This is a genomic window from Candidatus Avelusimicrobium stercoris (genome assembly GCF_002437085.1).
In the GTDB taxonomy this organism is placed as follows: Bacteria; Elusimicrobiota; Elusimicrobia; order Elusimicrobiales; family Elusimicrobiaceae; genus Avelusimicrobium; species Avelusimicrobium stercoris.
Genome location: NZ_DJOA01000016.1, coordinates 1 through 46,279, shown reverse-complemented (window position 1 = coordinate 46,279; position 46,279 = coordinate 1). Strand labels below are relative to the sequence as shown.

The 46,279-nt window shown below is 45.7% G+C and carries 38 protein-coding genes; 25 read left to right on the top strand and 13 right to left on the bottom strand.

Features of this window, described 5'->3' with window-relative positions:
• Positions 1–148: 148 nt before the first annotated feature.
• The 5 genes from B2118_RS02855 to cysK form a co-directional block, all read right to left on the bottom strand.
• On the bottom strand, positions 149–1,615 hold the full coding sequence (locus B2118_RS02855; RefSeq protein WP_428053170.1) for a monomeric [FeFe] hydrogenase: 1,467 nt from the start codon (positions 1,613–1,615) through the stop codon (positions 149–151).
• Positions 1,616–1,649: 34 nt separating this feature from the next.
• Positions 1,650–2,387, bottom strand: coding sequence for an endonuclease/exonuclease/phosphatase family protein (locus tag B2118_RS02850; protein ID WP_428053169.1), 738 nt, complete (start codon positions 2,385–2,387; stop codon positions 1,650–1,652).
• Position 2,388: 1 nt separating this feature from the next.
• On the bottom strand, positions 2,389–3,825 hold the full coding sequence (locus B2118_RS02845; RefSeq protein ID WP_428053167.1) for a phospholipase D-like domain-containing protein: 1,437 nt from the start codon (positions 3,823–3,825) through the stop codon (positions 2,389–2,391).
• A 68-nt stretch (positions 3,826–3,893) separates the two neighbouring features.
• Complete coding sequence (locus B2118_RS02840) at positions 3,894–4,733, bottom strand: hypothetical protein (protein WP_428053165.1); 840 nt, start codon at positions 4,731–4,733, stop codon at positions 3,894–3,896.
• 9 nt (positions 4,734–4,742) lie between these two features.
• Positions 4,743–5,663 (bottom strand): cysteine synthase A, encoded by a 921-nt coding sequence (gene cysK, locus B2118_RS02835; RefSeq protein ID WP_428053163.1) that lies wholly within the window; start codon positions 5,661–5,663, stop codon positions 4,743–4,745.
• Between the two features lie 152 nt (positions 5,664–5,815).
• Between cysK and B2118_RS02830 the strand changes: the two genes are divergently transcribed.
• The 6 genes from B2118_RS02830 to B2118_RS02805 all read left to right on the top strand — a co-directional run bounded on the left by B2118_RS02830 (position 5,816) and on the right by B2118_RS02805 (position 15,031).
• A complete protein-coding gene (locus B2118_RS02830; protein ID WP_428053161.1) occupies positions 5,816–7,174 on the top strand; it encodes an efflux RND transporter periplasmic adaptor subunit in 1,359 nt (452 codons plus the stop codon).
• 2 nt (positions 7,175–7,176) lie between these two features.
• Positions 7,177–10,338, top strand: a complete 3,162-nt coding sequence (locus B2118_RS02825; RefSeq protein ID WP_428053159.1) for an efflux RND transporter permease subunit — start codon at positions 7,177–7,179, stop codon at positions 10,336–10,338.
• Entirely contained in the window at positions 10,335–11,789 is a 1,455-nt protein-coding gene (locus tag B2118_RS02820; RefSeq protein WP_428053157.1) for an efflux transporter outer membrane subunit, read from the top strand. Before B2118_RS02825 ends, B2118_RS02820 begins: the two co-directional genes overlap by 4 nt.
• Positions 11,790–11,918: 129 nt before the next feature.
• Positions 11,919–13,313: an adenylosuccinate lyase gene (purB, locus tag B2118_RS02815; protein ID WP_428053155.1), complete on the top strand. Its 1,395-nt coding sequence runs from the start codon at positions 11,919–11,921 to the stop codon at positions 13,311–13,313.
• A complete protein-coding gene (locus B2118_RS02810; protein WP_428053153.1) occupies positions 13,306–14,322 on the top strand; it encodes an adenylosuccinate synthetase in 1,017 nt (338 codons plus the stop codon). The genes purB and B2118_RS02810 overlap by 8 nt, the downstream gene beginning before the upstream one ends.
• Positions 14,323–14,431: 109 nt before the next feature.
• Positions 14,432–15,031: an HAD family hydrolase gene (locus B2118_RS02805; protein ID WP_428053152.1), complete on the top strand. Its 600-nt coding sequence runs from the start codon at positions 14,432–14,434 to the stop codon at positions 15,029–15,031.
• 33 nt (positions 15,032–15,064) lie between these two features.
• Here the strand turns inward: B2118_RS02805 and B2118_RS02800 are convergent, their stop codons facing one another.
• Positions 15,065–16,360, bottom strand: coding sequence for a hemolysin family protein (locus B2118_RS02800; RefSeq protein WP_428053150.1), 1,296 nt, complete (start codon positions 16,358–16,360; stop codon positions 15,065–15,067).
• Positions 16,361–16,469: 109 nt separating this feature from the next.
• Here B2118_RS02800 and B2118_RS02795 point away from each other — a divergent pair, with 109 nt between their 5' ends.
• The gene (locus B2118_RS02795) at positions 16,470–18,956 is read left to right on the top strand and encodes a heavy metal translocating P-type ATPase (protein ID WP_428053148.1); all 2,487 of its coding nucleotides are present in this window, start codon (positions 16,470–16,472) and stop codon (positions 18,954–18,956) included.
• Between the two features lie 97 nt (positions 18,957–19,053).
• Complete coding sequence (locus tag B2118_RS02790; RefSeq protein WP_428053146.1) at positions 19,054–20,985, top strand: NAD(+) synthase; 1,932 nt, start codon at positions 19,054–19,056, stop codon at positions 20,983–20,985.
• Positions 20,986–21,036: 51 nt separating this feature from the next.
• On the opposite strand, the gene B2118_RS02785 is transcribed toward B2118_RS02790, so the two are convergent.
• Positions 21,037–22,245 (bottom strand): phosphopentomutase, encoded by a 1,209-nt coding sequence (locus B2118_RS02785; RefSeq protein ID WP_428053144.1) that lies wholly within the window; start codon positions 22,243–22,245, stop codon positions 21,037–21,039.
• A gap of 121 nt (positions 22,246–22,366) precedes the next feature.
• Here B2118_RS02785 and B2118_RS02780 point away from each other — a divergent pair, with 121 nt between their 5' ends.
• Positions 22,367–22,894 carry a hypothetical protein gene (locus B2118_RS02780; RefSeq protein WP_428053142.1) on the top strand — a complete coding sequence of 176 codons (528 nt, stop codon included), beginning with the start codon at positions 22,367–22,369 and terminating at the stop codon, positions 22,892–22,894.
• Between the two features lie 53 nt (positions 22,895–22,947).
• On the opposite strand, the gene B2118_RS02775 is transcribed toward B2118_RS02780, so the two are convergent.
• On the bottom strand, positions 22,948–23,880 hold the full coding sequence (locus tag B2118_RS02775) for a glycosyltransferase family 2 protein (RefSeq protein WP_428053140.1): 933 nt from the start codon (positions 23,878–23,880) through the stop codon (positions 22,948–22,950).
• Positions 23,881–24,028: 148 nt separating this feature from the next.
• On the opposite strand from B2118_RS02775, the gene B2118_RS02770 reads away from it, so the two are divergent.
• Positions 24,029–26,215, top strand: coding sequence for a bifunctional diguanylate cyclase/phosphodiesterase (locus B2118_RS02770; protein ID WP_428053138.1), 2,187 nt, complete (start codon positions 24,029–24,031; stop codon positions 26,213–26,215).
• 199 nt (positions 26,216–26,414) lie between these two features.
• A complete protein-coding gene (locus B2118_RS02765; protein ID WP_428053136.1) occupies positions 26,415–26,717 on the top strand; it encodes a hypothetical protein in 303 nt (100 codons plus the stop codon).
• Here B2118_RS02765 and B2118_RS02760 read toward each other — a convergent pair.
• Positions 26,703–27,422 (bottom strand): hypothetical protein, encoded by a 720-nt coding sequence (locus B2118_RS02760; RefSeq protein WP_428053134.1) that lies wholly within the window; start codon positions 27,420–27,422, stop codon positions 26,703–26,705. The genes B2118_RS02765 and B2118_RS02760 overlap by 15 nt on opposite strands.
• A gap of 1,074 nt (positions 27,423–28,496) precedes the next feature.
• On the opposite strand from B2118_RS02760, the gene B2118_RS02755 reads away from it, so the two are divergent.
• The 4 genes from B2118_RS02755 (at position 28,497) to B2118_RS02740 (ending at position 30,742) form a co-directional block, all read left to right on the top strand.
• The gene (locus B2118_RS02755) at positions 28,497–29,420 is read left to right on the top strand and encodes a hypothetical protein (protein ID WP_428053132.1); all 924 of its coding nucleotides are present in this window, start codon (positions 28,497–28,499) and stop codon (positions 29,418–29,420) included.
• Positions 29,421–29,440: 20 nt separating this feature from the next.
• Positions 29,441–30,013: a hypothetical protein gene (locus tag B2118_RS02750; protein WP_428053130.1), complete on the top strand. Its 573-nt coding sequence runs from the start codon at positions 29,441–29,443 to the stop codon at positions 30,011–30,013.
• Positions 30,014–30,439, top strand: coding sequence for a PH domain-containing protein (locus B2118_RS02745; RefSeq protein WP_428053128.1), 426 nt, complete (start codon positions 30,014–30,016; stop codon positions 30,437–30,439).
• 174 nt (positions 30,440–30,613) lie between these two features.
• The gene (locus tag B2118_RS02740; protein WP_428053126.1) at positions 30,614–30,742 is read left to right on the top strand and encodes a hypothetical protein; all 129 of its coding nucleotides are present in this window, start codon (positions 30,614–30,616) and stop codon (positions 30,740–30,742) included.
• A gap of 14 nt (positions 30,743–30,756) precedes the next feature.
• On the opposite strand, the gene B2118_RS02735 is transcribed toward B2118_RS02740, so the two are convergent.
• The 4 genes from B2118_RS02735 to abiEi form a co-directional block, all read right to left on the bottom strand.
• Positions 30,757–30,918, bottom strand: coding sequence for a hypothetical protein (locus B2118_RS02735; RefSeq protein ID WP_428053124.1), 162 nt, complete (start codon positions 30,916–30,918; stop codon positions 30,757–30,759).
• 200 nt (positions 30,919–31,118) lie between these two features.
• On the bottom strand, positions 31,119–32,132 hold the full coding sequence (locus tag B2118_RS02730) for a virulence RhuM family protein (RefSeq protein ID WP_428053122.1): 1,014 nt from the start codon (positions 32,130–32,132) through the stop codon (positions 31,119–31,121).
• A 401-nt stretch (positions 32,133–32,533) separates the two neighbouring features.
• Positions 32,534–33,373, bottom strand: a complete 840-nt coding sequence (locus B2118_RS02725) for a nucleotidyl transferase AbiEii/AbiGii toxin family protein (RefSeq protein ID WP_428053121.1) — start codon at positions 33,371–33,373, stop codon at positions 32,534–32,536.
• A complete protein-coding gene (gene abiEi, locus B2118_RS02720) occupies positions 33,360–33,908 on the bottom strand; it encodes a type IV toxin-antitoxin system AbiEi family antitoxin (RefSeq protein WP_428053119.1) in 549 nt (182 codons plus the stop codon). Before abiEi ends, B2118_RS02725 begins: the two co-directional genes overlap by 14 nt.
• Positions 33,909–34,550: 642 nt before the next feature.
• On the opposite strand from abiEi, the gene B2118_RS02715 reads away from it, so the two are divergent.
• The 10 genes from B2118_RS02715 to B2118_RS02670 all read left to right on the top strand — a co-directional run bounded on the left by B2118_RS02715 (position 34,551) and on the right by B2118_RS02670 (position 46,124).
• Complete coding sequence (locus B2118_RS02715) at positions 34,551–35,558, top strand: ParB N-terminal domain-containing protein (protein WP_428053117.1); 1,008 nt, start codon at positions 34,551–34,553, stop codon at positions 35,556–35,558.
• Positions 35,537–35,887 (top strand): DNA methyltransferase, encoded by a 351-nt coding sequence (locus B2118_RS02710; protein WP_428053115.1) that lies wholly within the window; start codon positions 35,537–35,539, stop codon positions 35,885–35,887. Before B2118_RS02715 ends, B2118_RS02710 begins: the two co-directional genes overlap by 22 nt.
• A complete protein-coding gene (locus tag B2118_RS02705; RefSeq protein WP_428053113.1) occupies positions 35,877–36,287 on the top strand; it encodes a DUF5681 domain-containing protein in 411 nt (136 codons plus the stop codon). The genes B2118_RS02710 and B2118_RS02705 overlap by 11 nt, the downstream gene beginning before the upstream one ends.
• On the top strand, positions 36,271–37,758 hold the full coding sequence (terL, locus tag B2118_RS02700) for a phage terminase large subunit (protein WP_428053111.1): 1,488 nt from the start codon (positions 36,271–36,273) through the stop codon (positions 37,756–37,758). The genes B2118_RS02705 and terL overlap by 17 nt, the downstream gene beginning before the upstream one ends.
• A gap of 943 nt (positions 37,759–38,701) precedes the next feature.
• On the top strand, positions 38,702–39,691 hold the full coding sequence (locus B2118_RS02695; RefSeq protein ID WP_428053109.1) for a glycosyltransferase family 2 protein: 990 nt from the start codon (positions 38,702–38,704) through the stop codon (positions 39,689–39,691).
• A complete protein-coding gene (locus B2118_RS02690; protein ID WP_428053107.1) occupies positions 39,688–40,647 on the top strand; it encodes a glycosyltransferase family 2 protein in 960 nt (319 codons plus the stop codon). Before B2118_RS02695 ends, B2118_RS02690 begins: the two co-directional genes overlap by 4 nt.
• On the top strand, positions 40,644–41,603 hold the full coding sequence (locus B2118_RS02685) for a UDP-glucuronic acid decarboxylase family protein (protein ID WP_428053105.1): 960 nt from the start codon (positions 40,644–40,646) through the stop codon (positions 41,601–41,603). The genes B2118_RS02690 and B2118_RS02685 overlap by 4 nt, the downstream gene beginning before the upstream one ends.
• Before the next feature lies 1 nt (position 41,604).
• Positions 41,605–42,906 (top strand): UDP-glucose dehydrogenase family protein, encoded by a 1,302-nt coding sequence (locus B2118_RS02680; RefSeq protein ID WP_428053103.1) that lies wholly within the window; start codon positions 41,605–41,607, stop codon positions 42,904–42,906.
• Positions 42,903–45,008, top strand: a complete 2,106-nt coding sequence (locus B2118_RS02675) for a glycosyltransferase (RefSeq protein ID WP_428053102.1) — start codon at positions 42,903–42,905, stop codon at positions 45,006–45,008. Before B2118_RS02680 ends, B2118_RS02675 begins: the two co-directional genes overlap by 4 nt.
• 3 nt (positions 45,009–45,011) lie before the next feature.
• Complete coding sequence (locus B2118_RS02670; RefSeq protein WP_428053100.1) at positions 45,012–46,124, top strand: glycosyltransferase family 2 protein; 1,113 nt, start codon at positions 45,012–45,014, stop codon at positions 46,122–46,124.
• Positions 46,125–46,279 lie beyond the last annotated feature (155 nt).

Sequence of the window (46,279 nt, the reverse complement as noted above, 5' to 3'; positions counted from 1 at the left end):
TTTTGGCCTTTATACCCATCCTGAATTTCCAGCCATACCGCTAGGCGGTACCCCGTAGTGTTTCTATATGGGGCTTATTGTGAGCAGTATTTATAAAAATCACCCCGGGCACATAATTAACCCGGGGTGTTTCTTATTGAAGAGTTGTTTATTTCACTTCTTTTTTATCGTCCAAAGCGCAGGGCACTTTGGGGCTGGCGGCGACTAAGTCTTTAATCGGCTTAATCACTTGGGCTTGTTTCTTCATCGTGCACGGGCCACCGATACAGCCGCCCTTGCAACTCATTACTTCCAACAGTTGGAAGTCGCCCACGCCCTTGGCAAACGCATTAAGCATTAACATAGCCTTTTTGTCCAAGCCGTTAATCGCCATTTTCTTAAAGGGGCGTTTGCCCGCAATCGCGTTTTCTACCGCTTGGGCCACGCCGCCGGTTACGCCGTAGTAGCGGGCTTCACCGGAAATGGCCGGGTCAAGCGGCATTTCCTCGCACTCGGCGGGGTTAATACCCTTGGCATCCAACATTGCGCCTAATTCTTCGTAGGTCATTACATAGTCAATATTGGGGTCTTCCATCCCTTCTACGCGTTTAGACACGCACGGCCCGACGAACACGGTAACAAAACCGTTCTTCTTTTCAATTTCGGCGGTGTAAGCGGCCGGGGTTTTGGTATGGGATACAAAATCCTTCAAGGCCGGCAAATGTTTTTTGACGGCTTGAATCCACGCCGCGCAGCAAGAGGTGGTCATAAAGCGGGCGCCGTTTTCCAGGCGTTCCACCAGTTCGCGCGCTTCGTTGGCGGTGGTGATGTCCGCGCCCAAGGCGACTTCGGTTACTTTGTCAAAGCCCGCCTTTTTGATAGCGGTCATCAGTTGCGGTAACGTGCAGTCAAACTGGCCTACGATAGACGGCGCAATCATCGCACAGACCTTGTGGGAACTGTTCATTTGGGTCAAAATGTCAATTAATTGGCTGCGCTCCATAATGGCGCCAAACGGACACGCATCCATACAATGGCCGCAGGAAATGCACTTTTCAAAATCAATTTCGGCAAAGCCGTTTTCGCCCTTGTGAATAGCGTTGACCGGGCAGGATTGTTCGCACGGTACGGGTACATAGGTAATAGCGTTGTAGGGGCAGACGGCCTTGCATTGGCCGCAGTTTTTGCATTTGTCGGCGTCAATGCGGGAGCGTCCTTCGGTAAACGAAATCGCGCCGAATTTGCAGGCCTGTTGGCACGGACGCGCCAAGCAGCCTTGGCAGGCCTCGGTTACCAAATGGCGGGCTTTTACACAGCCCTTGCAGGCAATATCCATTACGGTCAGCGGGGTTTCCGGCACGGCCTTGCGCAAGAGGGCTTCTTTGGCGTATTCGTTAAGCGACGTGGCTTCGTCGTCTTTTTCTACGCTTCCGCCCAACGCGGCCAACGTGCGGGCACGGAAGACGGCCCGTTCTTTGTAAATGCAACAGCGTACCGTAGATTTGGAATCCTTCGGCAGCACTTCAAAGGGAATGGTTTCCGCTTGGGTTTCAAGCGTACCTTTATCAAACGCGGCAATCACCCGTTTGAGGGCTTCGCGTTTAAAATACACGGCTTTATTGTCAGATGTATTCATAATTCATATATTTTAGCATATTTGTATTGCTATTTTAGGCTTCCAAACGTACTAAAAGCGGATTGTGGTCGGAGCCTCGTGTAATGCGTACGCCCGCGGCCTTTACGCGCAGGCCACGTACGAACAGATAATCCACCGGGCGGCCCAAACAGCGGGTGCGGTTGTCCGGCTCAAAGGGCACTTCGGCGAGCCCCGCCGCGCGGGCCATACAGGATAATAAACGGCGGCGTTTTAGGCTCCAAGCGTTAAAGTCTCCGCCTAAAAGCACGGGCCCATTGTAGTTTAATAACAGTTCGGCGGCGCGCTTTAAATTGGTATCAAAGGGTTTTAGCCCCCTAAAATTAATGGCGTGGACGTTGATAACCAGCAAGGACCGTCCGTCCGCAAGCGGAATAAGGGTAGATAGTGTCATTTTGGGCACGCGCAAGAGCGGTTCCCTTTCGCCGGCTTTAAAGGCAATTTGAAGCGGCTTTGCAATACACCCCGTCGCCACGCCCGTGGGGCTGTTTTGGCGGGAGAAGAAACTGACGGCTCCGCTCCAATGATAGGGCGTTTGTTCCATTATTTCAAACACTTCGGGCGAGCGGCGTACCTCTTGCGCCAAGAATAAATCCGCGGCGGCGGCCACTTGTTTAAATTCGTCCTTCCACGGTTTTTGCTTGCTCTTTTGCCAGTTCCACACGCACACGGTAAAGCATTTGGGGAGCGTGCTGGCGGTGGGGTGGCCGTGCTGGACGAGAATTTTGTCTTCCTGGGGTTGTTTGTAGAACATATTAATAATAGGGCGTTAATAATTTAAAAGCGTTGTCGCGCAAGGTGCGCCAAAAGGGCGGTTTTTCTTTGTCCCATTTTTCTTGGAAGGCGCCAGCTTTTTTGTGCGCGATGATTTGCGCTAATTTTTCGGCCAAATGTTTATCTGTGCACTCCATATTGCACTCAAAATTGAGTTTAAAACTGCGCACGTCCCAGTTGGCCGAGCCGACAAAAATCCAAGCCTTATCCACCAGCACGATTTTGCTGTGGTCAAAGGGCGGTTTGGTGCGGTAGATTTTTACGCCCTTTTTAAGTAATTTGGCGAAATTGGCACGCATTGCGTAGTCCATCCCCAAAATATTGCTTTTGGAGGGCAAAATAATTTCCACATTTACGCCCCGCATAGCGGTTACTTCCAAGGCGGACAAAATATCGCTCTCCGGCAGGAAATACGGCGTAACAATGCTTACCTCGTGCTGGGCGCAGGAAAGCGCGCCCAAAATCAGTTGTTCCAGTTTGCCATAGTCGCTGTCGGGTCCGTCGGGGATGATACGCGCGGGCATATGCCCCGGGAGTTTTTTTGACGTTTTAAAGGAAACGGGGATAAAGTGGCGTTTGCCCGCAAAGAGCCAGTCCTCTTCAAACACGCGCGACATTTGGTCCACCACCGGGCCGGAAACCTTAAAGGTAATGTCCTGTATCGGCTCTTTGGGGTTCGTTTGAACAAGGTTTCCCGCGGCAATATTCATCCCGCCAAAGACGGCTGTTTCTCCGTCCACAATTAAAATTTTGCGGTGGTTGCGTAAATTAACAAAGGGCAAATTAATAGGGCTTTTGGAGGGTAAAAAGACGGCAAAGTCTATGCCTTTTATTTTGCGCAGGGCGGCGGCAATCGTGGGTTTGGAATAGTTAAGGCCCACGCCGTCCACTAACACCTTTACCTTGGCCCCGTTTTTAACGGCTTGTTTTAAAGCGGGGATAAAAAGTTGCCCCGCGCTGTCGTTATCAAAAATGTAACTTTGCAGGAGGACTTCTTTTTGGGCGCTTGCAATTAAGCGGCACATTTCCGGGTAGGCTTCGTCCCCGTTTAATAAGGGTTCGGCGTGGTTGCCAAAGGAAAAAAGTTGCGGGTGAACTTTGTAGCCTAGGCGCAAAAGTTGCAGAAACGGACGCGGAATTTCTTGGCGGATTTCCTGTTCCGTTTTGCCTGTCAGCGCCATTAAATTCGGCCCTTTGTTGCGCAAGGACAACGCCTTGCGGCGGATGCGGTTAATGCCAAAGAGAACGTAAAAAATACTGCCCAGCAGCGGGGTCAGCCACACAAGGCCAATCCAACCGATAGAACTTTTTACATCGTCCTTATAGCGTAAAATATGCGCCGTTACAAAAATTTGCAACAGTACATATAAAAACCCGGCAATACTAAACGAGGAAAGAGAAACCGTATCCATATTCATACCTTTATTATAGGAAATCTGGGGGAAAACGAAACAAAAAGCCCGCCGTTGGGCGGGCTTTAAAAGGGTTAGTTAAGCGGCGTACCGGCCGGGATTTTGCTTGGCGTAAGCGCGGGCAAGGGAGTGGCGTTTACCGCGCGGGGCATATAGGCTTGGTCGGTTGCCGTTCCGCCGGAAACAAGTGCCTTGCGCACGGGGCGGTTTTGCTTTTGGCGGGCCTGCTTTTCGGCCTGTTCCCGCTGGGCTTGGGCGTCCTTCTCTTTTTTAGTGAGGTCTTTATTAACTTTTGAAAGATTGTTTGCGTAAGCGGTAAAGGCTTCCTCGCCGGATAAGGTGTCTTTTAGATATCCCCCGTCAAACACAAAATAAGTGGGTACGGGCGTTTTATGGTTTACGTCCGTATATTCCAAGCGGTAAACGGGATATGTTTTATTTGCCGCCTTATCCAGCAAATTGGTAAGCGTGGTTTTATTTTCGTAAGTGCGCAAAAAATCCTGCTGGCTGACCCCTAAATTAACGCCGTATTTTTTATTGACGGCTAATACGTCCGCCACGTTGGCCGCGCACGCCACAAAGGTTTGCGGGTCGCGGTCGTTAAACAGAAATTTGCGGTAGTCGCCGTCGTCGCTTCCGTAGCGGACGTAAGCGTAACGCTTGCCGTTTTGGGCGCGGAGGATTTTATCGGCGGATGAAACATTTTCCACTTGGTAGAGTACATAGGTTTTGTCTTTCCCGCGGAAGAGGCGCGTTAATTGCCGGGCGTTTTTGCTCCACACGGAAACGCCCGCTTTGGGCGCAGTACTTTCCCCGTGCATTTCAATTACAATTTCATCCGCTTCTGGCGCGGTTTGGGCAACCGCGCCAAAGGCTATACAACTTAAAAAGCCTGCAAGCAACCACTTGCTCATTGCGCTCTCCTAATCAAAAAGGCCAGTGCTTAAATAGCGTTCGCCGCCGTCTGGCAGTAGTGCAACGATATTTTTGCCCTTGTTTTCGGCTCGTTTGGCCAGTTCCAACGTGGCCCACAGCGCGGCCCCGCCGGATACGCCGGGCAAAATACCTTCCTTTTGCCCCAGTTCGCGGGCGGTTTGCTGGGCGTCTGCGGTTTTGACGGGGATAATCTCGTCAATAACGCTTCTGTCTAAATTTCCCGGCACAAAGTTGGCCCCAATGCCTTGTATGCCGTGCGGGCCAGCCTTGCCTGCGGACAAGAGGGGAGATTCGGCGGGTTCTACGGCCACAATTTTAATATGCGGGTTTTGCTTTTTTAAATAACGGCCTACTCCGCTGATAGTACCGCCCGTGCCTACGCCGGCTACAAAAATATCCACTTTCCCGTTTAAGGCGTTCCAAATTTCAGGCCCGGTAGTTTCCTCGTGTGCGCGGGGATTGTTGGGGTTGTCAAACTGGCCGGGCATAAAGGCCCCGGGCGTTTCCTTCACAATTTTTAAGGCGGCTTCTACGGCGCCCTTCATCCCGTCTGCCTTGGGGGTAAGAACGATTTTCGCCCCTAACGCCTTTACCAATTTCACGCGCTCGGCGCTCATACTTTCGGGCATTGTTAAAATCATTTTGTACCCGCGTGCGGCGGCCAAAAACGCAAGCGCAATACCCGTATTGCCGCTGGTGGGCTCTACCACTGTTCCGCCGGGCGTCAGTTTGCCCTCGGCTTCCGCGGCGTTTAACATATACAGGGCCGCGCGGTCCTTTACGCTGTACGGGTTAAACATTTCCAGTTTGGCCCAAATATGCGCAGGAGCGGTGTTAATGCGCGTCAGCTCTAATAAGGGCGTGTGCCCAATAGTTTGTTCCAAAAGAGTGAATTTTTTTTCGTTCATATTTTTCTCCCAACGGGTACACTTTATTATAAGTGTTTGTGCGCCGCTTGTCAGTACTCTATTTTTAACTAATTATATAAAAGCGTTGCCATAGGAAAAATTTTTATATAATCTTGGGAAAGACATTAACCTTATTATATTGGGAGAAACTTGTGAAGAAAACATACTTTTTGCCCGTTGCCGTGATGGCTTTGGGCTTGGCAACTGTGTTTGTGTCCGGCTGCAAAAAATCCGCCGCCAGCGGTGCCGCCGCCCCGACCGTAGTCAATGCGGTAGAGGTGGTACAGCAGGATTTGCCTTGGGATATTGAATACCCGGCCCAAGTGGCGGGCTCGTTGGAAATTCAAATTCGCGCGCAGGTGGGGGGCATTTTAGAAGCCCGCTTGTATAATGAAGGGGAATATGTAAACGAAGGCAAACAACTTTTTCAAATTGACGACAAACAATATAAAGTAGCGTTGGAAAAGGCCCAAGGCGCCTTGGCCCAAGCGCAGGCCGAAGAACGCCGCACCCAGCGCACTTATGCGCGTATGAAGAAACTCCGCGCCGATAACGCCGTCAGCCAACAGGATTACGATAACGCTATTTCCGCCTATGATACCGCCAAGGCTAATGTACAGGTGGCGCAGGCCGGCGTGAACGATGCGCAAATCAATTTGGGCTACACCAAGGTTACCGCGCCGATTTCCGGCATTGCGGGCAAAGAAGCGCAATCCGTCGGCAGTTTGATTTCCGCCGCGGGCGAATCGGGCCTTTTGACGACGATGGTGCAAATTGACCCCTTGTATGTAAACTTTTCTATGCCCAGCCGCCAGTTTGAAAAATTGGCCGCCGGTTTTATGTCGGGCCAAATCGTGTTGGGCAGCGATGATAAACAACTGTTAAAACCCGAGGAATACCGCAAGTTGACCGCTTCCCAGGCTCCCGTGTATGTGGAAGCCGTTTTGCCCAACGGTAGTTTGTATTCCGAAAAGGGTAAAATCGTTTTCTTTGACAGTTCGGAAAACACCCAAACATCCAGTTTGGCGATTAAGGCCGAATTTGCCAATCCCAAAAAGAGCCGTGCCTTAATGCCCGGCCAGTTTGTGCGCGTGCGCTTGGTGGGCGCTATTTACAAAAACGCTATTTTGATTCCGTCCTCCGCGGTGCTTAACAGCGCGCAGGGCAAAATTGCGTATGTAATTGACGGGAACAATATGATTGTGGCGCGCCCGATTCAGGCGGAAATGCAGGACGATATGTATATCGTCAGCGACGGCTTAAAGGCGGGCGAAAAGGTGGTGTCGGACGGACTTATCCGCTTGCGCCCGGGTATGGAAGTTACTGCCAAAATGCAAACCTTTATGCCCAAAGCCGAAGAGACCGCGGTCCCGGCGGCGACTGAGGGCGATGTAGCCAAATTGGAAGAAGCCATTGAATCTGCCGAATCGCCGGACGAACAGGCCTTGCCGCAGGATGCGGCCCAAGCCAAAGAAGCAGCGGCCGCGGATAACGCGCAGACGGGGAAATAATTATGTTCTCTAAATTTTTTATTAACCGTCCTATTTTTTCTACGGTTATTTCGCTGTTAATTTCCTTGGCGGGTATCGTGTCTATCACGATGTTGCCTATTGAGCAATACCCGGATTTGACGCCGCCCACCGTGCAGGTGTCGGCCAGTTATCCGGGCGCCAGCCCGGAGGTAATTGCCAATACGGTGGCCGCTCCGCTGGAACAGCAGGTAAACGGGGTGGAAGATATGCTGTATATGAACTCCACTTCCTCCTCCAACGGGGATATGAAACTGACGGTGTCCTTTAAAGTAGGCACCGACCCGGACCAGGCGATGATTAACGTCAACAACCGCGTGCAGGGGGCTACGGCCACCTTGCCCGAAGACGTGCGCCGCTATGGTATTCAGGTCAATAAAAAATCCTCCGCCATTTTGCAGTTAATCGCGCTTTATTCCCCTAACGGTCGTTCCGATACTACGACGGTGGGGAACTATGCGCTTTTAAACATTGTAGATGATTTAAAACGTATTGAAGGCGTGGGCGACGCGCAGGTAATGTCCGCCAACGACTATTCTATCCGCATTTGGATTAAGCCGGATGTGCTGTCCCAACGCGGGCTGTCTGTGAGTGATGTGGCCTCGGCTATACAGGCGCAGAACGTCCAGCGCGCGGCGGGTAAAATCGGCCAGCCGCCGCTCCCGGTGGCGGTGGACCGCGCGTATTCCATTATTGCGCCCGGCCGCTTGACCGATCCCAAACAGTTTGAAGACATTATTTTACGCGCGAACAAAGACGGCACTTCCCTGCGCTTGAAGGACGTTGCCACCGTGGAACTCGGCAGCCAGACGTATGAGTTTAACGGTAACTATAACGGTAAGCCGGCAGTGCCGATTGGGGTGTATCTCTCCCCGGGCGCTAACGCCGTATCTACCGCGCAAGCCGTAGAAAAACGTATGCAGGAATTGGCCGCCAATTTCCCGCCCGATTTGGATATGGAATACAAAGTCGCTTACGATACCACCTTGTTCGTAAAAGCGTCTATTAAAGAAGTAATCCATACCTTAATTGAAGCAATGATTTTGGTGTTCTTGGTCGTTTATCTGTTCTTAAAGGACTGGCGCGCCACATTAATTCCGTGCTTGGCGGTGCCGGTGTCCATTATCGGCGCGTTTGCCGGGATGAAACTCTTTGGCTTCTCCATTAATACGCTTACGCTCTTCGGCCTCGTACTGGCTATCGGTATGGTAGTGGACGACGCTATCGTGGTAATTGAAAACGTGGAACGTATTATGGACGAGGAAGACCTCCCCGTAAAAGAAGCCACCATTAAGGCTATGGACGAAGTGTCCGGCCCGGTGGTGGCGATTGTACTGGTGCTGTGCTCCGTGTTCGTGCCGGTGGCGTTTATGGGCGGGCTGACGGGTGTGATGTACCAGCAGTTTGCTATTACGATTGCCGTGTCCGTGGTTATTTCCGGCTTGGTGGCGCTGACCTTAACGCCTGCGTTATGCGCGCTGTTACTGAAAAAACAGGAAAAGCCGACCAGTGGATTTTTCTATAAATTTGACCAATTCTTTGGCAAATTGACTAAAAAATACGGTACTTGGGTATCTTACTTTATCCGCCGCCTGTCGGTTTCGGCGGTGGTGGTTGCGCTCTTCTTCTTGGGCGCGTGGGCGATGTTTAAAATTGTGCCCAGCAGTTTACTGCCCGATGAAGACCAAGGTATGATTATGGTGTCCACCCAGTTGGACCCGGCGTCCTCTTTGGCCAGCAGCGATAAAGTAGCCAAGGAACTGGAAAAATTAATTTTGGCCCAGCCCAGCGTGTCCGATGAACTGACGTTCGCGGGCTTTGATATGTTAAGCAGTACGATGAAGAGCAGCGGTATTGCTTCGTTTATCAAATTAAAACCGTGGGAAGAACGTAAGACCAAGGCTCTGTCTTCTGCGGGCTTGGTGGGTGCGCTCTATATGCAGGCCAAGAACACGATTCCGGGCGCGGTGGTAATGCCCTTTAACCCGCCGCCCATTATGGGTATGAGCACCACGGGCGGTTTGGAAGGGTATATCCAAAACCGCGGCTCTGGTGATAGCCGGGACCTGGAAGCCCAAACCCAAAAGTTTATTGCCGCTGCACAAAAACGGCCTGAACTTTCCAGCGTTAGTACCACCTTCTCCGCCGCCGTGCCGCAGTATTCTATGACGGTGGATGAAATCAAGGCGCAGGCAATGGGTGTACCGCTTTCGTCCTTGTATGCTACTTTGCAGGGTACTTTCGGTACGACGTATGTAAACGACTTTACCTATTCGGGCCGCAGTTTTAAAGTAATGATGCAGGCCGACGGCTCGTACCGTGCCCGCCCCGAACAAATTGCGGGCGTATATGTGCGCTCCAATTCGGGCGCAATGGTGCCGCTCTCGGCGCTGATTACGCTTACGCCTTCTTTGGGTGCGGATATGGTGGAACGCTTTAACGTGTTCCCGGCGGCCAAGGTAATGGCGAATCCTGCCTCGGGTTACAGTTCCGGCGACGCTATCCGCGCAATGGAAGAAACCGCCAAAGAGGTGTTGGATTCCAACTTTACGCTCGCTTGGACGGGTACTACCTATCAGGAAACCATTTCGGGCAGTTCCTCTGCCACGGCCCTTATGCTGGGTATGTTGGTGGTGTTCCTGATTTTGGCGGCCCAGTATGAAAAATGGAGCCTGCCGGTTGCCGTATTGATGGCGGTGCCGTTTGCTATCTTCGGCGCCTTGGCGGGTACTTGGGCGCGCGGTCTTTCCAACGATATTTACTTCCAAATTGCGTTGGTGGCCTTGGTCGGTTTGGCGGCTAAAAACGCTATTTTGATTGTAGAGTTTGCCGTAATGTTAAAGGACCAAGGTATGGAAACGGCCAAAGCCGCCGTGCAAGCGGCCGAACTGCGCTTCCGCCCGATTGTAATGACGTCCTTGGCGTTCATTTTAGGGTGCGTGCCGCTCGCTGTCAGCACGGGTGCGGGTGCGGCCAGCCGCCACTCTATCGGTACGGCCGTGGTCTTTGGTATGTTGGCCGCTACGGCTATCGCGCCGATGTTTATTCCGCTCTTCTTCTGCCTGTTCTCGGGGTGGAAGAAGGAGCCGGAACAAATCGGTGTGGTGGTGGACCACGTGGAAGAAACGAAAAAGGAGAATTTATGAACTATAAACGCATAGGGGCGGCGTTGGCCTCGGCCTTGCTTTTGGCCGGGTGTTTAATGGGCCCCAACTATAAACAGCCGGACTTGGATTTGCCTATGGGCGAAGCGGCTGATAATTTCAGTATTTTCACCAATGCCAAATGGTGGGAAGTGTTTGAGGATACCACGTTAAACGAACTGGAAGATACTGCCTTGGCTTACAATAAAGATTTGCAGGCGGCGGTAGCCCGCGTGGACGAAGCCCGCGCGGCGGTGGGTATCGCTACGGCGGACCAGTTGCCCAGTTTGTCTGCGGCGGGCCAGTCCGGCCGCGCCGGAAATAAGTTGGGTTCCGGCGAATCCCAAAGCACGGCTAATGTGTCGGTATCCTTTGAACTGGATTTGTGGGGCAAATACCGCCGTTTGAGCGAAGTGGCCCGCGCCAAACTGTTGGCGAGCGAGGCCTCCCGCGATACGGTCCGCCTGACCTTAACTGCCGATGTAGCCAAAAACTACTTTGCCTTGCGCACTTTGGATGAGCAATTATTAATCGCCCAACGCACCTTAAAGGCGCGCCAAGAAAACGTCCGCATTTACACCAGCCGTTATAAAAATGGTTACAGTACTGAGGTGGATTTAAAACGCGTGGAAGCTAATATGGCTAACGTCCAGGCGCAGGAACAGCAGTTGCGCTTGAAAATTGCGCAGACGGAAACGGCGCTGTCCGTGCTGTTGGGCAAATCTCCGCGCGAAATGGTGGAAAACAATACGCCCCGCGGCAAGAATTTAGCGGATATTACGTTAATCCCCAATGTGCCGGAAGGCTTGCCCTCTGACTTGTTGGCCCGCCGCCCGGATGTACGCGCTGCCGAAGGGAATTTGATTGCCGCCAACGCCAATATCGGTGCGGCGCGCGCGTCTTATTTCCCCAGCATCCCGCTGACGGCCTCCGCCGGGTATGCAAGCGGGGCGCTTAACAATTTGTTCACGGGTTCCGCTGGCGTGTGGGCGATCGGCGGGCAGGTACTTGCGCCTATTTTTGAGGGTGGCAAAATCCGCGCCCAAAACAAACAGGCCGAAGCCACTTACCGCGAAATGCTGGCCACTTACGAAAAAACGGTGCAGGGCGCTTTTAAGGAAGCGTTGGACGCTTTATCCGCCAACCGTATTAACCGCGATATCTTTGACTCGTACAAACAGCAAACCGAGGCGATGCGCCGCAGTTACGACCTGACGAAGAAACAGGAAGATGCGGGGCTTATCGGCGTAACCGATTTGCTTAACGTAGAGGAAAACCTGCTGTCGGCTGAAATGAATTTGGCCTCCGCCCGCAACGACGAATTGTCCGCGGTGGTCAATTTGTCCAAGGCCTTGGGTGGCGGTTGGAACGTAAAGGACGGTTTTGGCCCGTATGAAAATTTAGTCAAAAAACAACAGGCTGAATTGGCCAAACAGGCGCAAAGCGAAAAATAAAATCCGCGCCGTTTGATTTAAAAACTCCCCGACGCTATTTCCCGCCGGGGAGTTTTTTTGCCCCAATTAACCCCAAAAAACGCCTGTAAACTTGCCAAAAAGGGGGCGCAAATTTGATAAACTATAAATATGAAGACCCCGGCATTGTGCCCGTTAGACGGCCGCTATGGCGGCAGATTGGGCGCGCTCAGAAGTGTAATGAGCGAAGCCGCCTTTACTGCATCCCGCGTGCGCGCGGAACTCAACTGGTTTACCGTTTTATCCCATTTAAAATTGCAGCGTTTTGCGTCCTTATCTGCCCAAGAAACGGATTTGTTAAATAATTTGTTGCCCCTTACGGAGCAGGATTTGGAAATTATCCGCGCCTTGGAATTTGACGGATATGAAAAAATTCCCGCTACCAAGCACGATGTAAAGGCCGTGGAATACTTTTTAAAATTGCGCTTAAAAAATACCCCGTTAAAGGACCGCTTGGAGTGGTTCCATTTCGCGCTGACCAGCGAAGACATTAACAGCGCGGCCTATGCAATGCTGCTTGCGGACGGGGTGGAAAAGGCGCTTTTGCCTGCCCTAGAAAATTTACAAAAGAATTTAGCCCAGTTGGCCCGTAAGGAAGCCCGTTCCGTTTTGCTTGCCCGCACCCACGGGCAGGCCGCCGTGCCGACGACGTTCGGCAAGGAAATCCGCGTGTTTGAAGCACGTTTAAGCCGCCAATTACAGGAACTTAAACAGCGCAAAGTCTCGCTCAAATTTGGCGGAGCCGTAGGCAATTACAATGCGCATTTAGCCGCCTTCCCCAAGGTAAATTGGGCGTCCGCCGCGCGCCGTTTTGTAACATCTTTAAACAAAGGGCGCAAAATAAAAATAGTGTTAAGCCCTATTTCTACGCAGGTGGACAACCGCGATACCTATGCGGAACTGTTTGATAACGTCCGCCGGATAAATACTATTTTGCTGGGGCTAAGCCAAGATATGTGGCGGTATATTTCCGCCGGGCTCGTGCGCCAAAAAACGGCGGCGGGCGAGGTGGGCTCGTCCACAATGCCACAAAAGGTAAACCCGATTGATTTTGAAAACGCCGAGGGCAATTTGCAGGTGGCGGACGCGCTGTTGGAACTTTTTTCGCGCAAGTTGCCCGTGTCCCGCTTGCAACGGGACCTTTCCGATTCCACCGTCTTGCGTAATATGGCGGTAGCGTTTGGCTACGCGCTGACGGCTTATTTGTCCCTATCCAAGGGGCTTTCCAAAATTTCGTTTGACCGCAAAGCGGCTCAGGCGGAACTTTCCGCCCACCCCGAAGTATTGGCGGAGGGCGTACAGACGGTTTTACGCGCGGCGGGCTATCCAAACCCGTACGAAACATTGCGCGATTTTACGCGCGGGCGAAAAATGACTCCCGCGTTATGGCAAGAATTTATAGAAGGGTTGGCCGTTGACGGGCCGACCAAACAGCGGTTGTTGGCACTATCCCTGGAAACTTATTTGGGGCTCGCCGTGCAACTGGCGGAGGGAAAATATGATTGATATTGTTTGCGGCGGCCAAGCCGGAGATGAAGGAAAAGGCAAGATTTCGGCGTATTTGTCTTATAAAGGCAATTACGATTATTGCGTGCGTGTGGGCGGCCCCAATGCGGGCCATACCGTGGTAAAGGACGGCAAATCCTACACGCTTAAAAATATCCCGTCCGGGTTTTTAAACCCCAAGACCAAACTCGTCTTGGGCGCGGGCGCCTATACCAAAACCGAGTGGCTCTTGGACGAGGTAAACTTTACCGGCACCAAGGACCGCCTGATTATTGACCCGTACGCCGTGCTGATTACGGACGAACAGACCGCGGCTGAGAAAAACGCGGCTCACTTTATGAAGCACATCGGCAGCGTGGGAACTGGTTTGGGCCAGGCGGTGCGCGACCGCATTGAGCGCCGCAATATTAAATTTGCCAAGGACGAACCGCTTTTAAAGGAATTCATCCAAGACGTGCCCGAACTGTTAAACGGGTGCTTGGATAAGGGCGGCGAAATTTTGCTGGAAGGCACGCAGGGGATTAAGCTTTCCTTACTGCACGGGGAATATCCGTTTGTTACGTCGCGCGATACCACAGCCAGCACCTTTTTGGGCGAAGCCGGACTCGGCCCCAAGAGCGTAAAGGATGTGTATGTGGTCTTTAAACCCTACATTACCCGCGTTGGCCCGGGACCGCTGGACCACGAAATGACCGATGAAAAAGAGTTGGAAGTTTATCACACCAAGGGGCACGAAATCGGCAGCGTCAGCAAACGCCTGCGCCGTATCGGTGCGTTTGAAAAGCGCTCCGCTTCCCGCGCGATTATGATTAACAACTGCACCAAAATCGCCATTACGCATATTGATATGTTCCCCGGCAACGACCGTGTGAAAAAATACGAGGATTTCACGCCCGAGGCCAAGGCCTTTTTGGACGGTTTAAAACAACTGTCTGCCGAGGTGTATCCGCACCCGGAAATTGCGCTTATTTCCACCGGGCCGGATATGGAAGATACCTTGGTTTTATAAACGTATCAAAAATACTTTTGCCCCGCCTGGGATGTTTGCCGGGCGGGGTTTTTAATTAGAAGTATTTACAGGGCGTTGCGGGCAAGTTATAATAAAGCAAGGGGGAGAAATGAAAGACATCATTTTTGATTTGGGCGGGGTGCTGATTGATTGGAACCCACGCCACTTGTATAAGAAAATTTTTGCTTCCGCGGAAGAAATGGAGTGGTTTTTAACCACCGTTTGCCCGCCTGATTGGAACGCCAAGCAGGATGCCGGCCGTCCGTTTGCCGAGGGGATAGCCGAGGCCAAGGCCAAATACCCTAAATATGCGCCGCAAATTGATGCGTATTTTTTGCGTTGGGAGGAAATGTTGGGCGGTCCAATTAAAGGCACGGTGCAGATTTTGCGCGAGTTAAAGGGTAAAAATTACCGCGTGTTTGCGCTTTCCAACTGGTCGGCGGAGACTTTTCCCATTGCGCGCAAAAAATTTGATTTTTTATCTCTCTTGGACGGTGTGGTGTTATCTGGTGAGGAAAAAATGAATAAGCCGGAGCCGGAAATTTACAGGCGGCTTTTGTCGCGCTATCAGTTGCGGGCGGATAACTGCGTATTTACGGATGACAATAAGGACAATGTGTCCGCCGCCAAGGCCTTGGGGATTGATTCAATTCTTTTTACGAGTCCGGAGCAACTGCGGCTGGAATTAATAAAGCGCGCTATCTTATAAAGAACGCCCCGGGTAATTCCGGGGCGGTATATTTTATTCGGCCTTGCTTACAATGGCTTCCATTAGTTTGTGGCGGCGGAATTTGCGCGTTTCCAATAAAAGTCCGTTCGCCTTTATTTTTTCGTTTTTGGTGGGCTGGCGGCCGAGTTTTACGCTAATCCATTTTTCCATTGTCATATTGTCCGGTACGTCAGCGGGGATAGATAAATCCAGCCGCTCAAATACGTCCGCCATTTTGGCGCTGGCGCTGACTACCCACGCCTTGCCGAACGGTTTTATATAGGCGGGGAAGAAATCGTATTCGTCTTCAATTTCGCCCACCATTTCTTCAAAAATATCTTCCAAGGTCAAAATCCCCGTGATTTTTTCACCCTCGGTTACCAGGCATAGGTGCTGTTTGCTCTTCATCATTTTTTCCAGCGCGGCAGAAATAATGGTGTCGGCTTCCAAGCGCAGTACGGGGCGGACAATGGAGCGCGCACTCGTTGGCGCGCCGCCGGACATTTTGGTAGATAAAAAGATGTCCTTAAAGTTTAAGTAGCCGATAATGCTTTGCGGGTCGTCGGGGCGTTCTTTTACCGGAAAGCGCGTGTGCATATCCAAATGGGCTTTAACAAAGGTGTCGGCGATAGAGTCGTTGGCGTCCAGCATATATACTTGGTTCAAAGGAACCTGAATTTCGCGGATTTTACGGATGCAAAACATCGCGCTGGACAGTACAATTTTTTCCTCCGTCTTGCCAAACAAGCGCGAAGAAGAGGCAATCGCCGCCGCCGTGCGCAAGTCCGCCATAGCGGCCTTTTGGGCTTCCTTGGGGTCAAGCGCCTTGGTAAAGGTTTTTTTAGTAAAAAAGCGCACGATGGCTTCCATTATATGCACAATGGGCGAGAGAATTGTATAAAGTACGCGCATTACCGGGGAACATTTTAACACCACAAATTCTTTATTTTTAATAGCAAAAGTTTTGGGGGTTAGTTCGCCGAAAATAATGGTAATAAAACTAAGCGGCACCACCACAAACGCTACGGCCAGCGCATCGGCCAGCCGCTTGGGCAGGTCAAACCAATCCTGCAAAAAGGGGGAAAAGATTTCGCCCGCTCCGGCACCGCCCGTAGCGGCGGCCACCGCGCCTACCAGCGTAATGCCGATTTGCACCACGGCCAAACTGCCCTCCATATGGTCCTTCATAAACAGGGCTTGTTCCGCACCGGAGCGTTTTTCCTGCGCCAAAATGGAAAGTTTCGTGCGCGAAACAGACGCCAGGGCCATTTCGTAAGCGGCCAGCAAGGCGTTTAAAATAAGCATTAAAATAATAATAAGTATCGTCATACTTCATATATAGTGTAGCAAAAAAAGCAGGGGGGCAAAGGCAACTACTCCGCTTGCCGCCTTGACAATTTGCCCCGCAGGGTTTATTCTTATTAACAGGGGGTTATAGATGAAGAAGACATTTTTAGTTTCAGGGATGACCTGCTCCGCCTGCCAAGCACACGTGGAAAAGGCCGTCTCACGCGTGCCCGGGGTTCACTCGGCGGTTGTAAATTTGTTGCAAAATACCTTGTATGTGGATTACGACGAAAATAAATTAGGCCCGGCGGAAATTGTATCCGCCGTCCGTCAGGCGGGGTACGATGTGCTTAGCGAAAAAAAGGCGGATTCCACGCCGCAGGCTTTGGCGCAGGAACAGGCCTCCGCTTTAAAGGCGCGCTTTTTGCTTTCGCTCGTATTTTTGGCGCCCCTAATGTATGTTTCTATGGGGCATATGGCGGGGGGCTTGTTGCCGGATGTTATTACGCATAATCCGGGTATTTTTGTTTTTGTGCAATTTTTACTGGTGCTGCCGGTGCTGTTTTTAAACCGCAAATTTTTTACGCGCGGGTTAAAACAACTCTTTTTAGGTGCGCCCAATATGGATAGTTTGGTGGCGCTCGGTTCCGGCGCGGCAGTTATCAGCGGGGTGTGGACGCTTTTTAAGGTGTTGTATTTAATGCAACCTGGTGATTGGACCGCCGCCTTTGATGCATCAGGCAATTTGTATTTTGAGTCCGCCGCAATGATTTTAACCTTGGTTACTTTGGGTAAATGGTTAGAAGCGCGTGCCAAGGTCAAAACGTCCGACGCTATTTCCGCCTTGGTGCGGCTGTTACCCGGCCAAGCAACGGTGCTTCGCCGTGGAAAAGAGGTACAAATCCCCGTAGAGGGCATTATCCCGGGGGATATATTGGTGGTCCGCACGGGCGAGCGGATTGGCGCAGACGGCGAAATTACCCAAGGTGGCGGTGCGGTGGATGAGTCTGCTCTTACGGGCGAGAGTGTGCCGCAGGATAAAACGCTGGGGCAGATTGTTTCCGCCGGAACGCTTTTAACAAGCGGCTATTTGCAGGTGCGCGTACTCCGCACGGGCAAGGATACCACGCTTTCACAAATTATTACCTTGGTGGAAGCGGCCTCGGGCAGTAAGGCCCCTATTTCGCGCTTGGCCGACCGCGTGAGCGCGGTGTTTGTTCCGGCCGTATTGGGGATAGCCTTGCTTACCTTTGGCGTGTGGTTATTTACGGGGGCGGGCGTGTCATTTGCGTTGTCTGCGGCCATTTCGGTACTGGTTATTTCCTGCCCGTGTGCGCTGGGACTTGCCACGCCTACGGCTATTATGGTGGGCACAGGCACGGCGGCGCGCAACGGAATTTTGGTCAAAAGTGCGGCGGTGTTGGAGCGTGCGCATAAAGTTACTACGGTTGTGCTGGATAAAACGGGCACGGTTACCACGGGGCAAATGCAGGTGGCCGGGGTAGAGCCCGGCGCAGGCGTTAGGGAGGCGGATTTAATCAGCCAAGCCGCCACGCTGGAACAATATTCCCAGCATCCGTTTGCGCGGGCGTTGGTGGAATACGCCCAACAGGGAAAAATTGCGCTTTTGCAGGGGGAAGATTTTACCTTGGAGCCGGGGTGCGGCGTATCGGCCCGGGTGTCTGGCGAAATTGTGCGCGGGGGCAATTTAAAGTGGCTCAATGCTTGCGGCATACAAGTCCCTAACGGGGATAAACTCTCCGCCAAAGCCGCACAGGGCGGCAAAACGCCAATCTTTTTTGCGCGCGGGCAGCAGTATTTGGGGGCGGTGTTGTATTCGGACACGCTAAAACCCACGGCGGCGGAAACGGTGGCGCAGTTAAAGCAAAAGGGGCTTAAAGCCGTGCTTTTAACGGGCGATAACGAATTAACCGCGCGCGAAGTGGCCCGCCAAACGGGCATTGAAACCGTTATTGCGGGCGTAATGCCGCAGGACAAGGAGTCCGTCATCCGTCGTTTGCAGGAAGCGGGCGAAGTGGTCGCAATGGTGGGCGACGGCGTGAACGACGCCCCGGCCTTGGTGCGGGCCGATGTGGGTATTTCGTTTGGCACGGGGACGGATGAGGCGGTGGAGTCGGCCGATATGGTACTATTAAAGGGTAACCTCACAGGCGTGGCGACTGCCTTGGAATTAAGCCGTGCGGTCATCAAAAACATAAAGGAAAACCTGTTTTGGGCGTTCTTTTATAACGTGTTGGGGATTCCGCTGGCGGCGGGTGTGTTGTACGGGCCGCTGGGGTGGAAACTAAACCCGATGGTAGCCGCGGCGGCGATGAGTTTCAGTTCGGTGTGTGTGGTGTCAAACGCGCTAAGACTGCGCTTTTTTAAACCGACAGAGATAAAAACTAAACAGACGAAAGGGGAAAACCGTATGCGTAAAACATTAATTATTGAAGGGATGGTTTGCGGCCATTGTGCCGCGCGCGTAGAACGTGCCTTAAACGCGCTTCCGGGTGTGGAAGCCCGCGTAAACTTGGGCAAAAAAATGGCGGTGGTGGAATCGGCCAGCGCATTGGACGAGGAAGCCCTCAAAAAAGTAGTGCAAGACGCCGGGTACGAAGTGGTTTCTATCCAATAAATGCTTGCGAATATACATTAAAGGCCGGGTGCCATAAGCGCCCGGCCTTTATAATTGATAAAATAAAACTAGATACCCCACAAGGAGACTTTACCCTATGAGCCATTTTGGTTTTGTAAAAGTAGCGGCGGGCGTGCCGCTTGTAAAAGTAGCCGATACGGCCTATAACGCCGCGCAACTGGAACATTTGATTAACGAAGCCGCCCAACAGGGCGTGCGCGTGCTGGCGTTGCCTGAATTATGCGTAACGGGATACACCTGTGGGGATTTGTTTTTAAAGCCGCTTTTGGCGCAGGCCGCCGAGCGGGTGCTGGGGGCGCTTTTACGCCGTACGGAAGGGCTTGATATTATTTTTATGGTGGGGATGCCCGTCCAAGCGGATAACCTTTTATTAAATGCGGCGGTGGTGTGCTACCGCGGTGAAATTTTGGGCGTAGTGCCGAAAACCTATTTGCCCAATTATAAAGAATTTTACGAACAGCGCTGGTTTACTTCCGCCTTGGAGTGGGGCGGAAACGAAGTAACCCTTTGCGGGATGCCTGTGCCGGCGGGAACGGATTTATTGTTTGAAGCGGGCGGGATGAAATTCGGCGTGGAAATTTGCGAGGATTTATGGGCTGTAATTCCGCCTTCCTCCCGTTTAGCCTTGCAGGGGGCGGATGTGATTTTCAATTTATCCGCCAGCAACGCTTTAACGGGTAAACACGCCTATGTGCGCGAACTGGTCGGACAACAATCGGCGCGTTGTTTATGTGGGTATGTGTATGCCTCTTGCGGGTTCGGCGAATCCACGACCGATGTAGTCTTCGGCTCCAATGCCCTTATTTACGAAAACGGCACCCCGCTGGCGTTTTCGGAGCGGTTTTCCACAGAGGCGCAACTCGTGTCGGCTGAAATTGACGTAGAGCGTTTACGCGCTGAACGGTTGATAAACACTACCTTTCGCACGGACAGCGCCTACGAAACGGCGGACCCTTATGACGTGATTGAATCCGGCCAGCCTGCGCTGCCCATTACGCATTTGGAGCGGTTTGTATCGCCTACGCCCTTTGTGCCACGCGGAAGCCGATTAGACGAAAACTGCCAGGAAATTTTTAATATCCAGGTAATGGGGCTGGCGACGCGTATTAAAAATGCGCACGCCCAAACGGCGGTACTTGGCATTTCCGGCGGGTTGGACTCCACCTTGGCCCTGTTGGTGTGCGCTAAAACCTTTGATAAACTCGGCCTGCCCCGTACGGGAATTATCGGCGTAACAATGCCGGGCTTCGGCACGACGGACAGAACCTACCAAAACGCGCTTACGCTGATGAAGAGTTTAGGCATTACCCAAAGAGAGGTAAGCATTAAAAAAGCGTGCGAACAACACTTCGCCGACATCGGCCACGACGCTAAGGTAAAGGACGTTACCTACGAAAATACCCAAGCGCGCGAACGCACCCAAATTTTAATGGATATCGCCAATCAAACGGGCGGTATGGTAATCGGTACGGGTGATTTGTCTGAACTGGCGCTCGGGTGGGCCACTTATAACGGCGACCATATGTCTATGTATGGGGTCAATGCGGGGGTGCCTAAAACCTTGGTGCGCTCGCTGGTGGTATGGGCTGCCCAGCACGAAACGGACAAACAAACACAGGCGGTTTTGCAGGATATTGCGGCTACGCCTATTAGCCCCGAACTGTTGCCAGCCGACGGGCAGGGCAAAATTGCACAGAAGACGGAAGATTTGGTGGGACCGTACGAGTTGCACGATTTCTTTCTGTTTTATTTCTTGCGCTACGGGTTTTCACCCGCCAAGATCTACTTTTTGGCCCAGCAGGCCTTTGCCAAAAAATTTGACTCGGCAACTATAAAGAAATGGCTCAAAGTCTTCTTCCGCCGCTTCTTTGCCCAGCAATTTAAACGCTCCTGCCTGCCTGACGGCCCCAAAGTGGGCTCGGTGGCGCTTTCTCCGCGCGGGGATTGGCGTATGCCCAGCGACGCGAGCGCAGAGGTATGGATGAACGAAGTGGAAAACTTGCGCTAGTGCCTTTTGATATGCAAAAAAGCCCCGGGGTTTTTGCCCGGGGCTTTTTAGTTAATCGTTTAAGAAACTCTTGCCAAATTTAAGGGACGGCAGTTTAAAGTAGTCCGCTATTGTTTGTCCGAGGTCTGCGTAAGTGTCGCGCCCACCTAGGAAGGCCGGTTTTACATTGGGCCCGAACATAATCACCGGGACGTGTTCGCGCGTGTGGTCGGTTCCCTTGTAGGTGGGGTCGCACCCGTGGTCGGCGGTGATAAAGGCAATGTCGCCTTCCTTCATTTGCGCGGCCAGTTCGGGCAGACGTTTGTCAAAATATTCCAAACCGCCCGCATAGCCGGCTACATCGCGGCGGTGGCCCCAAGTCATATCAAAATCCACAAAGTTGGTAAACGTCAGGCTGAAATCGGGCGCGTTTTTGGCTTCTTCCAAGGTTACGTTCCAAAGTTCTTCCAGCCCGGCGGCCTTTACCGCGCGGGTAATGCCCTGCTTGGCGAAAATATCCGAAATCTTGCCTACGGAAATCACCGCACCGCCCGCGTTTTTAATTTCGTCTAACACCGTGGTCATAGGCGGTTTGACGGAATAGTCGTGGCGGTTTTTGGTGCGTTTAAATTCGCCCTTCTTTTCACCCTCAAACGGACGGGCAATCACGCGCGCGATGTTGTACGGCGCCATGTGCTTAAAGGCAATTTCGCACAGTTTGTATAAGCGGTCCAAGCCGAAGTGTTTTTCGTGCGCGGCGATTTGGAATACGCTGTCGGCGGACGTGTAGCAAATGGGTTTGCCCGTTTTGATATGCTCTTCGCCCAGTTCGTCAATAATCACGGTGCCGCTCGCGGCCTTGTCGCCCAAAATGCCGGGCAGGCCCGCTTCGTCGCAAATCTTTTTGATAAGTTCGGCGGGGAAGGAGGGATAATCCGGCTTGAAATAACCCCACTCAAACTGTACGGGCGAACCCGCCATTTCCCAATGGCCGGAAGAGGTGTCCTTGCCGTGGCTGATTTCCCGCATAAAACCGTATTTGGAGGGTAAATCAACTTTTGCCCCGTCCTGCGCGCCCGCTTGCGGTGCGCGGCCCGTGGAGGCTTCGGCCGCTTTTAACAAGCCGAGTTTTGCCAAATTGGGTACTTTTAAACCGCCTTGTGCGGCGGCAATGTGGCCTAATGTATCGGCGCCGCTGTCGCCGAACTTGGCGGCGTCTTCCGCTCCGCCAATGCCGAAAGAGTCCATCATCAAAATAATTGCACGTCCTTTTTGAGCCATAAAATATACCTCCAAGACTTTTCTTTTATTATACCCAAAAAACGCCGTGCCGTCTAACCCTCTTTTGGGCGCAGAAGACGGCGCAAAATGATATAGTATATAGGAAAGAAAGGGGGAGTATATGAAACAAGCCTATATCAATATGCGGAATTTTTGGTTGGACGTAAAAAATTTGGAAAACCGTAAGGGCGTGATTGAAATCGGCCCGGATGAAATTTCCGTCGCCGGGATTGAAATGGCGTTTTTGGACGGAGCGGAAACCAAACATTTGTTCTTGGCGACCAATTCGCTGGGCGACAGCAGTTTGTATTTTGAAAATAACAGCAAAAGCGGTTTGGGCGGCGTAATCGGCGGGCACGGGCACGAAGCCCTGCAAGAAGCAGCCGCGCGGATGTTGGCCCACGCCAGCAAATTAACGGGTAAAATGACGGCCTTGCCCGTAGGGAGCGAAATGCCCGCGCCGTCTTCGCCCGCTATGGTGCGGTTATTTGCGGTGTCTAAAAAGAAACTTTTTCACATAGAAATTGCGGAAGCGGAATTGCGCAAACCGGAAAATGATTTTTATCCGTTCTTTGCCTATTCCCAGCAAACCTTGGGGTTCTTCCGCCAGCAGGAAACCGCCGCTTCTGCCAAAGAAGCCCACTCGTAAACGGATTTATTCCGCAACAAAAAGCCACCTTGTTATAGGGTGGCTTTTTGCATTTAATGGCAGTTAATTTTTTCGTCTATTATATACAGGGGGCGTTGCTTTACTTCCATAAAGGTACGGCCCAAATATTCGCCAATGACTCCCAAGGAAATAAGTTGCACGCCGCTAAAAAACAAAATGGCTACCATTAAAGAGGAATACCCGCTGACCGGGTTTCCAAAGAAGATTTTTTTGGCGGCCACCCACAGCGCATATAAAAACGCAAAGAGCGAAACCGAAAAGCCGAAATACGTCCACAGCCGCAAAGGAAGCGTAGTGGAAGCTGTTAAGCCTTCCAGCGCAAAGTTCCACAGCCACCAATAGTTCCACTTGGTCTGCCCTGCTTGGCGTGCTTGGCGCACAAAGGGGACGGAAGCCGCCTTAAAGCCCACCCAGTTAAAGAGCCCCTTCATAAAACGCTCCCGCTCCGGCAAGGTGAGCAAAGCCTGCAAAACGCGCTGGCTGATAAGGCGGCAGTCCCCGGCGTTTTCGGGCATTGGGCGGGTGGAAATAAAATTGTAGAACTTATAAAAACCCTTCGCGCTCATACGCTTTAACCAAGAGTCCGTTTGACGGTTTTGGCGCGTACCATAGACTACTTCGTAGCCTTCCTTAAATTTTTCCAAAAACGCGGGGATAAGTTCCGGCGGGTCCTGTAAGTCCGCATCCATTACAATAACCGCATCCGCCTGGGTGGCTTCGGCCAGCCCGGCGGTCAGCGCGGCCTCTTTGCCAAAATTGCGCGAAAGGGATATTATCTTTACGCGTTTATTGTGGTTGGCCAAATTTTTTAAATAGGCAAAGGTGCCGTCTTTACTGCCATCATTTACAAAAATATATTCAAATTGAAAGCCGTTTTCCTGCTGCAAAACGGGTTCCACAGCCTGCCAAAAAACGGGCAGGGCTTCTTGTTCGTTATAGGCGGGAACGATTAACGCTATTTTCATACAGAGATTATAGTATTTTTTAGCCTAAAAAACGTGCAGATTTATCCCGGTAAAATTCCGTAGAATTGATATAATAAATTATGCGGGTTTTGACCCGCGGGAGGACGGTATTAAAAAGATTTCGTTTCGGTTTTTTATTTTGCTGTTTTTGGCCGCCGCCGGAGTGATAGCGGCGGGCGTGGTGTTTTATTGGCAGCAAGTAAGCGAAATTTTGGCCGCAGATGTGAAACTAAATGTAGCCGCAGCCGGTAAAGAAGCCGCGAGCGACTTTGACCGCGTAATTCAAACGGATGAACAGGTGTTAGCGTCCTTAGCCCTGACGGTGCAGGATGCTTACCCGTGGGCGGATTCCTCGCACTTGTCCGATTTTTTAAAACGCCAAACCAACCATAACTATTTTAAACTTTTGGGCGTAATTACCCCGGATAAAAAACTTTATTTGTCCTCTCCGCGCAACTTTACCGCCGCCTTTGTGGCGGATATTTCCGCGCGCACCTTGGAGCAGGGCAAATACCTCTCCGTCCGCCAGGCGGACCCGTTAGACGGCACGGATGTATTGGTACAGTCCGTTGCCCTTTATAAAAACGGCCGCCCGCTGGGCACGCTATTTGCCTTGCAAAATCCCAGCCGCTACCGGCCGCTTCTTACCTTGTCTGCTATGGGGGACAAGGGGTCGTCTATGATTGTGGAGCGCAACGGTAATTTGGTGCTCTCTCCGCGTAAAGTAGGGTTCAGCAATATTTTTACCCAATTAGACAAAACCGCCGCGGCGGATACGGATAATTCCGCCCTGCCTGCGGATTTGCGCCGTGCGGTGCAAAACGGGAAAAGCGCGCTGGTAAGCGCTTCGTTGGATGGCAGTACGCGGTTTTTGTATTTCATCCCCTTGGAGCGTAACGGGTGGTATATGGTATCCTCCTTGCCTACGCAATTTGTAGAGGAACGCGCCCAGCATTTGGCGGTATTATCGCTTCTTTTGTTTGCGTCCGTCTTTGCGATTTTCTTTTCCCTTATCTTTTATATTTTGCATATGCGCGCATACAGCAACCGCCAGTTGTTTACCACGGCGTTTGTGGATAATTTGACGGGCGCCGACAACTTCAACCGTATGTGCGAAATGTTCCCGCAAAAACTGGCTGAATTGCACGGGCAAGCGGCGTTAGTCATTTTTGACATTAATAAATTTAAGGTCATTAACGATTTGCACGGCTACGAACGCGGCAACCAAGTATTGCAGCGCATTGCACAGGTCCTGCGCGAAAATGTATCGCCCGAGGAGTGCTTCTGCCGTCTGTCAGCCGACAATTTTATCCTGCTGTTAAAATACACGGACCGCCGTTCTTTTTTGGCGCGGCTAAATACGCTCAATACGCAGTTGCGCCGCGATTGCACGGTGGAAGATTCTTGTCTGATGATTGATATTGCGTTTGGCGTGTATGAAATCAAGGAGGACATCCCCTTTTATATTATGTTGGACCGTGCGCATTTGGCGTTGGAAAAGGCCAAAAAAATGTCCTTTGACAAGTGCGAATTTTACGACGAAGCCGACCGCAACCGCATTGTGGCGGAAAAGCAGATTGAAAACACGATGGAAGCGGCCCTTAACCACGGGGATTTTGCCGTTTATTTACAGCCCAAGTGCGATTTTGCTACCGGGGAAATACGCGGGGCGGAAGCATTAGTCCGCTGGAAGAGCGCAGGCGGAAAAATTGTCCGCCCGGATGATTTTATCCCGATTTTTGAGAAAAACGGTTTTATATTGCGCCTGGATATGTTTATCTTGGAAGAAGTGGCCCGCTTGCTGGCGGCGTGGAAGATTAAGGGCCTTAAACAGGTGCCGATAGCCGTCAATTTTTCCCGTTTGCACCTAAACGACTCCCGCTATATTCCCCAAATGCTGCGCCTAGTAAACAAGTACGGCGTTCCGCACGAACTGATAGAGGTGGAACTGACGGAAAGCGTGATTTTTAACAATTTGGACCACGCACAAAACATCATCCGCCAACTGCACGGCAACGGCTTTTCCGTGGCGATGGACGATTTTGGATCCGGGTATTCTTCCTTAAATGTGCTGAAAGAATTGCAGTTTGACAGCATTAAACTGGATAAGGAATTTTTGCGCGGTTTTGAACATAACCCGCACGCCCAAAAAGTGATTGAAGGGGCGGTGGCGATGATTAAAACCTTGGATATTAAAATCGTGGCCGAAGGCGTGGAAACCCGCGAGCAGGCGGACTTTTTGCAAGCCATCGGCTGTAACTTGGCGCAAGGCTACCTCTTTGCCAAACCCCTTACAGTTGCCGACTTTGAAAAACGGTTAAACCAGCAAAAATAGACGTGCAACCCTTGCCGGTCGTTATGCCCCATATTTATGGGTCTTTGGGAGCGGGTAGGAACACCCAATTTGCCGTTTGATGTTTCTCTGCTCACGCAAACCGTGGATAATAAGCAACCTATGCGCTAGGGTGGAACGCGGGTTATTAAATAAAAACGATTTTAATCAATTGAATATAGATAAACAAACCGAAGAATTAATGAAAATTGTATCTAGGATTACTTACGAATACAAAGAAAGCTATATTGAGGTAAGTTTGAAAAACGGGGTGCAATTTGGTTTTCGCGCCGCTGTGAAACCACACCCGGGTGGAATACCGAAAAAAGAACGCCAAGCCTACAAAGAAATCCAACACTTAAAAGCTGATAAGGCTACCTACTACAAAGCCCTTGCCCTGCAGATACGTGAATATATGCGGGTAAATAACTTAAGCCAGAAAGAATGCGCGCAAGCCCTTGGACTAAGCAGTGCAAGAGTGAGTCAGATTTTAACGCTGCTTTGAAGTCTTCTCAACAATCTTAGCTGGTGGAATAGAAAATAATTTTGATTCTTCCAGCGCCTGTTTTAGTTCTTCTTTTTCAAAATCTTCCAGTTCTAATTGAATAAGTTTTAATTTTAAACATTTTTCTAAAAATTCAATATCTTCTAATACTGCCAGCATACTTCTGATAGCGGCGTCAATATCTATCTGTAAGTTCCGCAAGTTATCGGGCAAAGTTGCCAATAGACCTTGTAAATTCTTAGGGCCTTCTTTCAAACTTTCATTGAATAAATTCAGTTTTGCATACACATGGAGTATATAGGTTTTTGCTTGCAAGATGTTGACAATAAAACTATGACGGTGTTCACTTAATATTGCGTAGTCTTGTGGTTCAAACTGAGAATAAATATCATAAAAGGCAACTACGGCAAAAAGATGTTTTTTCCCTTTGCTAGTGAGATTGGCATAATTATGAAGATATTTTCTTTTTGCCATGATATTATTGCGGAACATCAAGAAGTCTTTTATCGCATAAATTAACAGAGAGCGCAGATAAATTAATTTACTTTCATTCTGTTGTTTTTCAGCAATTCTTTCTGCTCTCGAGGAGCCAAAATACCAAGTTAACCACACAATAAGGAGAGGAATAACAATGGCACCAATAGCGGGAATAATAAGCTCGCCCCAGCCTTTCCAAGTACAAAAGATAGATTTAAGTATCTGCATATTAGTAATAATAACAAAAATTAAATTCTAAAATTTAAATTTTGGGGCAAAAAGATACAAAAAGCCTAAAATAGCCCTTTTTTCTATCTTTTGGAGTTGCACCAAGAATCTATCTTTTCTGTATTAGCAGCTGATAAACAACAAATCCCCGACGAGAGTCGGGGATAAATGCACCAAAATACAATTAAAAATTCCCGTCTTAACTTCGACGGGAAAATAAATGGGGTGAAGGCGCTGGGGAGCCCCTTATATGCTATCCATTTTCCGACGATAAAATACATTTTTGAAAAGGCCATCTATCTACCAATTTTCTCTCTTTCATATCTTTGTTCGTCGAACTTTCATATTATTTTCTTAATGCGGCCTTTTTCCGAGAAGAAGATAGCAAGTTTTATCTATCTTTTCGCTGATTTGTATGTTTTTACGCATGTAAGGATAGACACGTAGATATACTGCGGTTTAACCGCGGTTTCCCTTAGGTATTGAGTATCCTTTCGCACACTGACCGTTTTGTTTGGGAGTCAGAACTGTTTCATTCTCTCAATTTTCCTTATTTACAGGCAAAATACAGGGAATTTTGTCGTTTTGAAACCTTGACTAAGGAAAGGGGCTCAGCATTGTATAGTGCCATACCTATTAACACTACGAAAATTCCCTAAGATTATAACAGGGAAATTAATATAGAGTAACAGTGTTTTAGATCATTAAGTCGATAGGAATTTTAATTTATGCAGAATCTTGCTACAATAAACCTAATAGGAGCTAATAAAAGAACAAAATATAACTGCATATAAAATTTAAGTTTTAAGACTTGTTTTTGGAGCCGTTTGGAAGAAACGGCACGGGCCGCGTAGGCGGCCGGTCTCGAAGCCAGAAATGAAGTCGCTTTTTACCATACCCGAAAGGGTATGGAGGCGATTTTCATTTTGAGCGTTTCGAGACCCTCAAGGTGATGTCGCCTTTTTTATGTCCCCTTGAGAAAATGACAAACCGTTGTCGGCGGCTGTTTTTATACTGATATTACTTGACTTCTCAGGCCGTTATTAGGCTGTATGGTAACAAAAGGAGAAAAATATGCATAAAACAATAATGATGCTGGCAATGCTTGGCGTATTGGGAGGGTGTGCTTCGTGGCAGATTTTTGAAAGCGCAGAGCAGCAGGAAGCAAGACGAGTGTCGGAGTGTCGGGCTCATATAGAATCTTCACTGGCGTTGTCTTCTGCAACCTATAAATTTCAAGACGTGTATGATTCAATGCAAGAGTTCAGTTATAACGAATTCCTTAAAAGGGCCAAAAGTCGTGAAGGCAGAATCGGTAAATGCGTTCTTTCTCCGTCTGTTGATGAAAACGATTTGAGAACGGCATATGCCGTCAGTTTAGAGATAAGTTCTTATTTTAAGGCCTTAAAATCAGCTGTGGATAATATGTATGGCCGGATGTTTTATGGATGTCAGGACGTGGTGGCGCAAGAACATCAAAAAATGTTTAAGCGTTATCAGAAGATTGAAAAAATGGGGAAGAATATATACTATTGGGCGCAAGATAAAGAAGAAAAGGATTTCCATTCCAAGACTGGATTTTATTTGGATTTATATGACTGGTATGGAAACAATACATTAACATCGTATATGATTAATTCTTATTCGTTTCGCCCTGAGAAGGAATATCTTTATGATTTGAAACGATTGGAAGTATTTCAACGAGTGCCGGGCGGGTATTTGTTGCGTGCAGATATCAGCGGCTATCAAAGTGAGACTATTTTTCTTAAAACCAATCGAACTTTTGCCGTTGGCTTCCAATTTTCCCCTAATCAGGTGTTCGTGACGCTGTCCGGGAAACAACGCTACACAACTTTATTGGGAGAAGATAAAGAAGTTTTTGCTTTTCGAATCGTGGATATCAAACCGTTCCAAAAGTGGCTTAAGTCTTATTTATTTTATCCTCAAGCGGTGCGTACGGATATTGATTTTAATCCTAATCTCGTGAAGTGTAATTGAAGAAAAAATAGGAGGAAAATATGAAAAAAGAACGGAAAGATACGGGGCTTATCGGCGCGGCGGGCGTTTATGAGTTACTGTCTCGTTTAAGCCGCCGCGGCTGGGTGGCGACGATGACGCCGGGCAATACGCAAGGGGTGGATGTCCTCGCTTATAAAACCCATAAGGGCAAACTCCTTGTGCGACAAATCGAAGTAAAAACGTGCAATAAATCTAAGCCGATAGACAGCAAGTTTTGGGGAAAATCCATCTTTTGGCAAATGAATAAAAAACATGAAAAAGCAATGCCCAATGTTTGGTATTGTTTTGTCAATTTTGATGAGTCTTTTGACGTAAAAACGGGGAAGCCTCTTCCCAAAGAAACGCTCCCGCACACGTCGGTCTATTTAGTTTCGTCAAAACAAGTGGCCAAATTTACTAAAGAGTCCCATCCAAAATGGCTGAAAAATCCAGAAGCCAAAAAAGAACATAAAGATACGGATCTGCGTCGGTTCTGTTTGGGGTTTGCCGGTGAGAAATATACCGTTAAATCAACGCTTATGGCGGAAAAGTGCCGGGAGCGATGGAATTTACTGGAAAAGGGAGGAAAATAAATGTCTTATGTGTCGCAGCATTTAAACGGGAAGGAAAAGATTTTGTTTAAAGGAAAAATCCATTGGATTATTTTTCTCTGGCCCATTGTATTTACGCTGATCTGGTTTGTTTTTCAACTTTCAGCCGCGTGGTGGTTGCTGTTGGTGTGGGTTTGGTTGTATTATCTGGTAAGTTATTTGTTCGCGGAAGTAGTGATTACCAACCAAAAAATAATCGCCAAATACGGTATGATTGCGGTGGAATCGGCCTCCAGGGAACTTGGAAGAATAGAAAGCGTGCAGACCAGTATTTCCATTTTAGGCCGGATTTTAGGATACGGAACCGTCTTTGTTTGCGGGAACGGCGGGAAAAATATAGGCATTCCCAGATTAGTCAATCCGGAGAAATTTAAGTCGGAGCTTTATCAGGCGATTGAACAAAAATAGTCGTGTGAGTAATTCTTGAAAATAACCTCGGAAATGTTTTTCGGGGTTATTTTTTTATGCGTGTTTTGGATTTTTACTTGGCCGGGAAATGTTTTAGATAAAGCTAGGGGCACAAATGCCTCAAACAGTTTGTTTATATCAAATAAAATTGCCACAGCTGGTAAATGTGTGTTTATGCAGACTGACGGTACTATGTTACAAGAATATCTTAATATTGGTTTTAGTGTTGATTGCCTTGCAGAAATGCTGCAAGAAATTTTATATATGTACATAAAAGCCCCGCTTTTGTGGGGCCTTTTGTGAGGATAGAAAAATAGTTAGAAGGGATTTTTATCCGAGAAAGAGTTGTCCGACATTTGCCATACTTGTTTGCCGTTGATTACATACATATTTGGGATCCCATTCTTGCGGTTTTCTTCTTGTGCCTTGCGTGCGGCACGGCTCGCGATACGGGTTAATTTAGCTGTTAAATCTGTCATAAATTTCTCTTAAATACAGTATAAAGATGTTCTGCTAAAACATGCTGTCCTTTATCTTGCTTGGCAACAAGCACAATATCATCTCTGCCGTTGTAATACAATACCCAGTGAGCGGATAAATCTTTATAGAGGTTCCAAAAGTTGTGTTTACTCCGTTCGGAGCAGTTTCAGATTGAGAGATCCTGCCGTACTAAAACCAGCTATTTCTTTTTCCTTTGTTCTAATTTTTTTTGGACTTTTCCCAAGTTTTCCAAAAAATCGTTTTCTACAACAGATAATTGTGTTCTCGTGCGTTCTTTATACTTAGCATACTCTGCTAATGCTTTATTATCTGCTTCCAACTTACTTATTTTGCCAGGATGCTGTAATAATTCACTACCAGACATTTTGATAAAATCATCCAGTTTCGCTATCCAGTCCTTCATATACATGTGGTGATGTCGTAAGGCTTGCAACTCAGCAAACTCTAAATAAGCAGTTGTTATACGATTTAAAATATTTAACTCGTCAGCTGTTAGATAATTTTTAGCCACTAACACTTCGTCTTTGCGTGGTTTTCCACCCTGAAAGGATGTCAGACCCATAAAATCTTTTTCAGAATCTGCCCGCAAATATTCAATCTCTGCAGCAGTATGCCCGTGAGCCGCAAAATGCATTTTATTTTGAACTACGCGGAAAAATTCTTGAGTCAATGGAGAATGTGGGTCATAATCCTCGCTAGTAGCATAAATATCTAATATTTGGCGGTAAAAAACCTTTTCTGATGTGCGGATATCACGGATACGGGCCAAAAGTTCTTGCCAATATTTACCACCGCCCATATTTTTTAGGAAATCATCGTTTAATGCGAACCCTTTAACAAGATATTCTCTCAATACTTGGGTAGCCCACATACGAAATTGTGTGCCTCGCCCGTTCCGCACCCTATAACCTACGGCTAAGATTACATCCAAATTGTAATAAGTAACTTCGCGCTCGATTTGTCTAGCGCCCTCTTTTTGAACTGTTCGGAATTTCCGAACAGTTGCCGTTTCCTCCAACTCTCCCTCTTTAAAGATATGCTTAATATGCTCACTAATATTAGCTTTGCTTGACTGAAATAACTCTACCAGTTGAGCTTGGGTCAGCCATACAGTTTCATCGGCCAAGGTAACTTCTATCTTGGTTTTTCCATCTTCGGTTTGATAAATGATAATGTCGGTCTCTTTTGGCATGGTTAAATCTCAAAAAATCCTTTTATTTATGTTACCATAATTGGGCACGTCATTGACATGAATTAAAATATAGCTGAATGGGGGGCAGACAATTTTTTTAGAAAAAAGCCTCTACATAAGTAAGGGCTCTTATTATCCCTGATGTTAGACAAACAATTTATATATTTAACCCTATCTTGTTGTTGAATAATCTCATTTCGCAAAAATTACAAAAAATCAATAGTTTTCCGTTTTAAACCTATTTAGGCGGGTCAGATTATAACGAAAAGTGTTATCTTGCCAAGTTGTTGGCGTAGGAAATTATCGATAAATCTATAAATCAATTTTATCGCCATCAATAAAATGCACTAATCTTCACCCTATTTACTGATTTTGTATAGAGATTACAACCCCCTATCCGATTAATGAAAATTATAGGATTTGAGCAAGTTTAGCAACTGCTCCCACCATAAAGGCGAAGTGAAAATATCATCAAATGCAGACGGTGCTAAAAAGCGTTGCATTTCTGATAAGAAAGCCTCTTGCCCGCCTTGAATTTCATTCAGACGATTGGCATATTTGGTAGCAAAATCTTCAAAAGAAATTTTCCGGTCGGATAGTTTTTTAAGGAGTAAATCTTTGTCCAATACTACATTTTGACGGGACAGCCAAAATATGTCCCATAAATCTCTATTTTTGACACGATTGGGACGATTAGCAAAAGCAATTAACTTATCTACCAAAATTTCTGTTAAACTTTCTGCTTGCAGAATAAGTCCGGATGTGCCGCTTTCCAATCCGTAATAGTTCTTTAGCATGGTAGCATGCCGCTGATAACTCGGCAATAGTACAATATCTAAATTTATTCGTTGGGCAGGTAGATGCTTTTGTTCTGGACGGGTCAAAATTTTTATTTTCCAAGTGTTAGTGTTTCCGGTTTCTTGCTTTGGCTCGCTTACCGCTACTTCAAAACCATATTTTTTGAGCAGGTTTTTCTTAAGTGCGGAAGGAAAGTTTGCTAAGTCCTCTTTATTAAAGTCAAAACTACTAGAAAAATCCAAATCTTCACTCAACCGTTGTGAACCATAACAATCACGCAAACAAGTTCCCCCGATAAAAGTTAGGTTTTTAAGTAACCCCGCATTATTTAATTCCCATAGGATGTCATGATGCAAAATTTCTTTTTCCACAACGGGACGCAACGTTGTCAACTGTGTATTATGTTCCAAAACGGATTGAACGGTCTTATCAAATAAATTCATGCAGGGTCTCCTTATCAATTAAATCAAGCGGACGCTTGGTATCAATCATATCCTGATAGGCCAATTTTGGGCTTGCTCTCCACATGCGGTATCTTTCATCGTAAGTCAGTTGTGCAGCCAAAGAATTAATATCCTTTTTGGTATGTATAAACTCTATTGTGCCAAACTGGCCACAGTTTATTTTGCCCCGTCGGCCATTTGTCATCAAGGTAATAGTGCCCATCGGAATTTGCGAGATAATTCCAACCTCACTTAAAACACTTTCCAAACTAAGATAACAGAAACAATCCTTACGCAAAAGACTGGCCAAATGGTATAACTCATAACCTCTTTGATACTTTGCCTTGGGATATAAATAATACCCCTTGCACATCCGGACAAGAATTCCTTTCTTAACAGCCCGCCCCAGCAAAACAAGTAGTGCGAGTCGGTTTATTTTGGGAAAAAGAGCATTGAAACTATCCACGGAGAAAATATAATTTTCCGCGTTTGCATTCTTTTCTAAGGTGGTTTGTAATACGGCTGTATTTTGCATAATTTATCTTATATAGATTTTTCTATTAGTGTACACAATATAACACTTTTTGTTATAATTTGTCAACCTATGGTGCTATTTCTATACGTATTGTTTGAATATGCAAGGGGTTTAGTATGCAAGTTGTAGGAGTAAGCCAAGATAAGCCTAGAAATGGATGAAATCTACACATAAACTACGCATATTTTGCGTAATTTATGCGAGGATTAGAGTTTCCTTTTTGCCATAAGACCAGAAATTTTATTAAAAAATGTGTTTTTTAAAGCCTAATTTTTAAGTGTTTGCATAAAAGGCCTTAGAGCACAAATTTTTTTAACAGTTTTTAGTCGTAAAAATGTAAAAATCCTTATTTTTTCAATGCTATTTATTATAATAAATAAATAGCAATCATTTGACTCATCTGCTAATTTTGTGCTAACATACCTACTTAATTGAGCACGTAAAACTGCTCCACAGGGTCTGTTAATGGCGAAACAGGAGGAGTCAATTTCTTGGACCCTACTAGCACCCCCAGCATAGGGGTAGAATACTCTGCTAGGCTAACCCCAGCCTGAACGGGGACTCCGCCCTGATGTACAAACCAAGGACAACTGGTATAAAAACCTGAAGCAAACCGCTTCAAATTCAAATTAATGAGGTATTATGACGCAAAACAAACCAAGCGACCTTGCGGTCGTCTATATACCCTTGGATACTTTGGCGGAATATCCCAATAATCCCCGTCAACACGATTCCAAGCAAATTATCAAAATCCAACGCTCTATTGAATCGTTTGGGTTTATTAATCCTATTTTAGTGGATGAAAAAGGGCAAATAATCGCTGGGCACGCCCGATTAAAGGCGGCACAACTGGCCCATATGGAAAAAGTGCCCGTTATACGCTTGGGCCATTTGTCCGAGGCGCAAAAGCGTGCTTATCGTATTGCAGATAACAAACTGGCTGAACTAGGCACATGGAGCATAGAACTATTGCAAATGGAGTTTAAGGCTTTAGATGAATTAAAGTTAGATATGCCTCTTACCATTACGAGATATGATATGGGAGATATTGACCTTATTTTAGAGGGAAAAGAAACCAAAATAGACCCAAAAGCAAATAATATCCCCTTTATCCCAGATAATGAAATTGTCAGCCAAGAGGGTGATATTTGGCAACTAGACAAACACCGGCTAATTTGCGGAAATTCCCTTAAAAAGGAAACATTAACTGCCTTAATGGAAGATAAAAAAGCCGATATGGTATTTACGGACCCACCATATAACGTGAAAATAAATGGACACGTTTGCGGGGCAGGAAATGTGCAACATCAAGAATTTAAATTTGCCTCTGGAGAAATGAGCTCTGAGGAGTTTACTCAGTTTTTGCAAACCGCTTTTGAGCGACTCTGTGAGTGTAGTAAAGATGGTTCGTTGCACTATATTTGTATGGACTGGCGTCATATTAAAGAAATTATAGTGGCTGCTGGGGTATATGACCAGTTTAAAAATTTATGCGTATGGCGGAAAGATAATGCCGGTATGGGTAGTTTTTATCGTTCCCAGCACGAACTTATCTTTATGTTCAAACACGGCAAGGAGCCACATATTAACAATGTGGAACTAGGGGTACACGGTAGATACGTACCAATGTGTGGTGCTATCCCAGTGTAAATACACCTAGTGAGGAAAATGCCGAAAAGCGGGCGATGCACCCTACTGTAAAACCGGTGGAAATGATCAAAGATGCCATATTGGACGCCTCTAACCGGGGCGGAATAATACTAGACACCTTTTTGGGTTCTGGCAGTACCTTAATTGCCGCAGAAAAATCTGGGCGTATCTGTTATGGGGCCGAGTTGGAGCCACGATATATAGATACGGCCATTAGGCGCTATGAAAGCCTAGGAAAGGGACATAGTGCCATACACATATCCACAGGGAAGACTTATCAAGAATTACTTTTAGAGAAGAAAAGAGGAGAAAATGAAAATGGAAAATAATAATACAGTAAGCAATTCTTATGAAGTAGGGTACGGCAAACCGCCCAAACATACACAATTTAAGCCGGGATACAGCGGTAATAAAAAGGGCCGTCCTAAGGGAAGCACAAACCTATTTACAGCAGTTGAAAAACTGCAAAATGAGCGTGTGCGCATCGTCCACAATGGGAAACAAAAAAGTATTCCGGTGCCAGAAGCCATCCTTCGTAAAACGGGAATGGATGCGCTCAATGGCAATGCAAAAGCACAAAAAACAATGCTGGACTATTTTGAAAAAAATGAGAGACTGAAGGAAGAAATCGCGCAGCGAGTAGAGGGGTTGCGACAAGATGATAGAACCTTATTAGAAGAAACCATTAAGGAGTACACGGAAGGACCGCTCAATGATACAACAAAATAAAGAAACCCAACGCTTTGATGCTTTCTTGCGGCACGACTTTAAGATGTTTGTTAGGAAAGTATTTGCCGAAGTTAGCCCGCAGACGAAATACCTAGATAATTGGCATATAAACGTGATTTGTGCGGAATTAGAAAAAATGCTATGTGGGGAAAATACCCGCCTAATCATTAATATTCCGCCCCGGTATATGAAGTCCATTATTTGCTCGGTGGCGCTTCCTGCCTATATATTGGGAAAATTCCCCAAAGAAACGGTTGTATGCGTAAGTTATGCCGATGAATTAGCCAAAAAACTGGCGGCCGACTGCCGGCGTATTTTGGAAACGTCTTGGTATAAGCGGGCGTTTCCGGGAACTCGTTTAGCATCCAATCGCCGCGAACTGATGGATTTTGAAACCACACAGGGCGGTGGGCGCTATTCTACAACGGTGGGTGGAACGCTAACGGGGCGGGGTGGTAATTGGCTGATTATTGATGACCCGATTAAACCAGCAGATACCAATTCGGATTTACTACGTAATAAAGTAAACGAGTGGTATGGAAATACGCTGTATAGCCGCCTAAATGATAAAAATAAGGGCAAAATCCTGCTTATTATGCAGCGCACGCACGAGCAGGATTTAACGGGCTATTTATTGGAGAGCAAAGCCGGGTTTAAGCAGATAGTAATGCCTCTCGTTGCGGTACGCGAAGAACATTGGCAATGGAACAAATATCTTGGGGATAAGGTCATTACGCATCATTATATCCGTAAAGTTGGCGAACCGCTGCATCCGGTGCGAGAAGGGCTGGATAGGATTGAAGAAACCAAACAATCCTTGGGCGCAATGGCCTTTGCGTGCCAATGCCAACAGGATCCTTTGGCCCAAGGGGGAAATATCATCCATTGGGACTGGTTCCCACGGTATAACGTAAAGGAAATAATCCACAAGCACTGTTTAGGGCAAATAGAACTTTGGCAGTTGGTGTTTAGTTGGGATATTGCCACAAAAACGGGAGCGACAAATGATTATAGTGTATGCGTTTGTGCAATGCGTTCCCATAATAAGTATTACATATTAGATATCAAGCGTTGGAAACTGGAACTGCCAGATTTGGTAAAAGCAGCCAAAGAGTATATGTCTCAGCAGAAAGAACGCTTGGGCAAACTAATAATGTACCCTGGTAAAATGCTAGAAACTAGGGTGCTAGTAGAAGATGTTGGCTGTGGAATCGGCTTCCAGCAGGCCCTTAAACCATTGGGGGATAAGGTGGATTTTATACACCCCACGGAGGACAAAAAGACGCGTTGCCTAAATATTACACCCCTCTTAGAGCAGGGCGGTTGCCTATTGCCGGATACCGAGGAACAGTGGTTTGATGATTTTAGGCACGAAGTTTTAGGATTCCCCAATACAAAGCACGATGACCAAGTAGATGCTTTGACACAACTTCTTAATTTTAAGGCTAAAAAACGCTTTGATTTTATTTAGTTGACACCGTACAGTATTCCCCGGGCAAAAGCCCGGGGCACTTGACTTGGCCCCCATTAGTAAGGCGTACTGTAAGTGCGGAGCCAGACAGGCGCTCCGCCTAGAATCAAAAGGAGCAAAAGTTATGGATAAATTAACAATACTAACAAATCATTTACAATTATTAGTGGAATTGGCCGCGGATTTGCAGGAGCAAATATAGCCTCCGCCCAGGACGGCGCAAAAGAAAAATCTTTGAACCAAATAATGGGTAGTCTTTACGGTCTATCCACCACCGCCGAACACATAAAAAACATATACGAAACAATGGTTCTAGTACATAGAAAGTAAAATAAAAACTTTTTGTACCAAAGTCGAGTTCTACACATTCTGTAAAGTTACCTTCCCTTTTTATTCACTGCTTATATATAGTGCATAGTATAAGGTTTAAAATATTAAAAATCTTGGGCCACAGGGCCTATACATAAATATGTCTTTTGAAAAAAATAGCATTGCCCTAGCAAATATGGTATTATAAAGATAAATTCTAATAGGAGTTTTGCAGTACAGCCACAGAAAGTGGTTAGCTTACAATTTATTCTGTTTTGGGAATCCTATTGAAGAATAGGAAGTCGTTTAATAACGTGCTAATCCCGTCCCAAAACAGCTGGTTTAGGCAGAAGATAGAGGGAAGTCATGAGCCCTTTGTCTTCTGCCGAATGTTCCGCATATAAAATTATGTGGAACTACGGCTGTTTAATGACTGGGACTGGGATTAGCCTCGGAATTATTCAGCCGTTTTTGTTTACTTCCATTTCATTTCTTCCTTAGTGAATAAATTCAATAGGTTCCATCGTTTTCATACGCTACAGCACGGCGTGTGAACGGGAAAGGGACTTATGAATACCTCTGCCAAGAGTTCCACAAGTCCTTTTCTCCCGATTTTAAGGGAAAGGAATTTTTTATGAAAAAAAATAACACCTCGCAACCACTTATTAGTATACTGGTTCCTGTGTATAATGCGGGCAAGTATCTGCCTGAAACCCTCGTTTCTATAAAAAATCAAACCTATCCTAATTTAGAAATCATTTGTATTGATGATGGATCAACAGATAATAGTCCTGCTATTTTGCGAAGTTATGCCAAGATGGACAAACGAATACATGTTTTTTATCAGAAAAATCGCGGGGCTGCTTTTACCAGAAATCGTTTATTAACTAAAACACATGGCGAATATTTTGCTTTTATTGATGCAGATGATAAGGTTTCTCCTAACTATATAGAGAAACTTTACCAAGTAGCAATCACTTGCCAAAGTGATATTGTCCGTTCATTATATTACCTCAATGATATAACTAACAACCAGTTAATCCCATGTGATGAAGTGTATAAGGAATTTAAGCATCCAGAGCCCGCTCAAAAGCCTGTTTGTCGTATACAAGCAGCGTTGGACGATACGCAAGTATGGCTTAAACTAATTAAAACTTCCTTGATAAAAAAACATCATATTCAATTTCTTAATGATGCAGTGGCTGAAGATATATCTTTTGAAATTTTAATGTATTTGTATGCTTCTAAAATTTCATTTTTAAATGAATATTTATATTATTACCGGATCGGTAATTCACACTCATTTTCAAGCAATAAACAGGCTTGGGCTATAGGGACGCTTTCAAATATTTGTTTTGTCTGCAAAGAACTGCTAAACAGAAAATTTACGGACAAAACCGCATGGAATTTAATGAGCCAACTTCTTTTACATTCAATTCGCAGAATGCGTAAATTCCCCATGGGCAGGCAGGAAGAAGAAGTTTGTAAACAAGCGGTTTGTCTTGTGCCGGAAATTATGCCATTATGCACCGCTTATATGCAGTGGAAATTAACCATATTTTGTAAATTTTGCAAATATACTTCTGTTTCAAAAATTCCATATATTGCGTGGGTGATTAGATGAAAACCCCAAGCGTGTCTGTTATTATTCCGTCTTACAATAGTGCGCACTACATAGAGGAGTGTGCGCATAGCGTATTAACTCAAACTTATCAAAACTTTGAGATTATAGTGGTTGATGATGGTTCTACTGATAATTCCGTACAAATCATTTCCCATTTCGCTTCTAAAGATGCACGTATTCGTGTGTTCAGACAAACCCATTGCGGGGTTGGACAAGCAAGGAATTTAGGATTACGCAAGGCACGCGGAAAATATATTTTATTTTTAGATGCAGATGACGTGTTACATCCAAAATGTCTGGAAATAGCCGTTGCAACTGCCAAAAAATATTCTGCCTCTTTTGTGGTGTGGAATTATATTTCTTTTACAACCGTTCCTGCTTTTGCCCAATTAGAAGATAAACCTCTGGATATGAACTTCACAGCTAATCCCATTATGTTGGGAAGTTCATTTATTCATTATGTGGTATGGGGTAAATTGTATAAAAAAGACCTACTTAAAGACATTACATTTGATAATGAGTATGTTTTTGAAGATTTGCCGTTCATCTATGCCGTATTAGCAAAAAAACCATCTACTGTATTATTAAATACTGCCTTATATGGCTATAGAAATACCCCGGAATCATTGTCTAATCAGCCGTTTTGTGTAGAACATATCCAAGCGTGCTATCATGCAATTTCTTCTATCATTAATCTGTATTCTAAACCCAATTTGCACAAAGAAGCATTGTTCTTAAAACAAGATTTCATCCCATGTATTCTAAAAAACCAACTTTATCGTTGTCAGCATAGTCCAGGACAACAAAAAAGACTTATGCTGAAAGCATTTAGCGAAGAATTGGAGGATTTATATCAAAGTGGATGGCTAATTTTCAAAGGACATCGTTTTGATAGATACTTTCTTTACAGGTATTTCATACTAAAACATAAATATTTAGAGAGGAAGAGAAAATGAGTGAGAGCAAGAGTATTTTAGTTACGGGTGGAACTGGTTTTTTAGGTTCTCATTTATGTAAACGTCTAATTCATGAAGGGCATAGAGTGATTTGTGTAGATAATAATTACACAGGAAGTTTGGATAATGTACGGGACTTGTTGGATAATCCTCGTTTTACATTTATAGAGCATGATATTATTAATCCATTAAAAATTACCGAATCCATTGATCAGATTTATAACTTGGCATGTCCGGCGTCTCCACGGCATTATCAGGGAAAAGCCTCAATTTTTACTACCAAAACCTGTGTATTTGGGGTAATTAATATGTGCGAACTTGCCAAACAGCACCATGCTCGCATTTTCCATTCTTCTACGTCGGAAGTATATGGAGAACCGGCAGTACATCCGCAACCTGAAAGTTACCGCGGCAATGTCAACCCTATAGGTATACGCGCTTGCTACGACGAAGGAAAACGCTGTGCGGAAAGCTTGCTATTTGATTATCACCGTCAAGAAGGTTTGGATATTAAGGTTGTGCGTATTTTTAATACCTATGGTCCCTTTATGAACCCCGAAGATGGCCGCGTGGTAAGCAATGTCATTTGTCAGGCTTTGCAGGGGGCAGACATCACGTTATATGGGGATGGGTCTCAAACTCGGTCTTTTTGCTATGTAGATGATTTGATAGAAGGTTTTATCCGGATGATGAATAGTTCGGCTGAAATCACGGGCCCAGTCAATTTGGGAAATCCAGGAGAATTTACCGTTAAAGAGTTAGCAGAATTAGTAATTTCTAAAATTGGCGGTAAACATAATCTAGTCTATCAACCCTTGCCCAAAGATGATCCTACCCACCGCAAGCCTGATATCACCTTGGCGAAAGAACTCCTGCATTGGGAACCGAAGGTAGCTTTGTCGGAGGGGTTGGATAAAACAATAGTTTATTTCAAAACCAAAATGGAGGGAAAATAAGATGAAAGTCGCTATTATTGGAACCGGTTATGTAGGGCTACCCACTGGTGTTGGATTGGCTGAATTAGGGAACCAAGTCACCTGTATTGACAGAGAACCGAGCAAAATTAATGCCCTTAAAGAAGGGAAAATAACCCTGTTTGAAGAAGGATTAGAAGAATTGTTTCATAAAAATGTCAAAGCCGGACGAATTTGTTTCACTACATCAATGAAAGATGGCGTGGAAAATGCTGATTTAGTCATTATTGCTGTTGGAACTCCACCACACCCCATTACAAAAGAAGCCGATATGAAATATATACACGCGGCGGCTACTGAACTAGCTGAATATTTGCGTGGATATACTGTAATTGCTACAAAGTCCACTGTTCCTGTCGGTACAGGGGATGATATTGAAATGCTCATTTCCAAAAAGAATCCCACTGCCGATTTTGATGTGGTATCTCTGCCTGAATTCTTGCGCGAGGGCTTCGCTGTATATGATTTCTTCCATCCAGACCGCATTGTGGTGGGGGCTAATACCAAACGCGCTAAAGAAGTCATTTTGGAATTATATAAACCGTTCAAAGGCAAAACCAATATGTTGTTTGTAAAACGCCGTTCTAGCGAGACTATTAAATATGCCTCTAATGCTTTTTTAGCTATTAAAATTCATTATATTAATGAAATGGCAAACTTTTGCGAGAAAGCAGGGGCCGACGTGTATGAGGTCGCTCTGGGCATGGGGGCCGATAGCCGTATTGGTCCTAAATTTTTAAATCCAGGACCGGGTTATGGCGGTAGTTGCTTTCCGAAAGACACTAATGCGATGGCTTATATGGGTCGTACAAATGGGGTGGATTTAAGCCTGATTGAAGCTGCCATTAAAGGAAATGATTTACGTAAAAAGCAAATGGCCAAGCGTGTGCTGGATATGGTGGCGGGGCAGAAATCGCCTAAAATTGCGGTTTTAGGCCTTGCGTTTAAAGGCGGAACAGATGACTGCAGGGAAAGCCCATCAATGGAGATTTTAAATGAGATATTGGCTGTTCCCGGCCCCAAAGTGACTGTATACGATCCCAAAGCAATGGAAAATGCAAAAAAATTATTAGGTAATAAGGTGCAATATGCCAAAGATGCCTATGAAGCCGTAAAAGGGGCAGATGTGTTGGTAATTTTAACAGAATGGAACCAGTTTAAAAAACTGGATTTAGAAAAATTAGCCAAATTAATGAAGCATAAACGCATAGTAGATTTGCGTAATACATTCCGCGTAGAGGATGTAACCTCTGCCGGATTTGAGTATGTGGGAGTAGGAAAATGAAATATAAAAAATCCAATCAAAGTAATCAAAAAATTTCAATAATTGTTCCTGTTTATAATGCAGAAAAATATTTAGATAGATGTTTAACCGCACTCATCAATCAAACATTCAAGGAAATTGAGATTTTATGCATTAATGATGGCTCAACGGATGGAAGTTTAGAAATATTAAACAGATATCAACAGCTAGATAGTCGCGTACGTGTATTTTCGCAAAAAAATTCTGGCCCTGCTAAGGCTCGCAATGTGGGGTTAAAGAATATGCGTGGGGAATATCTGATGTTTTGTGATGCAGATGATTGTTATGAGCCTACAATGTGCGAAGAAATGCACAAAAATATTATGACTTATAACACAGATTTTGTAATGTGCAATACATATGCATATGATTCAAATAACTTTGAAATTGAATCCTTATATTATTTCCCGTTTAAAAACGGTAAAAAAGTTTTATCTGCAGAGGAAAAATCAAAAATAAATGTCTATCTATGGAATAAAATTTTTAAAACAGAATTAGTTCGTAAATATCATATCGAATTTCCAGTTGGACATAAAGCAGATGATAATTTTTTTGTATTTGCATATTTGACCATTTCCAAGCAATCATTTTTACTAGATAACAAATTATATCACCATTATAGCGTCCCAAATTCTATTATGCATCAATATTATGGGAATCAAATCGTTTTTCAAGATATTAAAGATAAAAGTGATATTCTATCTTTACTGTATGATTTTTTGGTTCAGCATAAAATTGTTCAAGAAAATATTGTTTTTTTAAAAACAATTCTCTACAATGAATTGTTTTTTGCTTGGCTACAGGTCCCTGATGAATGGAAAGAAGATTTTTTAACACAGTGGAAGTTGTTGTTACATAAAATTAAATTGAAAATTTGGTCAGAACATACTCCTATTCAAAGTTTATTCTCATATATTTACAATGGGGATTTTTACCAGGCCTCAAATTTGTTGGACGCCTTTGCTTCTGAAAAAAAGAGAGAACGACGAAAGAGCATTCCAAATTTGATATTACATCCTATCTTCTTAGAGAAATGTGCTTTAGTGTTTAATTGCGATGAGGCATTTATTCCTTTTTTATCTGTTACATTGTCATCAATTCAAGTACATTCTAAACCACAATATTTCTATGATATTGTAATACTCAATCACAATATATCTCGACAATCACAACGTATAATAACGAATATGTTTAAAGTCCAAAAGAATTTTAATATTCGATTTTATGATATGAAAGAGTATGTTGCAAAATATCATATTGATTCTTGGATGAGTTTACGCAATATAAAACCATCTGCATATTATCGTCTATTTATTCCAATTATTTTTTCTAATTTTAAGCGAGTCATTTATTTAGATTGTGATTTAATTGTGAATACAGATATTTCCGAATTGTATCATATTCCCTTACACAATAAACCATTAGGGGCAGTTAAAGATTTGTTTGTTTCTAAAGTTAACTCAACAAACGATTTTCTTTTTCCGGGTTTTTATCAATATGCAATACAAACAATGGAATTACCCCATTTGGATGAATATGTAAATTCAGGAGTATTGGTTTTAGATATTTCTAAAATCAATACAAATAAATATGAGCACAATATTATAGAAGCAGTCCAAAAAAATACGGCTTATTTTCACGACCAAAACATTTGGAATATGTTATTTTATTCCGAGGTATGTTTATTGGACGAAACGTGGAATGTGCAAATTAACAATGGAAATATCTTGGGTAAAGCAACTTATCCCAAACCTGAATCTATAAAAATTCTGCATTTTTGTTCAAAGTTTAAGCCGTGGAATACTTTACATTGGAAATCAAATGAAATCTCTATTCAATGGTGGATGTATGCACGCCTAAGCCCTTTTTATGAAAAAATTTTATTTGATACGGTACGTACAGGATATAGTCCTTCATATAAATTTCCATTGAAAGATATTCTAAATTTTCCTAAAGCATATTGGACTTATTTGAGATGCCGTATTTTGTCAAATTTTACGTGGGGCGAAAAAAGGCAGCACTATTTATATAAAAAGCATGTCTTTCATAATGAGGTTAGGCGTATCAGAAAATTATTGAAATAATTTATGCCAGAAATTTCCATTTTAGTGTGTGCCTATAACACACAAGAATATATTTCCCAGTGTTTAGATTCTCTTGTGAATCAAACATTTAGGGATATAGAAATTATTGTTGTGGATGATGGGTCTAGCGATAAAACTCACACTATTTTAACAACTTATGCCAGAAAATATCCTAGCATTTGTATCTTACATCAAAAGAATGCGGGACCAGGTGTAGCACGCAATTTTGCATTGTCACATGCCAAAGGCAAGTATGTAATGTTTTGTGATAGTGACGATTGGTACGAGCCTACAATGTGTGAAAAAATGTACTCCTGCATGCATTTCCACAAGGTAGATTTAGTCTGTTGCAATTGTATTTTGGAATATGAGGGAGACAGTTTCGGTAGAGATAAACAAAAACTTAATTATCACTATTTAAAATTTGAAGGAGAAAAAATTATTTCTTCAGATAGTAAACAATTAATCAATTTAGTATTGTGGAATAAAATATTTAAAAAAGAATTGATTGATAAATTTAATATTTCATTCCCTACTATTAGGGAACACGATGACGATTCGTTTGTTAGCCAATATCTTTATGTTGCACATTCGGTCTATGGATTAATGCTTCCACTTTATCATTATCGTCTGCGTGAAAAATCCATAATGGCTATTTATTGGCAAGATCCACAAAAGGCAGATAAATGGACACATCTTCAATCTTGGCAACATACAGGTCTTTTTTTAATAAAACACCTAAAAAAATCAACACTGCCTATTGAATATATTGAACAGTTTTTTACAACATTGTATTTAATGAGACAAGTATTTGGATGGAACTCCTTTTCCGAGAGAGATAAAAGTATTATCAAGAGTTTTATTAAAAATTTTCCATTTGACTCGCGCAACTATGTGGAATACCCGTTATATTTAGCTCAACAGGGAAATTTTGATGCGCTAGAACAGGTGTTGCGCGTTGATAAACAAATATTGTCATTAGGAAAGCTAACTTTATGGCGCCAAGAATGCAATTGGCGCGAAAAACGTTTGTTTATTTTTGGTATTGAAATTTATAAACGTGATTATTTAAAAAGAAATATCCGTTTATTCGGTATTATTAGAATTCGACTATAGACCTTCTATGAAAAAACTTATTTCTAAAAATCTTCTTATTATTAATTTCCGCCGCATGTGGCCGTATATTAAGCCATATTGGTTTCGGGCGTGCTTGGGCGTGGCGCTTACGGTGCCTGTCGGCGCGTTGGATGGCGCCGTGGCGATGTTCTTAA

What these genes read in the sequence shown, in the direction of transcription:
- B2118_RS02855 (WP_428053170.1), bottom strand. Translation starts at nt 1,615, where the DNA reads ATGAATACATCTGACAATAAAGCCGTGTATTTTAAACGCGAAGCCCTC.
- B2118_RS02850 (WP_428053169.1), bottom strand. Translation starts at nt 2,387, where the DNA reads ATGTTCTACAAACAACCCCAGGAAGACAAAATTCTCGTCCAGCACGGC.
- B2118_RS02845 (WP_428053167.1), bottom strand. Translation starts at nt 3,825, where the DNA reads ATGAATATGGATACGGTTTCTCTTTCCTCGTTTAGTATTGCCGGGTTT.
- B2118_RS02840 (WP_428053165.1), bottom strand. Translation starts at nt 4,733, where the DNA reads ATGAGCAAGTGGTTGCTTGCAGGCTTTTTAAGTTGTATAGCCTTTGGC.
- cysK (WP_428053163.1), bottom strand. Translation starts at nt 5,663, where the DNA reads ATGAACGAAAAAAAATTCACTCTTTTGGAACAAACTATTGGGCACACG.
- B2118_RS02825 (WP_428053159.1), top strand. Translation starts at nt 7,177, where the DNA reads ATGTTCTCTAAATTTTTTATTAACCGTCCTATTTTTTCTACGGTTATT.
- B2118_RS02820 (WP_428053157.1), top strand. Translation starts at nt 10,335, where the DNA reads ATGAACTATAAACGCATAGGGGCGGCGTTGGCCTCGGCCTTGCTTTTG.
- purB (WP_428053155.1), top strand. Translation starts at nt 11,919, where the DNA reads ATGAAGACCCCGGCATTGTGCCCGTTAGACGGCCGCTATGGCGGCAGA.
- B2118_RS02810 (WP_428053153.1), top strand. Translation starts at nt 13,306, where the DNA reads ATGATTGATATTGTTTGCGGCGGCCAAGCCGGAGATGAAGGAAAAGGC.
- B2118_RS02805 (WP_428053152.1), top strand. Translation starts at nt 14,432, where the DNA reads ATGAAAGACATCATTTTTGATTTGGGCGGGGTGCTGATTGATTGGAAC.
- B2118_RS02800 (WP_428053150.1), bottom strand. Translation starts at nt 16,360, where the DNA reads ATGACGATACTTATTATTATTTTAATGCTTATTTTAAACGCCTTGCTG.
- B2118_RS02795 (WP_428053148.1), top strand. Translation starts at nt 16,470, where the DNA reads ATGAAGAAGACATTTTTAGTTTCAGGGATGACCTGCTCCGCCTGCCAA.
- B2118_RS02790 (WP_428053146.1), top strand. Translation starts at nt 19,054, where the DNA reads ATGAGCCATTTTGGTTTTGTAAAAGTAGCGGCGGGCGTGCCGCTTGTA.
- B2118_RS02785 (WP_428053144.1), bottom strand. Translation starts at nt 22,245, where the DNA reads ATGGCTCAAAAAGGACGTGCAATTATTTTGATGATGGACTCTTTCGGC.
- B2118_RS02780 (WP_428053142.1), top strand. Translation starts at nt 22,367, where the DNA reads ATGAAACAAGCCTATATCAATATGCGGAATTTTTGGTTGGACGTAAAA.
- B2118_RS02775 (WP_428053140.1), bottom strand. Translation starts at nt 23,880, where the DNA reads ATGAAAATAGCGTTAATCGTTCCCGCCTATAACGAACAAGAAGCCCTG.
- B2118_RS02765 (WP_428053136.1), top strand. Translation starts at nt 26,415, where the DNA reads ATGAAAATTGTATCTAGGATTACTTACGAATACAAAGAAAGCTATATT.
- B2118_RS02760 (WP_428053134.1), bottom strand. Translation starts at nt 27,422, where the DNA reads ATGCAGATACTTAAATCTATCTTTTGTACTTGGAAAGGCTGGGGCGAG.
- B2118_RS02755 (WP_428053132.1), top strand. Translation starts at nt 28,497, where the DNA reads ATGCATAAAACAATAATGATGCTGGCAATGCTTGGCGTATTGGGAGGG.
- B2118_RS02750 (WP_428053130.1), top strand. Translation starts at nt 29,441, where the DNA reads ATGAAAAAAGAACGGAAAGATACGGGGCTTATCGGCGCGGCGGGCGTT.
- B2118_RS02745 (WP_428053128.1), top strand. Translation starts at nt 30,014, where the DNA reads ATGTCTTATGTGTCGCAGCATTTAAACGGGAAGGAAAAGATTTTGTTT.
- B2118_RS02740 (WP_428053126.1), top strand. Translation starts at nt 30,614, where the DNA reads ATGCAGACTGACGGTACTATGTTACAAGAATATCTTAATATTGGTTTT.
- B2118_RS02735 (WP_428053124.1), bottom strand. Translation starts at nt 30,918, where the DNA reads ATGACAGATTTAACAGCTAAATTAACCCGTATCGCGAGCCGTGCCGCA.
- B2118_RS02730 (WP_428053122.1), bottom strand. Translation starts at nt 32,132, where the DNA reads ATGCCAAAAGAGACCGACATTATCATTTATCAAACCGAAGATGGAAAA.
- B2118_RS02725 (WP_428053121.1), bottom strand. Translation starts at nt 33,373, where the DNA reads ATGAATTTATTTGATAAGACCGTTCAATCCGTTTTGGAACATAATACA.
- abiEi (WP_428053119.1), bottom strand. Translation starts at nt 33,908, where the DNA reads ATGCAAAATACAGCCGTATTACAAACCACCTTAGAAAAGAATGCAAAC.
- B2118_RS02715 (WP_428053117.1), top strand. Translation starts at nt 34,551, where the DNA reads ATGACGCAAAACAAACCAAGCGACCTTGCGGTCGTCTATATACCCTTG.
- B2118_RS02705 (WP_428053113.1), top strand. Translation starts at nt 35,877, where the DNA reads ATGGAAAATAATAATACAGTAAGCAATTCTTATGAAGTAGGGTACGGC.
- terL (WP_428053111.1), top strand. Translation starts at nt 36,271, where the DNA reads ATGATACAACAAAATAAAGAAACCCAACGCTTTGATGCTTTCTTGCGG.
- B2118_RS02695 (WP_428053109.1), top strand. Translation starts at nt 38,702, where the DNA reads ATGAAAAAAAATAACACCTCGCAACCACTTATTAGTATACTGGTTCCT.
- B2118_RS02690 (WP_428053107.1), top strand. Translation starts at nt 39,688, where the DNA reads ATGAAAACCCCAAGCGTGTCTGTTATTATTCCGTCTTACAATAGTGCG.
- B2118_RS02685 (WP_428053105.1), top strand. Translation starts at nt 40,644, where the DNA reads ATGAGTGAGAGCAAGAGTATTTTAGTTACGGGTGGAACTGGTTTTTTA.
- B2118_RS02680 (WP_428053103.1), top strand. Translation starts at nt 41,605, where the DNA reads ATGAAAGTCGCTATTATTGGAACCGGTTATGTAGGGCTACCCACTGGT.
- B2118_RS02675 (WP_428053102.1), top strand. Translation starts at nt 42,903, where the DNA reads ATGAAATATAAAAAATCCAATCAAAGTAATCAAAAAATTTCAATAATT.
- B2118_RS02670 (WP_428053100.1), top strand. Translation starts at nt 45,012, where the DNA reads ATGCCAGAAATTTCCATTTTAGTGTGTGCCTATAACACACAAGAATAT.